We start from the raw sequence: 57,671 nt of genomic DNA on the forward strand, positions 1-57,671 counted from the left end.
CTATCTAAAAAAGATATTTTAGCTGATTATGGTTTGCCAGAGTTGAGGAAGGAAATTGACGCTGACGATTTAGTTTCACTCGCTAAATTTGATTTTGTAACTAACATTTTAAGATCAAGACAGTCTGATTTAGCGCAATGGCAAACTGAATTAACTGCTAAACAAGCGCAACTATTAACCGATTTAAAACAACAATTAACTGATTACTATCAAAAAAAAGCAGATCCGGAAGTAGTTGACGATTTAGTAGAAAAGCAACTCGAACAAATCATGGACGCTTATAACGATCAAGTTCTACAACCGCAATATGCTGCCGACAATAAAGAAATTGTCACTCAAAACAATAAATTGAAGGCCAGTATTCAAAAACAGTTAGCGGTTGATCAAGCGGCAGCAGCTAAAAAGCTAGCAGATGAAGCTCAAATTAAAATTCAACAAGCTCAAAAAGAATATGAAGCTAGCGCCGCTAACTTACAACAGGAACTGCAAGATAAAGCTACTAGTTATCGCACTGAACAACGCAGTAAGTTGCATTTGAGTAGTGTTTTTACCATTAATCAGCAGCTAACTAGCTATAAAAATCAAGTTGTAAAAGACTTTCAACAAAATGCAACTGATTTAGTAGCCGATTATTTGAAAAAGTTAGGTAATGTGCAAACAGAAATTCAAGTCCAATTTGATCAAAGTAAAGATCAGTTTGAAGCTAATGCAATTAAAAAAAGAGAGCTAGAAAGGGCCGAGAAAAAAGAGCAACGGGATTGGGACTATAAAACTAAAGAATTAGATAGTCAGATTGAAATTGCAAAGGCTCAAAATCCTAAACCAGTAATTCAGCCTAAGGATAATCAAGCTGCAGAGCATATTTCGCAAATGTATGATCAGTTATTTAATCAACAAGGTAAGTTTTATGACCAAATGCTAAAAAAGGCCATGGATCAACCTCAAACGCAAGAAAATCAATTAGCAAGTACCTCCAATTCTGATTTAGAAGCTGAAGAAAATTCAACTAAATCGCCTAAGTCTCATAAAGGTGTCTTTGCTTCTTTAACGGCTGCTGGAGCAATTTTAATTATTGCTGGAGGATTTGGCTTGTTTCAACATGAAAATGCTAAGATCAATCAATTAGCGACAATTAATAGCCAACTAAGCTCACAGGTTTATCAAATGAAACAAAAGACAGCAATGCAAGCAACAAAAGTCGCTGCTAAGTCCCAAGCTAAGGTCAGTTTGAGTGATCTATTGGCGCAAAAAAAATATCAAAAAGCTATGACTGATTATAATGATTTGCAATCATTGGACCAAATTGCCCAGCGATTATATTTAAATAAAGATACGGCTGATTTAGAATTATTAAACTCTAAATACGATGTGGCTCTAGGAAGATACAACCACGCAATTTTAAAAAATGATCAAACAGAGTTACAAAAATCGGCTGGTGAGTTGACCGACTTTGAAAAGTCACTCATGAATCCAGATCAGAAAAAATTTTTATTAAGTCCTGGTAAATAACATGCAAAAACGAACGAAACAAGGGCATGAACATTTACTTAAGGGCTTTTTTAGTCGGCATAGATATCTTTCTCACACCTATGAATATTCTGTTTCAGGTGAAGACTTGCCCGAGGAAAACGTCCATAAATTAGATGGGCGTTTTTGGGCACTACTATTAGTTTTAATGATTATTTCAGTGGTCGTTATTGATTATGTAGCTAATGGCCTATTAGTTGCTGTGAATATCTTAATAAGTCCTTTATTCACGCAACAAAATCCTACCTTTTTTGAAATCATTGGCGGTTTTCTGCTACGGAAATGGACGCTGTCTAAATCATTATTGTTAATTCCAACGATTGCAGCTATTGCCATAGCTGTTTTAATTGTTTTACGTCTGAATTTTAAGACCGTAGATATTGCTTTTGGCCAAAAAGGTGATAGCCGGTTTACGACTTTGAAAGAAATTCAGGAACAGTTTAAAGCCATTCCCCAGGCTGGCAAGTCTTTTCCTGGTTACGGCGGGGTGCCAATTTCTCATTACAAGAATCAATACTATATTGAAGATGGGACCTATAACACAGAAATCGAAGGGACTTCAAGATCTGGTAAAGGTCAAGCTGCCGTGTTAACCATGTTGGACAACCTCTCACGGGCGCAAAAGCGCAGTTCCTTAGTCGTTGGCGATCCGAAAGGAGAGTTATACGCCGCGATGAGTGAAACGCTCAAACAACGTGGCTATGAGGTTTACGCATATAACTTAATTGATCCGACTAAGTCCATGGGTGACGATCCGTTAGGCTTAATCAAAAAGTATTACCGGCGTGGTAACACTGAATATGCTTTACAACTAATAAATACACTCACGGATACAATCTATAACGAACCCAACGCCGGCGAAAATAAATTTTTTAATACGTCGGCGGCAAAAGTTGTTAATGCTTTAATTTTGGTGCTTTTGGACAATGCCAAACAAACTGGTGAATGGGAAAAAGTGACGATGAATAATGTAGCAGAAATGTTAACGGAAGTCGGAAAAGTTAACTTTAAAGAAAACCCAGACGATTTTGAAACTAAAAATGCGTTAGACGAACTGTTTAACAGCTTGCCGCCGGGCAATTTAGCGGCCAAACAATATGTTGGTGCTAATTTTTCTGGTGAAAAGGCGAAAGGTTCTATTTTAGCAACGGTTGCTGATAAACTAGCAATTTTTACAATGCCGTCAATTGCCAAACTAACTTCTAGAGCTAGCATTGATCCAAAATCAATCGGCTTTTCCAAGTATTTGGATTTTCAAGTTGATCCCAAATTAGTTAATCAAAAACTGCAAGTTAAATTTTTCGATACTCAACATAGCAAAACGTTAGGTCTCACAATGGCCGCGGTAGGAGTCAATGGGTTTGTCGAAGTCAATTTTGATTTCAAATTGTATTCAAACGATATTTTAGAAATTAGTATTTTGGAGAGCGATTTTAAAGCTAATCCTAATTATTGGCGAGAATTTGCTAAAAGGTTTGGTGGAGTAGTTGTTTGCAGCAATCAAACTGGTCAGCCGATTACTTATTTGAATTAATTAAGTGTGATCTTTTATGAAAGAAGCAGGATTTAGCAATAAGAAATTAGCAACTACGGTTTTTTTAATTTTAGTTTTAAACTTTGTTGATCTATTTTTGGAGCTTTACTTTTTAGGCAATGTTAAAGAGCTTGCGAGGCCAAGTCATGCCCCTTTGCTAAAAGACTTAGTTAATGTATATTTGGTTGTTTTGTTTGCAACAATTATTTGTTCTTTTAGCTATTTAAAAAAATATTGTTTTGATCTTCAAATTCGTGATTTGGTTTCAAATATTTTAAATCAAATAATTATGGTAAGTTTACTGTCTTTTTCAGTTTTTAATTCTCTGTGGGGACTTGAAGTATTAGTTTTACTAAATGACTATTTTAAATATGTAATATTAGCAGTACTGATTGCTGGAGTTGTATTTTCATTTGCAGATTCAGATGAATTCTTTATATTATTGCTTTTTTTCATGATGGCAGCAGTACTTTTAGGAGTAATTTATTTTTCAGCATCTTTAATATCTTTTTTGAATATTTTTTAGTTTAAAGGAGCGTGTTTATTTTGGAAAAAAGGAAAATTCCAGATAATTCAAAAAAGAAAAAATGGATCAAAATTAGTGTTACTGCTGTTTTAGCGTTGTTAGCAGTCATTTGCTTGTTCTTTTTTGTTAAAAGTAAAAAGGAAAAATCTATTTTAGATAGTTATGTACATGCTAGTAAACCTAAGGCAGTTCAGGTAGCCAAATTAAAAAATGGGCCGACAAAAATTTATCCGTCAGATATTGATAATGTCAAAATGGTAACGCCTTTTGAACTTAATGATTATCGTTCTAAGGCACTTTCAGATGGATATGGAGATAATTATGCGGGATATGTCAGTATTCCGGCAATTGGCATGTATTTGCCAATTTTGAATGGTGTGAATATGTATACTTTGTCTTTAGGAGCAGCTGCCTATTATCCAACTACTGTTCCAATTGGTGGAGCGGGAAATTATGTATTAGCTGGTCACAACATGAACACGTCCCTAAATGTTTTATTCTCACGCGTACCTAATTTAGTGCCCAACGTACACCAACAAATTATCTTAACTGATAAAGTAAAAAATTACTACTATCAGATAACTGATAAACAATTGGTTCGCCCGTACCAACCCGTTTATAAGGGTACAGAAACGCCAACTACAAAATCAATTTTGTATAGCGACAAAAAGCAACGAAAGGTAACACTGTTTACCTGTAATTATAACGGAACTCGGCGGTGGGTCATTACTGGTCAGTTCGATTATGAGACCAAACATTAAAGCGGGCTAATAGTTAATGCGATAAGTTTTATGGGCGGTGACTGTTTGTTCTCAAGGAGGTGCTTGCGTATGAGAATACGGAAGAATCAACAGAAAGGATACACAGTCTTACTTGGATACCTACAAGGTATTAATGTTAATGATTGCTTTTGGCACATTAGTTGCCACAATCATAAACAACAAAAAGTAACAAAAAATCGTCCTACTCTAACTTTGGCAAGTTATAGGACGATTTAACATTGTTCGATAATTAGTCACCGCCTTTAAAGCGGATCGCTAAGGGATTGGTGTTCTAGCACCAGTCCCTTTTTCAATATCAATGATAACACATGCTATAATGTTTTTGTACCCTTAAGGATTTAGCAATAGAAAAACGAACGCACACTTGCTAATAATTTACAACAAGTTTTTGTACCCTTAAGGATTTAGCAATATAAAAACTCAAAATTTAATCCAGTTTCAAACCTTTTAGCAGATTTGGAGCTGGATTTTTTGCTGAATGAGAAAAAAATTAAACTTTTTTCTAAAAGCACTTGACGTAACTTATGAGTTACAGTACAATTAAAAATGTGATAAGGAGGTTAGATTATAAATTAAGTAAATGTTTACAAAAATAACTGATTATGAGCAAGAAAATCTTTTCAAAAGTAAGATTGATATGACTTTAGTTAAACGTCTGTTGGACTCTAATATAAGCGGTTATAAAATAGCAAATGAAATTGGAATGCCTAGACAAACAATTATTCGCCTAAGAAATGGTCAAAATGATCCTGGAAGAATGAATGTTTTGACTGCATATCGGCTTAGCGAGTATGCCAGAAAGGTTTTCAAGGAAGAAGATTAGCTTTTTAAATTGGGGGATTTAAAATGAAAAAATCAAATGTTTTGAGTGGGTTGTTTATCACTGGGGGATTACTTATTTCGTTAGTAACGACTAACCAACAAAAGGTGCAAGCTAAGGATTATAGCTATAAAGTTGTTACCGTAAAAAAAGATCCATATGCGCAATTGTATGACAATAATATGCAAGAAATTCCGCGGGCAATTAATAATAATTCTGATTGGCGTGTTGGCAAAGTTAAACAAGTTAATGGGACTTATTATTATCAAATTTCTGGCAATGAATGGGTTGGTGGCAATGACGTTAAACCTAACTTTGATCCCGCAACTGGTAAATTGAACCAGAAAATAGTTGGCACGATTAATAGTACGATTACGGCTATTTACGATAATCAAGGCAACAATACCTATGACGATGGTGTTAACCTGGCTTATCAATCGCAATGGACTGTTGGTAAAGTTATCCGTAATTCTCAAGGACGGTTGTTCTACCAAGTAGCACCTAATATGTATGTGCGTGACGATGACATGACCTTGAACGTAACGCCTAACAACATCAAAGATGTGTCAAACTTTGGTTTGAATGGCAAGCCAACAACCACCGTTACTGCTCCAAGCAACAGTTCCAATACTAGTTCCAGTTCTAACAACAGCAACAAGCCAACCGGTTATAGCTACAATGTTGCCCGTGTCGTTAGTGGAAACGGTGCTAAGATTTATGACCATAACGGTGTTGCTACAAGTTCCAGTGTGCCGGCAAACTCTGACTGGCGGGTTCTAAGAACATTCAACATTAATGGTGGTCTTTTCTTTGAGATTGGCGACAACCAGTGGCTAAACGCTAGTGACTGTTCAACTAACTTCACACCATTAGCAGCTAATGGTTCAGGAACTACTAACGGTGGAAGTTCAGCTACTAATACAGGCTCAAGTTCTAATAGTTCTTCAAATTCTAAACCAACAAATGATAAGCCATTTAATACAAATGGAGCTCATGGAGAAGCCGATTGGTATGTTCCTGTTCAACACCAACCAAATTCAGCTTATGAACAATCTCTGTTAACTGAAATTAATAATAAACGTTTAGCTAAAGGGTTATCTCCACTTACTATTAATTCTAAATTGACTCAAGCGGCTACTAAACGGATTCAAGAAGAATCAACTCCATATGATCACGGCAATATTCCAACCCGCCCAGACGGATCAAGTTGGTGGTCATTATTGTCTGAAGTTGGTTATAACTGGAGCTACGCTCGTGAATTAAACTATATGATGGGCGATGATCTTTATGATAGAAGCATGTATGATACTCCAGAAAAAGTTACAAGAGCTTTAATAGGTAATTCTACTGACGATGGTTTTTACGGTACTACGGGCTATAATCAAAATTATTTAAGTCCTGAAGCCAAAGAGATGGGTGCAGCCGTTTGTTACACCTACGGCGATGGTCGTGTATATACTGAGATTATTATTGGAGCTCAAAAATAACAATTAAATATGTTTCACTTTGCGTCACAGATAAAATCTGTGGCGCTTTTTTTTGTTATACACATCTAAAAAAACTAAAGGAGGTGGTGCTTCAAATTAATAACTCTGGTTTTAATTTAAAGAAGGAGGTGAGTTTAACAGTTTTAAATTTAAGAAAAAGGAGATTTAAAAAATGAAAACTCATACGCCATTTAAAAGTATTCGAAACCTTTTAGTGGCACTTTTTAGTTCATTGCTTCTATTTTTTTCTATCGGTTCTAATTTAACTAATGTTCGGGGCGATGCTATATCCATTGATCAAAGCATGCCACAATTTAATAAAAATAATTCATTAGTAATTGCCAAAGATGTTGACACGTCCCAAGCCGATATTAAAGTGACGGGTTCTAGTCCAACTGTTAGCCGCATGACGGGCAATCAACGTCCAGGTTCAATGTCAGACAGTGACGCCACTAAGCTACTGTTTGCTAGCCCAGCAGATATGCAAAATGCTGTAATTAACATTAAGTACGCCAAATCTGTTGGGACGTATATGAATACCCCAATTTATGCGCAAGTAAAAATTCACGATATTCAAGCCCAACCGCAAGCACCAGTCTATGGCGAAACGATGGTTTGGTACGTGAGCGACAAACTCTACAATGGTATTCAATGTATTGGTGAGCAACAGTATCACATGGATTTAACGTTTACTGACGCCAATGGTACACCAATTGACGTTGGTGAGGATCCTAACCAAACATTTTTGACAATTAGTTCCTTGAATCAAAATACTGCCAATGCTTCTAATGGTCAATTCAGTCACTTTATTTTGGGAAATGAATTTGTCAATTACGAAAAAATGGGATCATTACCTTACTACAAAACTAGTGACTCTATTTTGAAAGAATTTAATTCACCATGGAGTGGAACACCAGTTATTGGTGGTAATCGCAGTGCAAAATCCGTTAAAGATAGCGTTAATACTGACGTTGGGTTTGAAGATTTGCTTGGTCGTCCCACATTTCCACGAGCTTCTGCTAGTTTTCAGATTAAAGGCAGCACGATTAAGTTAATCATGGGCAGCTATGCTTCTGCCACGGAAGACAACAAGCTTAATGGTGGCGAATATGGTTACGCTAATGGTCAGTGGTTAGCTTTTAGTTCCGCAACTCTTTGGAACCCCGTTCCAATTGCTCCAACTAAGGACGTTATGCAAAACGACTCTGATGATCCATCTAATCAAGCTAATTTTCATTCGATCAATAAAAAGGAAGTTCAGCCTAATGAGAAATTTGAGTATACTATTTCTCAAAAAGTTGACCAAATGAACGTTACAATTTTAAACCGTTACAAAACGTTTGAATTTTCTGACAAGTTGCCGGATGAAGTGGACTACTTGAAGAATGGTTACGTGACAGACGATAGCTCAGGTAAGAAATTATCAACGGACGCCGGTGATTTCACTTATGAAGACGGCATTTTAAAATATGCGTTTTCAAGTAACTTCTTAGCAAACGTCATGCCTCTATCTGGTGAAACCTATACGGTGCATATGCCGGTCCAAGTTAAAGCTAACGTTAAACCCGATACGGTAATTAATAATATTGGTCACGTGCAAATTGACAAAGATAAAGCGGATACGAACAAGACAGAAAACCCTGTTGGTTCTGATCCGGGCACGCAAATTTACAAGAAGATTTTCGTTGGCAAATTCGACAACGTGAAAGATTGGGACTCATTGTTCAAATCAGCGGTTAAATCTTCAGCAAGTGCCGCTGACACCGACACGGCTAAAACTCAAAATCAAGCTGCTACTAAGACTTTAAAGAAGCAGTTAAATCGTGATAGTGGTGACGACAAAGGCGATAACTACGACGGTTCCGACGCTCTCAAGGACGAACAAAAGTTAACCGCCAAAGATGACACCACTGACGTTCATTTTGCCGTGCAGTTCAAATTAAGTAAGTATGGTGACTTTAGCAGTTTAACGCTAGAAGATAAGTTGCACGACGCTTTTAACTACAAGTCAGCTAAAATCATCGATTCCAAAGGTAAAGATCTGACTAACGATGGGACGTTAGACACGGGTTCTTCCAAGCGAGACGTTACTTGGACCGCTAACGATGCCGAAAGCTTGCGCGGTAAAACCGTCTATATGTATCTGACAGTAAACTTGAATAAGGACTACAAGTACACTTCAGACTTGATTGATTCTCAGACGGGCAATTATCTCATTCCAAACGATGCGAATGCTATCGTAGGTAAAGACACGTACAAATCAAATCAAGTGCATGTAGTGGTTCCTAATCCTGAAGGGACTCTACCAGCGCCGACAAAGACAGTTGTCGATGCCAACGGCAATGACGTTAATCACAAAGAAGTTGCGAACGGCGATACCTTGTATTATCACGTCGACCAAAAAGTTGGTAACTTAAACGAAGATATGCTCAAACCCTACTCCTCCTTTGGGTTAAGCGATAAGTTAGATCCAAACGTGAAATACGTTGAGTCTTCAGTCGTGAATAAGGATACCAATAAAAAGATTGACGATACTAATACCACGGAATACGACCAAAAGACGCATACCGTTTCTTGGTCCGCCAGCAAGGACTTCCTAAGTAAAATGCCACTCAAAGGTGAGACGTACGAATTAGTGATAAAGGTTAAGGTTGATAATTCAACGGCCTTAGAGAATGCTTTAGGTGGCGATAACAAGGAAGATCCAGGCACGCAAGTTGTAATCAAAAATGTTGGCCAAAGTACCATTAATGATAAACCTCAAAAGACCAACGAAGTTGAGAACCCCTTGAAGCCCAAGGATCCAGTTAAACCAACAAAGACCGTGGTGGACGCTGACGGTAAGGATATGAACCATAAAGTTGTCCATAATGGCGACGTCTTAACTTACCACGTTGACGAAAAAGTCGGCACGTTAGGCAAAGACTTAGTTTCTCGCTACAAGTCATTCTTAATCAGTGACAAATTGGATAACAATTTAGATTACGTGAAAGCAGAATTAGTAGATAAAGCTAGTCCTGACAAAGAAATTAGTGATCCGAGTCAAATTACCTTTGATCAAACACAAAACACGGTTACTTGGACCGCTAGTTCGGATTTCTTGCAGAACATGAAACTTCAAGGTGAAACCTATGAGCTAGTCATTCAAGCGAAAGTCAATATTAAAGATGGCGGCGATAGCAAAGATCAAATTATTAACACTGCTACGGTTAATATTGACGACAACCCACAGTTGACCAACGAAGTTGAAAATCCGTTAAATCATAAGAACCCAGCACCGACTAAGTCAGTCGTTGATAAAGATGGTAAAGATATTAATAACGCCAAGGTTAAACCTGGTGACGAACTTTACTATCACGTCGACCAGAAAGTTGGTACTTTAGGTAAAGATTTGAGTCAACGTTACCCTGATTTCTCCATCAAGGATCAGTTAGATAACCGGTTAGTTTATAAGAATGCTTATGTAATTAACAAAGCTGACGGTAAAAAGGTGAGTCAACCCAGTGAATTAACGTTTGAACCTACCAGCAATACTGTTCTATTCACGGCGTCCAAGGACTTCTTGGATAAAATGGAGCTGAAAGGTGAGACTTACGAGTTGGTAATTAAAACTGTTGTAAAAGGTAATAATTCTGACTTGACGAAAGATTCCAGTGACTCCGATCAAAGTGCAGATTCAACAAGCAACACCAATGATCAAGAGGCGCAGTCTAGTGATAAATTAAAAGAATTGGAACCTGATTTGAATTCTAAGTCTAGTAGCAGTGCTGATACTAATTCAGAAATTGATACCAAGACAGCTAGTGATTCTAATGACACAACAGATACCACTGATTCCAGTGATACAACCACACCAGCAGCTGACAGTTTAGATTCTTCTTACAATGACAGTGGTGAAAATGACATTGTTAATGTTGCAACTTCAACTCTTGGCGGAGAACCATTAGACACTAACGAGGTTCGTAATCCATTAGAACCAGTCAAAAATCCAGCGACTCCAGATAAAGATAATTCTAAGGATCAGGACAATCCGAGCGATGAAACTCCCGAAGACGCACCATCGTACAAAAAGATGGCGCAAACAGGTTCCATTAGTTTCTGGCAACAGTTGTTAAATCAATTCTTAGCTTTGTTTAAGTAAAATATTCTTCACTTATTAGATTGATAAAACTATATTCTTAATGTAAGATGTAAGAAGTAAGAAATAGAAAATAAAAAAGTTAATCTGATAAATTAGGAGGATAGGCATATGTCACAACTAACCAGTATTTTGTCTAGCAAGGGACAAGTCGTAATACCTGCTCCGGTGCGTAAGCAGTTAGGATTAGAAAAAGGTAGCAAAATATCTTTTGAAGTAAAAGGGGATCGGGTCATTGTAAAAAAGTTACCAACAGCTTTAGACTGGTCTAATCTGATAAAGGATATACCAGTAGAAGATGTTGAATTTGACGAGAACGGAAACTATGATCCTAAAAAATCTCCAGAGTTTCATGATTGGATGGTTAATGGCTAACTATGGAACCAATGGATATTTATATTGCTAATGTTCCTTATGAAGATACGGACGGAGAAAAAATTCGTCCTGCCTTAGTAGTAAAAATAACTGCTCAAAAAATTGGTGTTTTTAAAATTACTTCTCAATATGTTCAATCCTCCTATTTCAAGAATAAATTTTATTACAAAATAATGGATTGGAAAGGCGCGGGTTTAAATAAGCAATCATATGTTGATACTCATAAGATATTTAGACTTCCACCTTCGAAAGTTTTTAAAAATCAACCAATTGGTAAATTGACTGATTCAGATGTTATTAGATTGTTTGAGTTCATAAAACAATCTGAATAATTAAATATGTTCCACTTGCGCGTCACAGAGAAATCTGTGGCGCTTTTTTTGTTTTCCAGAAAAAGGAAAGCGAAAGGAGGTGAACCATGAGCACAAAAAAGAAGTCCACCCAAGACTTACTTTTGGCAAAAATCCTGCATGAAAGGGGGATCTCTAACAAAGAGTTTAAAGTGCAAAACCGTAAGCAGGCGCTCGCGGTTTTAATTGATCCGGCAACGGATCATGAATTATTAAATGTAATTGACAACTACTATTCTCAAAAATTAATTGATGAAGAAATTAAACAGCAATTACTCAATCCTTAAAGAAAAGAGGAAATCATGTGTCTTTGGTTTTACAAGCATTAATGGCTAATTTAATTAATAAAATGGACGCCCGTGCCATTCAAAAATTAGGCGATATTTTCGGTAACCTAACCAATGCTGCTAATCAATTAAAGGGCAATTTAACTACTTTAGGCTTTGTGTTAGCCGCCGTGGTCATTGTTGCCGGTGGTATTGGTTTATCTTTTGGGACGCAAATTAATCAAGCTTCTAAAAAGTTGATTATGTGGGCCGCTATTGGTGTTGCAGTTATCTGTTTGGCGCTGGCGATAATCTCTTGGGTACAAAATGCCGTAGGAGGTGGTTTTTAGAACCAAATAAAACTTGAATTTTGAATTATGATTTTTTGATTTTCCCTTATAAAACAATTGATTGAATATCGATTAACCCCATGATTAATATTCAACGTACAACGTGTCGACCGTGAAAAGTTGGCACGTTTTTACTTGCGGTGACGCAAGAATAAAAAATGGAGGTCAAGCAAATGTATTCAGGTTATATTACAAATGTGGATAAAAAGATTCGCAAATCTTTAAACATTCCCGTACGCAAAAAGCTTTTAGTAACGTATAAGAAAGCCACAATTTCCATGGCAGAGTTAGAAAAAATCTTTGAAAGTATTGCCCAATATTTGGAAGACAATGCCCTAGATACTACGACCATAGCTTTTACGATTGAACAAAAAGAAGAGAGTCGTAATGGTGAAGTCACTAGTATGGACTTTGAAATTCCAATTCAAACGACTGACGCGGGTCAAAAAAATTTGTTACCGGACAAATTGGCGATTGATATTGCTGACGATGACAACCCAGACCAAGCTGATTTAGATATTCCTAGTGAAATTGCGAACGAAATTAGTTCTGATCAAGATGACGAAACACCTTATGACAGTTCATTTGCGGAGACAGAGCAGCCTACTACTGAACCAGAGGCAGAGGATTCTGCTGACGATCCATTTAGTGATTTTCAGGGAGATTCAGCAGAGGAGGTGTTTGACTTAGATATTGACGATGAAACGGAAGAAACGTCAGAGGAAGATCCTGAACCAGATTTATCGGTTACTAACGAACCACCAGTGAATCAAGCGGAAAATCCACCGGTATCAGCGTCAACGGTTGATCAAGCCGCAGAAACGTCAAGCTTGGTTGAAGAAAAGGCTCCGCAACCAGGATCTGCTTCGGAAGCCCCAGTTTCTAATGACCAAATTTTAAATTTAAGCCAATATTTAGCCAATTTGTCCATCAAGCAACAACAATTACAACTATCTAAAAAAGATATTTTAGCTGATTATGGTTTGCCAGAGTTGAGGAAGGAAATTGACGCTGACGATTTAGTTTCACTCGCTAAATTTGATTTTGTAACTAACATTTTAAGATCAAGACAGTCTGATTTAGCGCAATGGCAAACTGAATTAACTGCTAAACAAGCGCAACTATTAACCGATTTAAAACAACAATTAACTGATTACTATCAAAAAAAAGCAGATCCGGAAGTAGTTGACGATTTAGTAGAAAAGCAACTCGAACAAATCATGGACGCTTATAACGATCAAGTTCTACAACCGCAATATGCTGCCGACAATAAAGAAATTGTCACTCAAAACAATAAATTGAAGGCCAGTATTCAAAAACAGTTAGCGGTTGATCAAGCGGCAGCAGCTAAAAAGCTAGCAGATGAAGCTCAAATTAAAATTCAACAAGCTCAAAAAGAATATGAAGCTAGCGCCGCTAACTTACAACAGGAACTGCAAGATAAAGCTACTAGTTATCGCACTGAACAACGCAGTAAGTTGCATTTGAGTAGTGTTTTTACCATTAATCAGCAGCTAACTAGCTATAAAAATCAAGTTGTAAAAGACTTTCAACAAAATGCAACTGATTTAGTAGCCGATTATTTGAAAAAGTTAGGTAATGTGCAAACAGAAATTCAAGTCCAATTTGATCAAAGTAAAGATCAGTTTGAAGCTAATGCAATTAAAAAAAGAGAGCTAGAAAGGGCCGAGAAAAAAGAGCAACGGGATTGGGACTATAAAACTAAAGAATTAGATAGTCAGATTGAAATTGCAAAGGCTCAAAATCCTAAACCAGTAATTCAGCCTAAGGATAATCAAGCTGCAGAGCATATTTCGCAAATGTATGATCAGTTATTTAATCAACAAGGTAAGTTTTATGACCAAATGCTAAAAAAGGCCATGGATCAACCTCAAACGCAAGAAAATCAATTAGCAAGTACCTCCAATTCTGATTTAGAAGCTGAAGAAAATTCAACTAAATCGCCTAAGTCTCATAAAGGTGTCTTTGCTTCTTTAACGGCTGCTGGAGCAATTTTAATTATTGCTGGAGGATTTGGCTTGTTTCAACATGAAAATGCTAAGATCAATCAATTAGCGACAATTAATAGCCAACTAAGCTCACAGGTTTATCAAATGAAACAAAAGACAGCAATGCAAGCAACAAAAGTCGCTGCTAAGTCCCAAGCTAAGGTCAGTTTGAGTGATCTATTGGCGCAAAAAAAATATCAAAAAGCTATGACTGATTATAATGATTTGCAATCATTGGACCAAATTGCCCAGCGATTATATTTAAATAAAGATACGGCTGATTTAGAATTATTAAACTCTAAATACGATGTGGCTCTAGGAAGATACAACCACGCAATTTTAAAAAATGATCAAACAGAGTTACAAAAATCGGCTGGTGAGTTGACCGACTTTGAAAAGTCACTCATGAATCCAGATCAGAAAAAATTTTTATTAAGTCCTGGTAAATAACATGCAAAAACGAACGAAACAAGGGCATGAACATTTACTTAAGGGCTTTTTTAGTCGGCATAGATATCTTTCTCACACCTATGAATATTCTGTTTCAGGTGAAGACTTGCCCGAGGAAAACGTCCATAAATTAGATGGGCGTTTTTGGGCACTACTATTAGTTTTAATGATTATTTCAGTGGTCGTTATTGATTATGTAGCTAATGGCCTATTAGTTGCTGTGAATATCTTAATAAGTCCTTTATTCACGCAACAAAATCCTACCTTTTTTGAAATCATTGGCGGTTTTCTGCTACGGAAATGGACGCTGTCTAAATCATTATTGTTAATTCCAACGATTGCAGCTATTGCCATAGCTGTTTTAATTGTTTTACGTCTGAATTTTAAGACCGTAGATATTGCTTTTGGCCAAAAAGGTGATAGCCGGTTTACGACTTTGAAAGAAATTCAGGAACAGTTTAAAGCCATTCCCCAGGCTGGCAAGTCTTTTCCTGGTTACGGCGGGGTGCCAATTTCTCATTACAAGAATCAATACTATATTGAAGATGGGACCTATAACACAGAAATCGAAGGGACTTCAAGATCTGGTAAAGGTCAAGCTGCCGTGTTAACCATGTTGGACAACCTCTCACGGGCGCAAAAGCGCAGTTCCTTAGTCGTTGGCGATCCGAAAGGAGAGTTATACGCCGCGATGAGTGAAACGCTCAAACAACGTGGCTATGAGGTTTACGCATATAACTTAATTGATCCGACTAAGTCCATGGGTGACGATCCGTTAGGCTTAATCAAAAAGTATTACCGGCGTGGTAACACTGAATATGCTTTACAACTAATAAATACACTCACGGATACAATCTATAACGAACCCAACGCCGGCGAAAATAAATTTTTTAATACGTCGGCGGCAAAAGTTGTTAATGCTTTAATTTTGGTGCTTTTGGACAATGCCAAACAAACTGGTGAATGGGAAAAAGTGACGATGAATAATGTAGCAGAAATGTTAACGGAAGTCGGAAAAGTTAACTTTAAAGAAAACCCAGACGATTTTGAAACTAAAAATGCGTTAGACGAACTGTTTAACAGCTTGCCGCCGGGCAATTTAGCGGCCAAACAATATGTTGGTGCTAATTTTTCTGGTGAAAAGGCGAAAGGTTCTATTTTAGCAACGGTTGCTGATAAACTAGCAATTTTTACAATGCCGTCAATTGCCAAACTAACTTCTAGAGCTAGCATTGATCCAAAATCAATCGGCTTTTCCAAGTATTTGGATTTTCAAGTTGATCCCAAATTAGTTAATCAAAAACTGCAAGTTAAATTTTTCGATACTCAACATAGCAAAACGTTAGGTCTCACAATGGCCGCGGTAGGAGTCAATGGGTTTGTCGAAGTCAATTTTGATTTCAAATTGTATTCAAACGATATTTTAGAAATTAGTTATCAGAAGCAAAAAATTCAATATCGGATGCAATTAAGTACTAAACCCAAAGAACACCAAGTTAAATTGAAGGAATTGGGACAAACGACCTTAAAGGTTAACAGTATGGAGATGAATTATAGTGAACACCCGATGGCCATCTTTTTAATGCTGCCAGACTTTGATACTTCTAATCATGTGTTGGCTTCCTTATTCATATCAAGTGTTTATACAGAACTTTCTTATCAATGTTCTAGAACCGTTGGTAATAAGTGTTTTTGGCGGATTAATTGGGTATTAGATGAATTTGGTAACTTACCCGCCATTGCGAACATGGACCAAATTTTGACGGTCACCAATGGTCGAAACATGTTGTGGCATTTGTTTGTACAATCTGATTCACAGTTAGACGCTAAATATGGTAAACAAGCCGCAGAAACGATTCGGCAGAACTGTCAAACTAAAATTATGATCATGACCACTGATAATGCTTCAATTGAGAATTTTAGCAAAATGGTCGGCAATAAAACCGCAGTGTCGCGTAATTCAGATATGAACGATATATATAACAATCGAAGCACGCAGGCTTCTGCTGAGTCAGAAAGGTTGCTGACACCGGAGCGAATATCGCAATTGCTGGAGGGAGAAACGATCGTTCTAAGACCATTGCACCGGGAAGACTTGAAGCATCGCAAGGTGCGGCCATTTCCAATTTTTAACACCAAGGAAACGTCAATGCCTTATGCTTATCAATTCTTAACTAAGTATGGGATTGACCCCAGCCGAGACATTAATTCACTAGACTTTGATTCACCCAATGCCAATCTCAATTTGGACGATTTAAGGCTTGATTTTAGTGATTTTATGGTTTCCGAAGCCGCTTTAGCGGAATATTTAAAGTACCAATAGTTTAAAAAATTGAATACGTGACTTTTAAGGAGGCTAAGTTAGCGTCCTTTTTTGTTATAAAAAAGAAAAGAGGAAATTCAATGCGTAAAAAGCAACAGTCTATTACTGGAAAGGTAATTTCAGAATTAAGTCCTTTAAATCGCAGAGTACAACACTTTGAAGTAATGAGAAAAGATCAAAGCGTTCAAGTCAGCGTTGATTGTATTGTCAAAGGGAAAAAGAAAATTCAATTGTTTCAAAAAGCAGTTGAAAAAGGAAATTTAGTCAGAGTAACAGGCGATGGTTTATATCTTCATATTTTAGGCGAAGATCATAATCAAAAAATTGCTCAGTGGCAATTAAAATCTCAAACTATTAAAGTGCTTAGCAATTAAGCAATGATAAAAAACGATCTAAAAAATTTTGAATTACACCAAAAAGGACGCCAATTTAGCGCCCCTTTTTATTTTCCCTATTTTTATGAAGGAGGTAAAAAATGCATCCAACATTATTAAAACTAGGATTTTTAGGCATTAACTGGTTTGGAAAAGACAATGTGGGGTCCGATCAAGTTGTTAAATTTTTACAAACACACGAAAAAGTGCTGGTTTACGAAAATTGGATAGAAAATGTTTTTAGTGGTTTTAAGTGGGGCGTAGTTAAATGGCTATATCATATTGATCAGGACATTTTTAAGTTAATCCCCAAAGCTTTTGACGTTAAACAATTATTTAAAGACGCAGGCGTGACCGGAATTAAATCAGAACTCTTAACGGGGGGCTTAATTACAGCTTTACTAGCACTATCAGTAATTTGGTTTGCGATTAAAAAAATGTTTTTTCCAAATGAGTCTGCTGAGCTTAAAGCAGCGATTACGCATTTAGTAATTTCGATCGTTTTAATTACCTGTACTGGAACATTAGTTAATAAAGCTTTGGAATTATCAGAAGGAGTGTTTAATGGTGCAGTTCAAACGTCGGAAGGCTCACTGCCATTTAAACTGATCAAGGACAATACGCTTGATTTGTTTGAGTTGGCCAAAGACGGTTGGACAACTAAGAATATTGTGACAGCAGAACCTAACGGTAAGCAAAAAGTTACCAATAACGAAAATTCATTGTCGGAAAAAACCTTTGATACAACTGATATGAATTTTATTATTACTCCAGACGTGATTGACGACATTCAAGATAGCGATGATCTGTCGAAAAATGTTAAGAAGACCTTGAAAGATAACTTGATTTATCGGTTAGACCACAATGAAAGTAATGAAGCGGTTGCTCGTAAAATTGACGATGGTAGTCCTTTGAATGACATATTTATGCCTGGTTATTCACGCTTTGTCGCACCCGGATATGTCTTGATTATTGGCTTAATCTCTTTAGGTATTGCATCGTTTTTCATTTTGTACACCATTATTGACACGATTTTACAGCTGGTCATTGCTTCAATCCTCGCTAATCTAGTGTATGCAACGGATATTGAAACTGGCCAAAGAACCAAGGCAGTAGTTACCGATTTAATTAATAGTGCTGCGGTCATTGGCTTTACGGGTGTTGAGTATGATTTTTATGCGATTGGGCTAACGTGGTCTAGCAAGAATATTGATAATCCAATTCTCAATGTCATGATGTTAATTGCGTTAACGATGGTCTTGATCATGGGTTCGAACGCTGTTTTGAAATACTTTAATGTTGATACCGCTATTAAAAATAATGGTAATGGCTTATTTAAAGCCGCAATGGCTGGCAATATGGCCGCTCACGGGGCAGCAGGAGCTGCTAACGTTGCTAAAGAAGTCGGTGGCACAGCTTTACATGCTGCTGGTAATACAGCTAACGTTGCTCGACAGGCGTTAAGTGGGATTAGAAATTCAATTGATAATCATACACCAGGACCGAATTTGAACCCTGATCAAACTTCTGGCGGTTTAGGTCTGGGCCAAATGATTGCTCAAAAAGGGCGTGACTTGGCTAATAAATATGATAATAGTAATTTAGCCCAAAAGACGGGTACTAGCTTTGATCAGGGCGATCGAACTTCTGATAACAGCAGCGCTTCTCAAAATAGTTCCAAAGAGCAATCAGAGTCGACTAACGATCAACAAAACGACACTAAGAATACGCAAAATACGCAAGATTCTAATAATGACTCAGAAAATAAGGGCAACATTGGGGACTTAAACGTTGATTCCCCGTCAGATGACAATGACGACTCTCAAACGGGTAATAACAATAATCCAACGGTTAATGATTTTAATGAAAATAACAATCAAAATCAGAATGACAATTTAAGTAATCCTAATGCCAATGTTGATAATGATTCGCAAACAACTGAAGTTGAAGATAATGTCCCTAGCGGTGAACAAAAAGTTTCTGATTTGAATGATAAAGCAACTAATGCCAGTGCTGATCCAGCAAAGTCTGATGAAATAGATAAGCCGAAGATTTCGGATACCAACTTGAGTGACGATGATCCGGCTACTAAGCCTAATTTGAATTCTGATCTGAGTTCTAACGACCGAATTAACGATAAAGTAAATCATAGTGACGAAGCTGGCAATAATAAGATCAAACAAGGCTTCGATAATATTCGGAAACAAAACGAAGATAATTCAAAGGAGGATAGCTAATGGATGCAATGGATAAATACCGTAACATGTCCAATATTGATCATCGCAAAATTGAACCTAAAATCGGTTTTGTATCAATTAAAACGTTAATAATAATGTTAGTAGCACCGACGATGTCCTTTAATATGTTACAAAGTCTCAATTTTCCGTTAGCAGCATCGGTAATTATTACTGTCTTAATTGTGGGGTTTGCGATTTATTGTTTGGCTAAAACTAAGAATAATCCAGTAGAGGGTAATTTTAAGCTATTGCTTTATGCCATCGTTATGAACCACAAACGTTATTTTCCATTGGATCGTATCAAAAGTTACCAGGATAAAAACAAAAAGTCTTTGTATTGATTTAAAAGTGAGTGAAAGGAGGTTTACCGAGTGAAAAAATCAGAAATAGGAGGTCAAAACCTCCGGACACAATCTTTGTTTAATAATAAAGGAGATGACTCAATCTTGAATATTTTACCGTTTAAGCGTTGCTCTCCGAATGGAGTCGTAGTCAAAAATGATAATACGGTTCAAGCTTATTTAGCAGTCAATACGACCGACTTACAATCTATGAACGATGACGAGCTGGCTCGCTGGTGCGATTCACTAACCAATTTAACCAGAGTTTACGGTTACTGTTTAAAATTGATTTCAATGTCGCGACGGACTAGTGTTCCTGATCAGATCAGTTATTGGACCAGTCAAAAACGAATAGCAGATCGCGCCATTGCCCGTAAGCAAAATGTCTACCAAAATCAAATCATTTCAACGATCAATCGAGCAACTCTGCAAAAACTATATACGCTGCAAAGACAATCATCGGAATTAAAATTCTACTTTATGGTTTCTGCAAAAGATGAAAAAGAATTAGCTAAAAGAATTAGATCCATTCAAGTTTTAGGAGGCGACAGAGGGTCGTCAAAATTAGGGTTGGCCATGCAAAATAAAAAAGAAGCTACAGCAATCCTTTTTCGCATGAACAATATGAACGACGAAGGAGATTCAGATGACTAAATTTAAATTAAAAAAGTGTCTTAGTCCTTGATTTATCAAGGGCTTAGACATTTAGATATGTTATAATTATGTATGTAAAGTAAATGCTAAGGCGGTGGCTATTCCTGGAAAGGGAGTGGTGCTTATGGTGTAAAAACCGTGAACCCAGATCCTAAAGAAAGGAGTAGCAAGTTGTTTCATTTGAGCGTCCACGATCTTTGCCAAATAATCAATACGATTATTGACGTGGCAAGTTTCGTTTGGATGATCAAACAAAGCAAAAAAAAATAACTGCCTTAGCCGTGCGAAGCTAACAGTTATTTAAGTGATTATTAAATTATTTAGCTGCTGTCTTAGCAACTTTACAAAAGGGTCAGTGTTAGTTGCGCTGGCTCTTTTTCTTACATTTAAATAATAGCAGTAACACCAAGGATTAGCAAGTAATTGCTAATCCTTTTTTCTTTACACGGAAAGGACGATAGGAGATGTTTTTTAGCAAGAAAGTGGCGGTAAAAACGTCAGATTTAGAAGTAGATCCTTATAATAAATTTTCCAAAAAGCAGCAAGTTATGCTGAAAAAAGAAGGATACGACTTAGATTGGTTGTCGCAGATTCAACCGCAAGGTGGCATGTTTTTTGGTGAGCGTCAGGGAGAAACATCGGATGGTTATTTTCAGTGTTTGGAGGTGACTAAATATGATAATGATCCAGTGGTTTGGTGGTTAGCGGAGATTATGAACTACTCCTATACCATCTGTACTGCGGATCTAAAAACTGACCCCAAAGATAAGTTGATTAAAGATTTGAATAGGGGCATGGACGAATTAAGCGATCGCGAAGTTGAAGCAGCTCACCAAACTGAACGGAGTAATGCGAAAGCGGAAAAGAAAAAAATGTTGGCTTATGCGCAAGAACTTTCACGAAAGGGTGAAGTTGCCAAGCAAGTGCGGATTAGAGTCTTTATTTATGCACCAACAGTGGCACTTTTGGAACAGCGGACACAGGACATTAAAACGAGAATTCAAAATAATGGCTATAAGGTGACTAACTTTTTATTTGAACCGTATTTTCAGTATGAATCCTTATTTATGAATTTGGACGAGCAGAATACGTTAATGAATAATCGTGAACCTTACTCAATGCCGGCGAAAAATATTGGTGGCGGTATTCCCTTTCACCACCAAGCGTTAATGGATCCCAAAGGCTATCCTTATGGACAAACGTTAACGGGTGGCTCATTTATTTTTGATCCGTTTTTTAAATCACGAGACCGACTAGCTTATAATGGGGCAGTTTTAGGAACGATGGGTGCGGGAAAATCCAATTATTTGAAAATGATGGAAGAAGCAACTGTTGGCGCCCATAACATGGTACGCGGTATTGATATTGCGGGTGATTTTAAACAGTTAATTACTAGTCAAAATGGTTCTTATGTACCGTTAGATGGTTCTGGTGGCTTAATTAATCCACTAGAGGTTATGGGAACAGTGTTAGATCAAGGAAATTTAAAAATTGATCAAGCACAATCTTTTAATCAACATATTTCCCATGTTGGCGATCAATTTCGTTTTTTAAATCCAGCCTTTACCGCCGATGATTTGACGGAGTTAAGAATTTATCTGCATCGCTTTTATGAAGCAATTAATTTAGTTCCAAAAAATTACGAAAAAGACCCTCACTTCCAAATTACCGACTTGCCTGCTAATGAATACCCGACTTTAACGGATTTTTACAATTGGCTAATGAAGCAAAGCGTTGGTAATCAAGCAACATTTGATAAAAAGCGGACGCTAGAAAAAATACAGACGTCATTGCAAGATATTATTTCAAACTACGGGTATGTCTTTGACGGACATTCAACTGTGAAAAACTTGTCTCACGAACAAATCGTCTATTTTGGTGCCGGTAATTTGCAATCACTATCCCGTGAGGTTTTCCATTGTCAGTTGTATACAGCGTTAACTATCATTTGGAATCATGCGTTACAAAATGGTATTCGGGTTCGTCAAAACTTAAAATCTGGCAAGATTAAAGAAGGCGAAGAAACGTATTGTTTAGCTATTTTGGACGAGTGCCACAATATCATTAATACCAATATGATCTTTGCTGTTCAATACGTGAGTCGATTTGAGCGGGAAATGCGGAAGAATTACGCTGGTGTTTGGTTTGCCACCCAATCACCAGAAGAAATGATCCCTGAAGGTGCTAATAGTGCTGACGCTTCAACGATTAAAACCGTTTTACAATTTACCACGTACAAATTTTTAATGCGGACTGATCCAGCGACCATTCCAGCAATTAAACGATTATTAGGCAATTCCATAACTAAGTCTGAATACGAAAAGTTGGGAACTTTAAAAGTTGGCCAGGCTGTTTGTAACTTTGGTAAAAATATTAACTACACCGTCAAATTTAATCCTGATAAAGAACAATTAAAGAGATTTGATGGAGGGCTTTAATGTTAAAAAAATTTTGGAAATGGATTGTAGGAGGTTCGGGGGCATTAATAGTTACCTTTGTAGTATTAGTTGTCATAATTATTGGCGCTATGTCCCAAGCAGCCGGTTCGGGTGGTGACGATGGTGACGATTATGGTGACGTAACTAATATTGGCTTGTCAAAGGAGGTCTTGGCTTATAAAGATTTGGTAGAAAAAGAATGCAAAGCGCAAGGCGTCCCCGAACTTGTTCCTTATGTCTTGGCAATTATGATGAATGAAACGCGGGGTATTGGAAATGACGTTATGCAATGTTCAGAATCGCAAGGATTACCACCCAACTCTTTAAGTCCGAGTGAAAGCATTCATTATGGTGTTGCGTATTTAAAAAGTAATAAAAACTTAGCTGATCAGTATGGAATTGATATTTTCGGTGCGATTATGGGCTACAATTTTGGATCCAACTATATTAATTGGATGGCCAAAAATGGTTATAAAAAGAGCACGACACCAATTGCTGATCAATACTCAAAAAACGTTGTTGCGCCTGCCTTAGGAAATACTAGTGGCGCAACTTATGTTTATAAAAACGAAATTTCGGTTCCCTACAATGGCGGCTTTTTATACACCAATGGCGGGAACTTTTTTTATGACAAATTAGTAAAAAGATATTTGCAATTTGGCAGCAGCAAACACAAACGAACTCGAAAAAAGCATAGTGGTTCAAAGGTTATTGACGAAGCTCAAAAGTACCTCGGAGTTCCTTACGTCTGGGGCGGCCATGACCCCGCAACAGGCATGGATTGTTCGGGTTTCGTGGGTTACGTCTTAACTAAGGTCACGGGCAAGCAATATCCACAATATACAGTTTCGCTAGAAAGTTGTGGCACACCTGTTCCGCTCAGTCAGTTGTCCGCCGGAGATATGATTTTTTACGGATCAAAAGGATCTTCTTATCACGTTGCTTTTTACATGGGTGACGGACAAGTGATCGAAGAGCCAAAACCAGGTGACGTTTGTCATATTCGGCCCTTATCAGCATGGCAGCCAGACTTTGCTGTTCGTCCTAATTTATAAATCATTAATTATTAAAGGAGTTTTTATGATGAAAAAAGAGATCAACAATGGTAATGATCGAACAAAAACCTATTTAGGAATAATAGCAGCAGTTTTCTTTTGTTTAACAATTTTGTTTGGCTATACGACTTTAACAAGTAGTCAAATTAACAAAGCTAAAGCTAATAAAATAGTGGCCCCATTTTCTAAGAAATTAACTAAGGATCAACAGATGATCAGTAGTTTAAGGGCAGATAATCAAAGTTTACAAGCACAATTAAGTGATCAAAAACAAAAATCAGAAACAAAAAATAATAACTCTTTGAGCTCACAAAATGTTTTTTTAAATGGCTATGGTGATTTAGCAACAAAGTTTGTTTCGCAAATAATTGGCCCACATACCGCCGCTGACATTCGTAAAAATTTAACTGGTATAGCTACTAAAGAAGTGATTGATAAGGTTGCTCCGGTAGATCAAAATGAAAAGTTTGATTCTAAAGTACCACAATCGAAGATCACGATTGACCACGTTGATAGTTTTATTGACAAGAGTTCGATCACTGATCAAGTCGCTAAAGTTTACGCCATCGCCCACTACAAAATTGACGAAACAGATATGACCACGCGCATTAATTTAACGATGGGGATTGGTGATAATAACAAATTAATTGTGACTGACGCCGCTTATGACGTTCCTAAAACGGATAATTGAGGTGCTGATTATGTTTAAAAAAAAGCATAAAGTGAGTAGCGCAATTGACTTAAACTCACACCGTAAAAGATATCTAATGATTATCTTGGGGTTTATTTTTAGTATCTTTATTATCTTTGTTTATACTCTTTCAAAGCCCCAAAGTATTTCTAAATACAAGACAACAACTTATTCGCAAATGGGTGATTTAAATTTAATAACTGACAAAGTAACTTACGACGCGTCCAAACAAGAATTAAGAATTGGTATTTTAGTTACCAATCAAGCTATGAATAGCAATAGTAAAACAAAGAGTGAAACTAATTTTAACGATATGATGAATAACTTAGATAACGATTCGGAAATTTTGGAGACGATGAGTAATATTAAATTCAAAGCAGAAGCGATTGGCATTAAGCAACAAAATGTTAAACTACCCAATCAAGTACGGATAATTAATTCTGATTACTTGGTTATTAATGTGCATCAAGTTCCTGCGTCTGAGCCCTTAATTCGAGTAGTGCTAACGCCAAAAGTCATGAATAAAAATGTTAACTCATCGATTAGTTCTAATAATAACTCTTCCATTAGGTCTTATTTTTTACGTAAAGATTATGTTAAGCAACCGTTGAACGACGCTTATTATTCTTACAAATTTGACGCCGACAAAGCAAAGATCAAATCAATTAAGAAAGTAATTAAGCAAGGTCAAAAAGAAAATCAGTCGCTTCAAAAAGACATTCAAGATAAGCAAAAGTTGGTTGCTAAGGTTCAAAAGTTAGAAAAAATCGATTCAGATTCAAGCTTGGAAAATCATCGGTCACAAGTTCAAAGTTATCAGTCAACTATTAAGCAGGATCAGTCACAAATTGATTCTATTAATCAAAAAATCAGTAGCTTAAAAAAGCAAATTCAGAGTATTAATCGGAATTAATTTTAAAGCAGACTTAAGTTTAAAAGCACGGGGGTTAGGGCCGAAAACCGTCTTTTAGTAAAGAGCATAAGGAAACCTGCTGGCAAATCCATTCTGGATTTGCTGCATAGGCTGTGCCTATGCGGTTTCTAAGACCTAAATCTTGCCGTCAAAATTTCTTAAAAATATCCCTAAAACAGGACAGTCCTATTTTAGGGATATTTGTTTTACCAGCATTCTTAACTGCCTTGTAAATAGGACAGTCCTGTTTACAGGAGCAACTTTTAGTCCCTGCTTTTTTATGAAAGGAAGTAATTATGAAATTAACTGTTAGAAATTTAGACCCAACTGTTTCGGCAATGTTGAAACAAAAGTTAAGAGATATGCGAGAAAAAGGAATCAAAATAAACCAAGATGAGCTGGTATCAAATTTATTAGAAAAAGCATTGACTGCTGATTTTTATGACTACAAAAAAGATATTTATGATAAGTCAATTGCTACTTTAACAGACAAGTTTCAAGAATATATTGATAGCAATAATAAAGTTTTAGAAGTTGTAGCGGGTATTGAAATAGAAGAAGATGAGGAGGAAGAGAATAATGAACAAAACTAAAAGTGAGTTATATGATCGTCATATTTGGTTTACAGGGTCAAATCTTATTGTTTTAGATGAATATATTGCTAACCATGATGGAATTAATAATTATTCTGGAGCTATTAGAGATATTATCAATTCAATGGAAATAGATGATAAGCGTTATCTAAATAAGTTATCAGCTATTGGCAAGGAAGTTTCTATTATTTTAGAGATTTTAAAAACCAATGCACCGGAAGCTTACGAGGCAGCCAAGAAAAAAGTTGAGGATCGGATCCAGTATCGGACGACCCGCAAAGCTAATAAAACTGTGCCTCGGACTTTAAAAGATGATCCGTATAAAGTTGATATACCCAACTTTTTAGGCAAATAACATGAGCAGTCCAGGGATTATTTTAACCTCCAAGTTTTCACTTCCTAACTCTAATGACTTCACGAAATTTGTTAATTATTTGACGCGGGAACAAGCCTTATTAAAAGAAGAAAAGTTAACTAAGTCAGAGACTAAAGAGTTACAGCTGATCCAAAAAAATAAGCAAGAACTGTTTCAGCAGCCGGGACGTTCTTCCAAAAGTTATGCGTCGGAAAATTCTCATAAGCGGCTGCAGGAAGAAGCCAATCATTTAGTCAATGACGATTTTGACTTTAATAACTTGGGTAAGATGGACTTTACAAAAATGGTAACTTACATGTCACGAAGTTACGCTTTACGCCAAAAACCTAATCCAACTAGCAGTGATCAATTTGAAATTAAGCGTATTGATCAAGCTATGGATAAGATTATTGATCGCCAAGCAGAAGCCCAAGATAATCTTGATAAAGCGAACATTTTAAATGGCGTATTTGATCAAAAACGAGATTTCATTAGTGTGAATGACTTATCTGACGTTAAAGAGAAATTTTTAACAGCGCAAAAAAATGGTTCGGTTATGTATCAAGACGTCGTATCGTTTGATAATAATTTTCTCAAACAAATTGGTTTACTAGATGATCACAATAACTTAAATGAGTCGCGTTTAAAAGTGGCAGCTAAAAGTATGATGGATCGGATGTTTGAAATTGAAGACTTAAAAGATACTGGTTACTGGTTTGCGTCAATTCATCGTAATACGGACAACGTGCATATTCATTTTGCTACTGTTGAAAGTACCAACACGCGCAAAATAGTTCAGCGTGGTCAGTATTTAGAACCGAAAGGCAAACGCCGGCAAAAGACAATCGACGCCATGAAAAACACGTTTACGCATAATCTTTTAGACCGCAGTACAGAATTAACCCGAATTAGTGAGTTAAGAAATGATTTGGTAAAGGGAATTAAAACAGAATTGCAAAATAACCATAGCCGGCGGATTAATCACTTGGTCAGAGAGCTTTATCGTTTTTTACCAGAAGATCACAGCTACTGGAATTATGGCGCGGCTGGTCCTAATCAATCGCCAGTTAAGAAAGCAATTAATAAAGAAGCTAGAGAAATCTTAGACCAAATTACAATCGAAATTGTGCAAGATAATCCTGATTTTAAGGATTATCAAGATTTGATTAAACGGGAGAGTGAATTAGATCAAACCTTATATGGTAAAAGTAAACGAAAGACTAAGGACTATGAACAAAATAAAACTTTGGACTTGAAAAAGCGTTTAGGCAATTCAGTTTTGAAAGAGTTGAAGCAACGCCAACTAATTCAAACTAAGAAAGTTAATGCCTTAAATAAAATGAACAGTCAGTACGCCAAACGCCGTTATGTTTTACAAAAGCGTCGGCATTACAAAGCCGTAGTGCCCAAATTTGTGCCTTATTTTAATCGCAAATTGGACCGGATTTTGAGTAATGACGTGAAGCAACAACGCAATCAATACTTTTATCAACAAATGCAACGAGCCGCAGAACGCGGTCAATCATATTAAAAAGAGGTAATGAAGTGTTTAATCGAGTAACGTTAGTTGGACGTGTCAGAAGTCCTTTGAGCTTGCAAGAAAAAAATAATTCTAAGTTTGTCGAGTTTGACTTAATTGTTACCAGAAACAAAACTAATAACAACGTACGCAAAACGGATAAATTTAATTGTATAGCGTGGCAGTCGATGGCCGAACAATTAATAGCAAGAGCTGATCAAGGAACTTTAATGTTAGTTGACGGTCACCTGCAACGAAAAAAAACAGGGTCAACTGAGGTAGTTTTGGAGGATTTTAACATTTTGGAAATGCCGATTAGGCAGATGAAAAAGGGTTCTAGACAAAGACCGTTTGTGTTGATCCCAAAGAATAAGTAGGTAGTTAAATGATAAATAAAACACGTTTAGGAGAACTCATTGAGCTCTCTTTTTTAATAGTTAATTTCCAACGATCACCGCCTAAAAAAGTTTAGGTGCTGGTCGTTTTTTATTTTTAAAAGGAGATTTAAGATGGCGAGGTTTACAGATGCAGAAGTTGATCAAGCAAACGGTGTAGACATTCTAAGTATTTGTCAAAATAATGACATACCTTATGAGATGGAAGGTAACCGTTATGCGCGGTTAATTGACCATGACTCATTGTTAATTGACTTAAAAAAGAACGAATTTTATTGGAATTCCCGCCAAATTTCAGGAGGAGCGATTGACTTTGTAAAAACGTACGTGCTTGATAATAATGATTTTCGCCAAGCAGTTTCTTATTTGTTAGATGATACTCAAGGTAAAGCTTACGAAAAGCATACAGACAAAGAATTTGTTCAGGAGCCGTTTGTCTATGACGAAATCAAAGAATTGGATAACATTGATCGGGCGCGAGCCTATTTAAAGGACGTGCGTAAGATTTCTGACCAAACAATTGACGAATTTCAAAAATCAGGTGTTTTGGTAGAAGATAAGTATCATAATGCAGTCTTTAAATGGTTGGATAGTAGCCGTCACAATGTGATTGGCGCTTCTAATCAAGGTACTGTTATTAATCACGAAAAATACGGTAAACGGGGGACTTGGAAAGGAATTCAAAAGAACTCAACTACTGCTTTTGGAATTACTCATGTGATTGGTTCGGCTCGGAACTTAAAATTTTTTGAGAGCGCCATTGATATGATGAGTTATCGTGATTTACACCCTGAACTCAAGGATACGATGTTGGTTTCTATGGAAGGACTCAAACCCCAAGTCGTTTATAATTATGTAGCAAAAAATATTCGTAGTCAGAAGAGAGCGCCAGACTCAATTACTATTTGTGTCGACAATGATAAAGCTGGGCATAGTTTTTACGATCGAATGGCTCAAACCACTTGGGTTTGCCAACTGGACAATAAGGAAGTAACTTTTGGAAACGAGCTATGTTCGGAACCAGGTTGTAAAGACTATAACGACGAATTAGTCAAAAAAGCTGAATTAGCAAGTGAACAGGAGCAAACTAATGAAAAACAGCAAAAACCAGAAGAAGTGCAGTCACCATTTGGTTCGGCAGTTACGCACGTCAAGTCACTGGGGGTTAACTTTCAACCAGAAGAACAATCTCAGCTGGAAAAGACAACAGTTGTTCCAGAAATGCAGGGGTTAGAAGAACCGCCTGAGTCTTCAGAACCCCAGTGGCAACCAGAAGAGCCAAATTTTAATGTTGGTCAAACTAAAGATTTTAACAAAAATGATCCTTCTAAATCTACGCCTGCGCAGAAGAAGGAAACAAAGAAAGATCTTAAGACTGAGCTTAAAGGAAAAATGAATGAGATGTTGACGGATATTAAGGGTTATTCAACTAACCCAAAAAAGTATTTGGAAATGTTGGAGTTCATGAATAAATTTCACAATTATTCAACTAGGAATCAGCTGTTAATAGCGCACCAACGCCCTGGTGCGGAGGCGGTTGCTAGTTTTAAAAAAATCAAAGACTTGGGCTATTCAGTTAAAAAAGGTGAAAAGGGTATTAAAATTTTAACGCCCGTGCAAGTTACAACGTTTAAGCGTGCCGGTAAAACGATTAGACTGAGTCAAGCAACCCCGCAAGAAAAGCAACAAATTAAGTCGGGTCAAATTCGGTCCGAAAAAAGTACGTTCTTTAAAGTGGGTAGCGTGTTTGACGTTACGCAAACCAATATGCCGAAAGAGAAGTATCCGGAACTCTACCCGAACCGGCATGTTGATTTTGATATTAAAAATCCGGCTGATCAAAAATGGTTAGATCAACAGTTGAATAATTTTGCGCAAAAACAGGGCGTACAAGTGATTAAGGATCTACCAGGAGCAGAATTTAGCAATCGTTTTGGCAATGCTAAGGGCGTTTGTATCAAGCAAAAAAATATTTACTTGAACCCTGAAAATACACCTAGTGAAATGACCACGGTTTTAATCCATGAGTTGGCTCACTCACAACTGCATTCATCGAAAGAGCATGAAGAAATGGAAAAGCCAATGCGTGAGTTACAAGCAGAGTTGACTTCCTATTTAGTGGCTGATCATTTTGGGATAGATGATCATGATTTTACGGTTAACTATTTAGCTAGTTGGACCGATAATGGCCAAAAACTAAGTGAATTAGATAATAAGGACCAATTTAAAGTTTTAGATGGTGTTTCAAAAACTGCTAAAAAAATGATTGAGTCTTTTGATTCAAAAGAACAAGATAGAGGAGAACGAAAAATGACTGATAAAAGTAAGGACCAAAAGAACGTTGAAAAAAAGCAACAGGAATTAACTAAAGAACAAGAAGATATGCGTAGAAAAAAATATCAACTAGAACTACAAAAACAAAAAATGGAGCGCGATTAAGCAATGACGGATTATTTAATTTTGGCGGAAAAACCGAGTGCAGCCAAGAAGTTTGCCACTGCCTTAGGTGGAACAACTGGTAGTTATGGCGGAAAAAGTTACAAGATAGTGGCGAGTCACGGGCATTTAATGACCTTGAAAGAACCGGCAGAGATGTTAAAAGATCCTAGCTTGGCCAAGAAGTACAAATCGTGGGATATTAGCGACTTACCATGGAGTATGCAAGATTTTACCTGGCAAAAAACCTATAAGAAGCAATCAACTGCCGCTGATATTAAAAAGATTAAGGAAGCCACAAAGGATATTCAAACATTGGTAATTGCGACCGATGACGACCCGTCAGGCGAAGGGCAGCTGTTAGGCTGGGAAATAGTCAATGCTATTGGTTGGCATGGTCCAGTGGGGCGGATGTATTTTGAAGACGAGTCAGCTCGGAGCGTTCAAAAAGCATTTAATCAAATTGTTCAATTGCCGTCGCAAAATCAAGATGGTGAATATTTGAAAGCCGAAACTAGAAACCGTTGGGATTACATGTCAATGCAGTTAACCAGAGCTTCAACTGATTTGGCCCGTAAGGCAGGCTACCATGTTAAGAGTGTGCGTCAGGGACGTTTGAAGTCGGTAATTATTCGGCATATATTCGATCAGCAAGAAGCGATTAAAAACTATCAACGCAAGCCGTTTTACGAGGTTAAATTTAAAGATGAAAATGAGCACGTTTTTACCAATAAACTAAAGGATACCCCTAAATTTGAACAAAAAAATGAAGGTGAGCAAGAGTTACAAAAGTACCATGACTCATTGATCAACTCAGCTGTCATTACCCGTAAAATGCAGTCTCCAGGAGCATTGATTGACTTATCAGGGTTAGCGGCACTCCTGGCACCAATGGGTTTTAACGCTAAAGAGGTTTTAGCCACATATCAAAAACTATATGAAGCCGATTATGTTTCATATCCGCGTACGGAAGACAAGAAAATCACCCTAGAACAATTTAATGATTTATTGCCCTTAGCAGAACAAATTGCAGGTGTCGTTGGCGTTAATCCGCAATTACTAACCCACCGTTCACCGCGAAAAAAACATTTAACCAAAGACGCAGCGCACGGCGCTAATCGTCCGGGACTAAAAGTTCCTACTTCTTTAGCGGATTTAAGTAAATTTGGTCCCAGTGCTCAAGCTATTTATCAGACTTTGGCCAAGAACTATTTAGCCATTTTGTGCGAAAACTATGTTTATGATCAAGTTAAGGCTACTTTGGTTGACTATCCAACGTTTGAAACGTCTTTTAATATTCCAGTTGAATTAAACTTTAAACAAGTGTTCGCAAATGACTCGGACGAACAAGACCAAGAACAAAAATCCGAGTTAGGAAAGATGGCAAGTCCATTTCTGTATGAGGGAGCAAATCCGAAGCCTACTAAGCCCAGTATGAAGTGGGTCACTAAATATTTAGAAAAATATAACGTAGGTACTGGTGCAACAAGAACGTCCACGTTAGCTGAATTAGTAGCCGGCGCAAATGCCCCGCTAAAGGAGAAAAAGGGCGTTTATTCGATGACGCCAGTTGGTAATTTGACAGCGGCTTTGAATAAAGATACGTGGATTTCATCTGTTAATGTCACTGAAAAACTCTTTAACGGCATGGCCCAAGTTGGCCAGAAGCAAATTAAGCCTGGTCAATTATTAGGCACGGCCACCCAAACGATTGAACACGATGTACCGATTATGATTTATAACGCCAAAACTTTAGTAACCACAGTGGGTAAACCGCAAGGTAATACTGCACCATTTAAGAAAAAGGAAAAGGTCAGTGGAACGTTGGCCAATGGAACAAAGGTCGAATTTAACCAAAAGTGGGGGACGCACACGTTTACTGACAAAGAGGTTAACGATTTGTTGGCAGGAAAAGAAATTAGCTTTAGGTACAAGAAATCAATGATCAAAGGTTCGTTACAGCAGCAAACTTACAAGGGTCACAAGTTTTGGGGATTTAAGAAAATATGATTTTTTATGAAAAGCATTATAATTATTTTTATGGAGGAAACTTATGATATCTAAATGTAAAAAGACAGTAAAACGGCTTTTTAATGATCCTTATTTTTGGATATCTTTGTCTATAGGTTCTTTGTTATCTGCTTTTTCTTACGTGAAAATCCAAATAGAAATACCAAGGATATATAATGAATTAATGAATAGGCGACAGTTATTAAATAAAATTTCTGGAACGACTATTATGTTGTTTGGTATTACTATACTACTTTTTATCTGTTTTGCTTTTATGGCTTTAGTATCTTATTCCTCAATCATTAATAATAAACACAAAGGATTTTTTTACGGAAGTATTAGTATTATACTAATAATGCTTGATGTTATGTTTTTTTCCATTAACATAGTAAGAAAAAAACTAGATATTTACCTTGTGGTCCTTGTTTTTATTTCTATTACCTGGATTATCTGGTGCAGTATTAAGTTATTTAAAATGATATATAAATGGATACAGGTAAATGGTGATAAGAAGTTTGATTTAGCAAAATTAACTTTTATTTGGACTATTATTGCCGCTTTGTTCGGTTGGATTTTGCATAAATAGTTATTAATTTGGAGATTTAAGTGACTAGAATTAGAATAAATTTTTTAATTACGGAATCGTTAACGGTGTTGATGGTTGGGCTATATATGATCTTTTTATATTTCTATAATAAAAATTTACGCTCAATATGGGATTCTTATAGTAATTTGATTAGTAGTTCATTTGCGGTAGTTGGGGCTGAAAATTATGAAACATATCTATTGCTTGGATTAGTGTCTATAGGTGTAATGATATTTGAAGTGTTCATTTATTTTAAGTATGGTGGAGAAGATGCGTTACTATGGTTAGGTATAGTAATAAATTTAGTGTTGATAATTTGTACTTTCACACTACTTTGTAATCCAATTTTGGCTGCAGCCACTATTATTATACTTTTTGTAATACTATGTAATGGATCTTAAATTTTATGTAATTAATATGTGAAGGACTAGCAAGTAATTTGCTGGTTCTTTTTTATTTGCAAAGGAGTGAGCAGAAGTGAAGAATATGAAGACTGATACGTCTAAAAGGGTATTAAAAATCGCCGGACTGGCGATCTCAATTATTTTAATTTTTACGGTCTTTTTAGCTAGACATAAAATTAAAAACTATTGCGTTGGTGTTGCGAATAAAGCTGAGACAGTCATGATCCCAGCAGTGGACGCTAATCAAGATTTAGCTGATCAAACAAGCAATACGAAATTTAAAATTGACGATAATGTGCCGGATTTCGAGGATCAAGACTTGGTACTTCAGAAAAAGAAAAAGCAAAAAAGTACGTGGATCTATTATTCAAATCAAGACTCTGCGAACAGACCTACGCAAGTGGACGCTATGTTAGATCAGAATAGTTTGCCTAAAAAGCCAAGTGTAAAACCTGTTACCTACACGCCGGTAGGTTTTATTAATAATGACAATATGCCTGGTAAAGTTAATTTTACTCGTGGTAAGTTATTGAACAATTTAGTTGATAAAAAGGTAAATGTTAATGATCCAAGAAATGTATTTACGGCCACTAACTTTTTGGAAAGTAATTTAATTAACGTTATGGAGAAGAAAACCATTAGTTATCTAAAAACTAATCCGAAAAATCACGTCCGTTATCGAGCAAAATTAGTTTACAAAGACAGTGAAATCATTGCCCGCGGGGTACAAATCGAAGCTCAATCAGTTGAAGATCGCGGCTCAACTTCTAATTTGAGTTTCAATGTTTATTTAAGGAACATGCAATCACACATTCAAATTAATTATGTCAATGGTGATAGCAAGAAAGGCATTTAATAGTAAATAAATTTACCCATTTTTAATCAAAAAACGGTAATTGGCTTATTTGCCTCAAAATGAGCTTATAAGAATTTTTTGTAGCTTGAATATAATTGGACGTGATTTAAATTTAAATTGCTTAGATTGCAAATATGAAAGCCAAATTTTGTTAAAAGTCAAAAAAATTATCTTTTTCAATCAAAAGACAGATTTAGAATGAGCATGGTACACTTATTAGTTAATAAGAGGTGAACGTCTATGAATTATAACGAACAATTAAAAGAACTTACTGCATTAAAGACTAAAATGAATCAATATCGTCCGTTATCTCAATTAGAAGTTAAACAACTAGAAAAAAATGTTCGAATAGAACATGTTTGGTCTTCCGCGGCAATTGAAGGTAACACTATGAGTAAGTATGAAACAGCTGCTTTAATTGAAGGTGGTTTAGGAGCTACTATTCATGGTAAAACGCTGAAAGAAACACTGGAAATTACCAATTTAAATAATGCCTACGACTACATGGTCGAATTAGCAACTAAACAAGTCGAATTAAATGTGTCTGATATTCGCAATTTAAATCGGATTGCGACCATGGAAACGATCATTCCACAAACCGACGCAGGTAATTATCGAACCATCGACGTTTGGCCATATGGTTTAGAAGATCACCCTTATTTAACACCATATGATATTCCGGAAGCGATGGATAATTTAATTGTCTGGAGTAAGACCGCATCTCAAGAATTGCACCCAGTGCAGTATGCAGCTGACTTGCACCAAAAATTTGTTTCAATCCACCCTTTTAGAGATGGTAACGGTCGAACGGCTAGATTGTTAATGAATTTTGCTTTAACGGAAAACGGTTATCCAGTAATTAATGTTAATCCATCTAAAGTAGCTCGCAATAAGTATATGGAAGCTTTAGAAAAAGCCAGATCTAATCAGCATGAAATGATACCATTTCGGGAATTAATTGCCGGCTACGTTAAAGATGAGCTTAATCATCGAATTTCTATTTTGGAATTAAATGAAAGAAACACCAAAGAAGCTGAAGAAGATCTTTATAGTGACCAAAACAGAATTAATTGGAAAAAGTATTATCATGACCACAAAAATGAGTTAGACAGATGAGTAGTAAACAGTTAAATATCTTTAAAATGGCAGGGCACCTTTTATTAGGGGCCTTGCTTTTTGTTTGGGAACAGATACCAGTGATTATTTTAGAAGCGATGGCCTCAAATAAAAAGGCTAGTCAATCTTGGCTTAGTTACACGATTTTCGCGCTTTTTTGTATTTTAATTATAGTGGCCATGATTTGGATAACTAAAAAGGTACAGTTGTTTCCAACCAAAAAATTGGACCGTCAAGCATTTTTGTTAGTAATAGCTGCTGGTGTCTTACTATTTCTAATAAACTTGGTACTAGCACCGTTATTTAAAGCAATAGGTAATACTAACGTCAGCACTCAACTGCAAGTTGTTAAACGAGTCCCAGTTGCTTTTACGATTTACGCACTTTTAATTGGGCCAATTTTGGAAGAATTACTTTTTCGAGGATATATACAAAACATGTTCAACTTGGATCCAAGGATAAATATATTATTGTCGGCGGTCATTTTTGGTTTAATGCACGTTTCCAATGATCCAGTATACTTTATTTCTAAATTGATTATGGGAGTGATTTTAGGCTTGGTTTACTGTAAGACTAGAAATATTAAGGCAAGTATTTTAGTACATTTAATTAACAATCTGACTGCCTTAATCTAAAAAGAAGACTCTCCTGATTTATTTATAGGAGAGTCATACATATGATTTAGTTTAATTGGTATTGTTGTATTTGATTGTATTCATCTTTCATACTTTTTTCCGCATTACGGATGTCAATGTCATTTTGTAAATTTAAAAAGTAGCGATCCGATACACCGAATAATCGTCCTAAACGAACAGAAGTATCTACGGTAATTTTACGTCGATCATGTAAAATATCCTGTATTCTTGATGTTGGAACATTTACTTTTTTAGCTAGCATATATGCGGAAAGATTTAAAGGAATCATAAATTCTTCCTTTAAAATCTCACTAATTTTTGGTGTAGTTATATTATTCATCTATGGCTCCTCCATTAATTATGGTAATCAATAACTTCAACGTCAACAAAATCATTTTGGTTTCTAATTGAAAAACAAAGCCTGTATTGTTCATTAATTCTAATGCTATACTGTCCGCTTCTATTACCAGATAATTGTTCTAAATGATTAGCTGGGGGCATTCGTAGATCGTTAATATTGTTTGCATTGTCTAACATAATCAATTTTCGTAATGCTGTTTTTTGGATTGTTTGAGGCAATTTTTTGGAGAATTTTTGATTGTATATTTTTTCTGTTTCTTTGTCAGCAAAAGATTGTATCATAGTTTACTTTCCAATAATTTAATTTAACTATAATTATATCTGTTTATAATGCACATGTAAAGGAGATATACAAAAAGAAGATTTTTATGTTTAAAAAAGGTATTTTTAGGGTGTGCTCGTAAAATACCTTTTGGGATATGCTATACTGGAAATGTTAAAGTGTATTCTAAAAGGTATTTTTTAAATTAGGGGTAAAAATATGAAAATTGGCTATGCCCGAGTATCTTCGACTGACCAAAATTTGGCTCGGCAGATTGAAGCGCTAAATAAAGAAGGTTGCACAAAAATTTTTCAGGAGAAAATCTCTGGTAAAAATACGGAGCGCCCTCAACTACAAGCAATGTTGAACTATATTCATGATGAAGACGTTGTGGTAATTATGAGTTTGGATCGTTTAGGACGTAATTCTCAAGATATTAAAGATCTTTTGTCTGAAATTCGTCAAAAGGGGGCAACGATTGATATTTTGGATCTTCCTAGCTTCAAGGGAGTGGAAGATCCTAATTTAAAGAACCTATTGACAAATATAGTAATTGAACTAATGTCCTATGTTGCTCAATCTGAACGCGAGAAAATCCGCGAAAGGCAAAGGGAAGGAATTGCGATTGCTAAAAAGAAGGGCGTTTACGTAGGCAGAGTACAAGAATATAATGATCATGCGAAAGATCCTAAAAAACGATTAGTGTATCAAGCAATTGTCCAAGATTTGAAAGACAATAAGCCAATTAAACCAATGGCCAGAAAATATGGGGTGTCTAGGACGCTTATTTATAGAATTAGGAAAGAGCTATAAAAGTTGATTGAGAATTGGATTGTTTAGTAGAAAGGGTCGTAAAATTCAGTGAATAAACAATTAAAAATAAAATTTTATAAGAGTAAATTGATTTATTATTTTAAGTCAAAATCTAAAGTTTTCATTGTCTTTATTTTTGGAATTTTAATTGGTTTTGTAATATCAGGTTTCTTTTTTCACAAAACAGGAACGATGAAGTGGATTTTTAATAGTGGTTCGGCAGTACAGTGGGTTTCAGCGATAGGAACATTGGGTGCTGTTGGTACTACCATTGATTTGTATAGAAAAGATCAACAAAAAAAGATAATCATATTATTTCAAATTGAAAATTCAATTGAACCGCAATGGAAAGTTAGTGCTTTAAACACTTCAAAGGTTACTATATGGCTATATTTGATAGGATTTAAGATAACGAATGAAGAAGGAAAGTCTTCGTCTTTTCCTCCCATATCTCCAGAATTTGCTGAATTACAAAGGCTTGAGGTTGGTAAGGAAACACAACCGTATTATTTAACAATGGAAGATGTTATTAATAGTATTGAATCCTCAGGTAATTATGGTTCTGAATTTTCAATTAATTCTGCAACAGATAAAATTAGTATAACGGCTACGTATATGGAAGCTAGTGGCAAGACATATTGTCAAACTATTTTGGCTAGTAAAAAAAATTTAAAAGATAGTATAAAATTTGCGAAGGGTGAACAATTAACTGATATATAAAATGATTGAGCGTAAGACAGGGATTAGTAAACGTACTCAACAGCGACGTTTTAAATTACTGAACAATTAATTAATAGAATAAGGAGAATTCATATGCTTAAGAAAATGTCTTATTATTTAGACGTCTTACTTTATCTTGCCATGGTAATTTTGAGTGTTTGTTCGTTAGTAGAATCGTTACTTCATCCAACGACAAGCAATTCATCAACCATTTTTTATATTTTAAGCACAGTTAGCTTGGTCATAGCAACCGTTTTGTCTGTTGCTAGAATTAAAGTTAATAGAAAATTAGGTTTTGTTTTAAATACTTTGAGCGTAACATTAATGGCTGCCAGCGCGTGGTTTCTGTTAATAGCCAACGGCTATATTTATAAAATTCTTGGTCAAGTAATAATAGCAGTGTTTTTAGTTTTAACCATAGTGATTGCTTTTATGAATTACTATTTGGTCAAAAATAGCTAATCAAAACAATTTTAAGCAACAAAATAAAGTGGCTAAAGCCTTGTAAATCAAGGATTTAGCCACTTTTTTATGTTATAATTATGTATGTAAAGTAAATGCTAAGGCGGTAGCTATTCCTCGAAAGGGAGTGGTGCTTATGGTGTAAAAACTGTAAACCCAGATCCTAAAGAAAGGAGTAGCAAATTGTTTCATTTGAACATTCACGATCTTTGCCAGATAATCACTACGATTATCGATGTCGCAAGTTTCGTTTGGATGGTCATGCATGAATCAAAAAAATAGCTGTCCTTAGCCGTGCCTGGCTAGATAGCTATTTAAATATAATATAAAAATTTTAATAGTTACCGCCTTGGCAACTTTACGGAAAGGTTAGTGTACAAGCACTGACCTTTTCTTACATACAGATGATAACATAATTTGAAATAAATTTCATGTCAAAGGAGTTTAATTATGCATACTAAAATAGTCGGCTGTTTAAATGCAGTACTGTATTTGTTAATGATAATTATTAATTTATTTTCCTTAACAATTGAATTGATAAGACCTGATAGAACGGCTTTTTCAATTGTTTTCTACGTTTTGAGTACTTTGTTTTTAGTATTGACGTTAGTTTCGTCTTTAGTAGCTGTATCTAAAAAGATGGGTCGAATAACTAAATTACATTTAGAATCTTGGACCTCGACTTTCTTATTTGCAGGCATGGTTTTTATGTTAATTGCCGGTGGCTATATTCAATATGTTGTTAGCAAGTTAATGGTTCTTGTGCTTTTAGTTTTAACTTTGGTAGTTGTTTTCTCAAATCACAGTTTGGAAAAAAATCTTCATGAGTAAGAAAAAGAAGAAGAGCAGACCAAGGGAAGTTAGGCGCGCGGTTAAAGCTGTTCTATTATACAAAAATAAAAAGAATGGTCGGTATCGTTTTGATCCTGTATCAAATTTCCACGAATACTAAATTAGAAGTCGAAGGAAAGCCGCTTAGTAAGTTTAGAGGGACAAAAGTTCCATCTAGTAATATCATTATGGTTAAAACCAACTATGGATCAAAACCGGCGGTGGTATTAGAAAATATGGAATTAACCGGTGACATACCTTAAAGGAAAGTAGCAAACAATGACTGAAGATAAAAATGTAAGTAGGAAAATGTTTCCCAAACATGCAGTGTTGGTACGACATATGAACAAAAACGATAAAACGGGTGCGTATGAACTTTCTAATGGTGCTTATTGGTTCCGTTTAACCATTAATACGGAAGATCGGCCCCATAAAGAAAAGTTTAAAAACGACAGAGTACCATTTGGCCAAATTGTAGAAGTGGGTACAAGGTATGGTCACAAAAGGGGCGTTGTTTTAGAAAGTAAAACAGTAACCGCTGAAGACGGCGAGAATGCACTTGCTGAAGTTCAACACATGAAGCGGGTATTAGTAATTACCAATGATAATTTAGACGATTTTGCGCCCGAGTTAACTCCTAGTATTTACAATTATGTTAAGTCGCCGAAAAAGCAGAAGAAGTACACGTATCAGTCTTCAAAGATAATCAATAAAACTCTTCTGCCGTATTTAGGTATGACTGTTAAATATCGCTACAAAGAGCCACAAATGGAAAAATACGAAGGTTTCTACTTTAAAATGTTTGATATTTCCTTTCGGAATAGACTTGCTAGAAAGACACCAGTGCGGAAGGGCTACTCTGTGTCCTTATATGAACGTGATGAAAATGATAAAAAGCAAGCCTTTGACATGGATAGCAGTTCTGACATTACGTTAATCAATATTGTGGACGGTATGAACCAAGGTCAGTTTTTATTTCCAAAAACAGTTTTGTTGAAGCATGGGATTTTAAGAAAACCAGGAGTCAAAGGAAAAATGACATTGCGCGTTTATCCGAGTTGGGAAACGGGATTGAATGCAGCTGCTTTAAAAGAATTGGAATGGCAAACAGATTATTTTGTTGATTTATCAAATGATCGTGAAGCTGATATGGAAGTGTTAGAACGTATTATTGGTTGATAAATTTGTTCATTTAAGATGATTCAATGGTTGTAAATTTAATTAAATAGGTAGTGATTATTAGCAATGAAAAAAAGTGGAAAAATTATTATTAAAATAAATGATAGTGATTATGCATTTGTTAAAGGTGAAACGGAAGATGATAATTGTAATTTGATTTTAATTAAAGACAAAAAAGGTGATCATATCATTGAAGTGTCTTTTGATAGCTGTTCTTATTTTATGGAAAGTGACTTATCCGAGGAGAATTTATTTTTTGAGCCAAAGACAATTTTTCCTGATCTTTCTAATGTTGAATTAATTCATGATAAGCCTATTGCTTTAGATCCGGACGAATTTATTAAACTTATGAAATCTCAGTATTCAATTAAATTTGATAATATTCAACTAGAAAATAAAATGAAAAATTTGATATTGTCTACTGGGTACTATAAGCTTAAACCGTTTATAAAAGTAAACAAAGGTATGAAGGCTGAAGATGTATTTAATCTTTACTATTTAGATAAGTACGTCAGAAATAATCTTGCAAGATTATTGCCAATAATAGAAAATACTTTGAAGCAGTTATTAATTCAGAGTGTTTTAGAAAAAAGTAAAAGTGTTGAAAATCATTCGAATATAAATGAACCATTTTTGTATGAGTCGTTTAATAATAAGTTATATTCTGATGATAAAAACATATTTAATAGTTGGATTAGTAAGACAAAAGAAGACTTAGAAGAATTGAAAAGTAAGGATCAAAATTTAAGTGATACTTTAGATAAATATTTAGGTCATGTACCAATATGGACAACTCTTGACAAGATAACATTTGGAAATTTAGGACATTTTTTAACTACTGTAAATGTTGATATAGCCAAAGACTGTAGTCGTGAGATTTTTAATATACCTGAAACAAATGAAGAAAATGAGTTAGGAAATTATCCATCTATTACCGCTATATTTTCATTTACTAAATCAATGGTTGATTTGCGAAATAAAGTTAGTCATAACGATAGTTTGATTTTTCCTACCCATAGGAAAGTATCTAAGAGAAAGTTTCCAAGTAATAAAAGAAATTATTTGTTTTCGTCTAATCGATACTACAACAATAAGGTTCCTGTAGCAGGTCTTTTTTTTCAATTATTGATAATGAAATATTTTTATAATTCATTTTATGAGGAAAACAAAAAATCTTGGAATTCTTTTTTAGATGGGTTTTCAAAAAAAGTTCAAGAATATGGAATAAGTGTAGAATCAGTCTTGGAATTTCCTACTGATTGGTATGATATATTGAAATTTTAGTTTTTTAATTATTGACTTTAATTTTTTATGATGTATTATAGTTATTGAAAGATATCAATCGGGCGTACTTATATCAGTACGGGCACGATTGAGCTACATAATTTAAGAAGACAAAAAAGCGATCTAGTATGTAGAATCGCTTTTTTAATTATCTAATCAATAAAAAGCGGATCAGCATTTGCTGACCCGCTTTTTGTTTCTTTAACCATTAAATTCTCCAAAACTTTTATTTAAAGTCTTTCTTTTCTGCTCTTTTCCTTTCGGTTCAGAAATAGTAGAACTATCATTGTCGATCGAAGAACTATCTTGAATATAATCTGAATTTGGTCTCAGAACTTGATGGGCATGTAGTCCGTCAATTTCATTTAAGATGCACATTTTTACAAATGCTGCTTTAGGCATATTAGTATTTTGCAACTGATTTAAGATCCTTTGATCTCTTTCGTTATCAGGGTTTAACCTTAATTGAACATATTCTATTTTGCTCAAAATTAGACCTCCTTACTTACTTGTTGTGATTTCACATACTTGTAAAATCCACGAACATTTGCTACTTCTGAATCTTTAATGAAGACAGCGTTAGGAATTTTATTAGTGATTAAGTCTTTATTGATTAAGTTTGCACCACCGCCGGTAATCAATAGTTCAGCTAATCCGTCAATATCTAATGTTGATTGTATGTCACTGATTAGCTTTTTGGTAAAACGATCAATTTGTTTGTTAACCGAAGAAGTAATATTATTTCCACTTTCGGCTTTACCATTGGGAGAATAGCTCCAATCACGCGCTTTTGATCCTTTGATTAAAGCTTTTTCTAATTGGTAATCGTTGGTATCAACGTCTAAGTCTAGGTTGGAAGCAATGTTTTTGATTAATGAGTTAATCCCGGTCTTATATTCGCGTCGATCAACTGTATTGAGATCCATGTTGTTCAAAGTATCTAGTAAAACTGTACCGCCGCCGATATCTACAATGCCAATTTTATCAGTTTCGTAATGCTCATTTTTAACGTATCCTTTGTCATCTAACATTTCCTCACATACGGTACCAACTGGTTGCGGTAAAATTTTAACTTCCTTAACGTCAATGGAGTAAGTTTCGCCGTCAACTTCTACCTGATGACGACCTTTTAAAGCTTTGCTTAAAGTTTTTAAACGTTCTTGACTGGTAAAATCGTCAGTTGGTACGCCAACAATACTTTGAACTTCTAGAACGCTTTTTTTGGAAGAAGGAAAGTCACTGGCAAGTAATCCTAAGGCAAATTCAACTAGTAACTTAAATGAGTCGTTTGTATAACGATTTCCGTAGTTAGACAATGTGTCTTGAATTAAGTTGTCTAAGTGTAAATCGTTAATCCCCTCACCCCATAAATAGTGATCTTCGTCAAACATAGCCTTGAACTCTTTTACGTTGTTTTTTTTGTTTGATCCTAGTTGAATAGGAGCGTCTGCTTTGTTAACGAAACGTGAAGGAATAATATATTCACTTTTACTGTCCTTTAACTTTGAGTTTTTATTGCCTAAATCTAAACTGAAAATTTCCATAGTGATTTCTCCTTTTTATTTTAACATGCTTTTATATGTGTTTACATGCTTTATTATAGCGTGCAAAATCGTAAATGCAACTATTTGCATGTAAAAATATGCAAAAGTTTGTGTTTGTTCGATTCATCTTTGATCTGAGACATGTATTTACATTTAAAAATACTGTTATAAATGCAAATACATGCTAAAACATTTGTTTATAAAAAATGAATTTCCAGAAAACAAATTAAATTACATGTCTTTCAATGGAAAAACATGTAATGGAAGGTGAAAAAATACCCTGGATAAAATTCCAGGGTATTTTCGTAAACACATATATCACGATATAAACAAATCGGATATACATATCCTATAACTTATTTAATTTAAAATCAATAAAATTAAGCGTGATTTTTCTTAATAGCTTCAATTTGCATTTTTATGAGCTTTTTAACCTGAGGTGAAGAATTTTGAATATGTTCTTCTACTAAGTCGGTTACTACTTCATAAATTTTTTTGTTTTCAATACTAGCTATAGTTGATATAGCTGAATGAGTGTCAAGTGTTAGCCGAACAGATTTTGGTAATTCTTTAGAATTTAATCTATGCGTTGGGTGAGATAAAATTGTATCATTAGGCATTGATCTATCTTCATGAACAGACTTTTCTGGCTCAATATTTTCTGGTCTTTGCGTTTTGTTTTTTCGAAAGGAGCTTAATCCTATTTTTTCAGTCATTGTTATTCTCCAGTAGTTTAATTCTAGCTAGTAATTCTTCAATTACTTTTTTATAAACTTCGTGTACTCTTCTATCATTTATATCTTTAAAATTGTCTGTTATTCCAGTTCTGTCAAATCTTTTTAGACGTGCCATTTGCTTAATCTTTGTTTTAAAAAGGTTTTGTTCACCAAAACTATTTATGGCGTCATTAATAACATCTAGGTCTAATTCTGAACCATTTTGTTGTAATACGGGTAATACACCAAGTAAGTCTAGAGGTAACTCATAATCATCTTGTAGTTGGAGAAGATGGTCAATATATTTTTCGGCGCCTTTTAATGAACGCTCCTGTGTCTGTAAAATTACTACTACATAATTACTTGCAACTAAAGCACTGTCTGTAAATTTATTTAACTGCGGCGGTACGTCCATAATTATAAAGTCATATTCAGTTTTTAGAGGGGCTAATAATTTTGAAAAGTAAGTGTCTTGAGAGTAATCATCGTCAAATGATTCGTACAATAGTTTTTCATATCCTTGAAGGTCTTCATATGAAGGTATTAAATCTAGATTGTCTTTAACATTAATTAGTGACTTTGAAAGATCTTTTTCTTTAATAGATTCGAATAACGATTCTTTAAAAACAGGTTTTTTATGGTAAACATTATTTATAGTTGTTAATACTAAATCTGTGGCATTAGCTTGAGGATCTAAGTCTACTATTAATGACTTTTTGTTAATTTTTGATAGCGTATAAGCAAACATAACAGCATTTGTAGTTTTGCCTACACCACCCTTGAAATTTCCAGTAGTAATTATTTTTACCATTTTAAATCACCTCATTTAGTATAAAAATCCACTTTTATAAATTTATAAAATTATACTTTTCCATTTTTATAAATCTAATTCATAAAGCAGAGCCTTAATATAGCAGCTTTTATTTTGTATATGCTTTACTTTTATAAAATCATAATACCATAAAATTATACTTTTATAAATATATAAAAGTATAAAAGTATAAAATAGCTATTACAAAGTTTTATAAAACTGTTGAAGTAAATGGAAGTATGAGTTATATTATGTTTAAACTTAATGTATTGGTTGAGTTGAAATAATAATTGTTGATTTTGAAAATCTGTGATAGAGTCAACTTGTGTGTTATATCTTACATAGTTTTTGTATCTTACAAATTTGGATACAAAAAAAGACTCAGTGCTCTCATATGAGCCAACTAAGTCTTAATAGCAAAAAAAATCGCCCTAACACCAATTAGGACAATCACATACTCAACATATTGTGGTTCTATTGTATAGCTCATTCTTAGAGTTGTCAATGCGATTGATTAAAAAAGTGCGGGAGACAAGCCGCGTTAAGAGACTTACTAAGTGAGTTAACAGGACATGATCTTGAAGTGTTAATTTGACGGTGTGAGGAAACAAGTAGACAAGCAGGTCGCTTACCCGCTATTTCAAAAAGAAAATTTAAGCAGTCCTAGTTGGATCACTCCTAACTAGGGTTGGGCCAGCGCTAGCCCGTGGGCTAATCACTCGATGATTGAAAGAGACCACTTACTAATAGCGTGGGATAAGTTCCAACGATGGAACAGGTAAAACGGCTTGCTGGGCAACCAGTGAGCGGTATCAGTATGAGTTTATTATTCGAACAATAAAAAATAAGATAATAGACGCCGCAAAGGGCGTTTTTTTTGTGGTTTGGAAACACAGTTTCCGTTAAGTATTGATTGGCATGAAGCCAACAAATGAGTGACAATCGAGGCTCCCGATAAACGTCGATGAGCTAAGTAGGTTGATTTTGTACTCTGGACAAAAATCTAGGGTACAAATCTGCTCTCAGCAACCCTCAACCATCTCTAAGCTAAGCAGGTCTAAACCCTAGAGTCAAGGGATTTTAGGAAATAAATAAGATTTATGTTATTTAATGATTTTGAGTTATTGAAAATTAAGATTATTTAATAGTGAAATATAAACTTTGTGAATGTAAATTTAAATTGCGCAATATAAGTTTACGCTTTATTTTTTGGTTAAGTTTTGTTTTAAATTTGCTTGATTATTTTTTAAGATTAATGTATTCTTTGATTGTAATTAGAATTACATGGCTTATGAAGCTTTGTTTTAAGGGCTTTAAAGCCTAATAACAATCAAATAAAAAAGAGAGTGGCTTGATAGAATGTTGAAGCATTCTAAAAAGTCATAACTCGAACAACGACATTTGTTCGGCTATTTTTACTCTCCGAGAGAACTCCCTTTTTATAGCTATTGGTAGTAGCTATAATGGGTTAGTTCACTTGGATATTTTAGCATAGATAGCGTTAACGTCTAAAGAACTTCGTTAATCTATTTAATTAATTAAGCTAAATTGAGTGGAGTACCTGTACAATGCAGGTGCTCCTTTTTTGTTTGTTGTTAAGGTTTGTGGTTCTAATTAGGGGTTGATTCTGGAGTTGGAGGGAAATTATGCGACAAGCGTTTGATTATTCCGGAAAACGAAATCAGAAGCGAGTTTTAGTTTTTGGTGAGAATTTTTTATTTGAGGATCTGTTAAATGAGGCTCATTCCGTACGCTTATTTTATCGTTCACAAATTTATGTAAATTTAGGCAATGGAATGTTTGCTTGTGCAAAGGATCCACGTAGGCTGTTAAATTCACGTGAGGTTTATCAATCTGCGCGCACAGTAATGGATTCTCACCACTGTTTGATTGCTAAAAGATTACGTTTTTTGGATCAATCTAAGCCGCTTGATGTTGCATTAATTCAGTCTGATCCCTGTTTTAGTCCTGATGATTATGAGTTGAGAAGAATTCGCTTTGAATATTGCTAATCATTTTAGCTAATTTGAGGCGGTTGGTAGTTCTTTAAGACCTAGTCTTCAATGGTTCTTTGAAAACTTAATACAAACAATCTATGATCCGTTTGGTAACCGTGGCTAGGCGGGGAGAGGGTGAAGAAGCCATACGATGTTGCGGTATTTAATTACTGGTTGGGGACTATTAACTAGGCAATCGGGCTAACAGCCAAATTAGCTTGGATTGAAACGTGATTGACCAAAAAGTCCTGTCTATGCTCATTTGTATAGAAGTGGGTTTAACCGAGTCCGAAAGTCGGTTAGTTGATTTTAAGTAATTGGTTTGATCAGTGTAGCGTTGGTGAGCTATCTGAAAGAACAATCAATTCTGAATTAACTTAAAAAATTGTTTTATGTACTAACAAAGAAGTTTCATTTATTACCAAAAAGTTATCAATTGATAAGAAATCAAAAAATAAGAATAAAAATTCTATGGGGATAGTGCGCCTTTTTTACATAAAAGGGGGAGAAATTTTGATTAAGCGACACGTAAAAGTTGCTGTGATCAGACGAAGGTCGCAAATAAGAGCTTATGCGATTGTTTTTGGAGTGTTTCTAGTGTTTATGGGGATTGTCTTTTTATTGGGAACATTGCACTGTGAAGCTAAGTTAGCAATGGATACAAATGAATTACGTTTAATACTTATTTAGGGGGAATTAGTTATGCAGGATAAAAAACAAAAAATTTTGGAGAGCGATTTTAAAGCTAATCCTAATTATTGGCGAGAATTTGCTAAAAGGTTTGGTGGAGTAGTTGTTTGCAGCAATCAAACTGGTCAGCCGATTACTTATTTGAATTAATTAAGTGTGATCTTTTATGAAAGAAGCAGGATTTAGCAATAAGAAATTAGCAACTACGGTTTTTTTAATTTTAGTTTTAAACTTTGTTGATCTATTTTTGGAGCTTTACTTTTTAGGCAATGTTAAAGAGCTTGCGAGGCCAAGTCATGCCCCTTTGCTAAAAGACTTAGTTAATGTATATTTGGTTGTTTTGTTTGCAACAATTATTTGTTCTTTTAGCTATTTAAAAAAATATTGTTTTGATCTTCAAATTCGTGATTTGGTTTCAAATATTTTAAATCAAATAATTATGGTAAGTTTACTGTCTTTTTCAGTTTTTAATTCTCTGTGGGGACTTGAAGTATTAGTTTTACTAAATGACTATTTTAAATATGTAATATTAGCAGTACTGATTGCTGGAGTTGTATTTTCATTTGCAGATTCAGATGAATTCTTTATATTATTGCTTTTTTTCATGATGGCAGCAGTACTTTTAGGAGTAATTTATTTTTCAGCATCTTTAATATCTTTTTTGAATATTTTTTAGTTTAAAGGAGCGTGTTTATTTTGGAAAAAAGGAAAATTCCAGATAATTCAAAAAAGAAAAAATGGATCAAAATTAGTGTTACTGCTGTTTTAGCGTTGTTAGCAGTCATTTGCTTGTTCTTTTTTGTTAAAAGTAAAAAGGAAAAATCTATTTTAGATAGTTATGTACATGCTAGTAAACCTAAGGCAGTTCAGGTAGCCAAATTAAAAAATGGGCCGACAAAAATTTATCCGTCAGATATTGATAATGTCAAAATGGTAACGCCTTTTGAACTTAATGATTATCGTTCTAAGGCACTTTCAGATGGATATGGAGATAATTATGCGGGATATGTCAGTATTCCGGCAATTGGCATGTATTTGCCAATTTTGAATGGTGTGAATATGTATACTTTGTCTTTAGGAGCAGCTGCCTATTATCCAACTACTGTTCCAATTGGTGGAGCGGGAAATTATGTATTAGCTGGTCACAACATGAACACGTCCCTAAATGTTTTATTCTCACGCGTACCTAATTTAGTGCCCAACGTACACCAACAAATTATCTTAACTGATAAAGTAAAAAATTACTACTATCAGATAACTGATAAACAATTGGTTCGCCCGTACCAACCCGTTTATAAGGGTACAGAAACGCCAACTACAAAATCAATTTTGTATAGCGACAAAAAGCAACGAAAGGTAACACTGTTTACCTGTAATTATAACGGAACTCGGCGGTGGGTCATTACTGGTCAGTTCGATTATGAGACCAAACATTAAAGCGGGCTAATAGTTAATGCGATAAGTTTTATGGGCGGTGACTGTTTGTTCTCAAGGAGGTGCTTGCGTATGAGAATACGGAAGAATCAACAGAAAGGATACACAGTCTTACTTGGATACCTACAAGGTATTAATGTTAATGATTGCTTTTGGCACATTAGTTGCCACAATCATAAACAACAAAAAGTAACAAAAAATCGTCCTACTCTAACTTTGGCAAGTTATAGGACGATTTAACATTGTTCGATAATTAGTCACCGCCTTTAAAGCGGATCGCTAAGGGATTGGTGTTCTAGCACCAGTCCCTTTTTCAATATCAATGATAACACATGCTATAATGTTTTTGTACCCTTAAGGATTTAGCAATAGAAAAACGAACGCACACTTGCTAATAATTTACAACAAGTTTTTGTACCCTTAAGGATTTAGCAATATAAAAACTCAAAATTTAATCCAGTTTCAAACCTTTTAGCAGATTTGGAGCTGGATTTTTTGCTGAATGAGAAAAAAATTAAACTTTTTTCTAAAAGCACTTGACGTAACTTATGAGTTACAGTACAATTAAAAATGTGATAAGGAGGTTAGATTATAAATTAAGTAAATGTTTACAAAAATAACTGATTATGAGCAAGAAAATCTTTTCAAAAGTAAGATTGATATGACTTTAGTTAAACGTCTGTTGGACTCTAATATAAGCGGTTATAAAATAGCAAATGAAATTGGAATGCCTAGACAAACAATTATTCGCCTAAGAAATGGTCAAAATGATCCTGGAAGAATGAATGTTTTGACTGCATATCGGCTTAGCGAGTATGCCAGAAAGGTTTTCAAGGAAGAAGATTAGCTTTTTAAATTGGGGGATTTAAAATGAAAAAATCAAATGTTTTGAGTGGGTTGTTTATCACTGGGGGATTACTTATTTCGTTAGTAACGACTAACCAACAAAAGGTGCAAGCTAAGGATTATAGCTATAAAGTTGTTACCGTAAAAAAAGATCCATATGCGCAATTGTATGACAATAATATGCAAGAAATTCCGCGGGCAATTAATAATAATTCTGATTGGCGTGTTGGCAAAGTTAAACAAGTTAATGGGACTTATTATTATCAAATTTCTGGCAATGAATGGGTTGGTGGCAATGACGTTAAACCTAACTTTGATCCCGCAACTGGTAAATTGAACCAGAAAATAGTTGGCACGATTAATAGTACGATTACGGCTATTTACGATAATCAAGGCAACAATACCTATGACGATGGTGTTAACCTGGCTTATCAATCGCAATGGACTGTTGGTAAAGTTATCCGTAATTCTCAAGGACGGTTGTTCTACCAAGTAGCACCTAATATGTATGTGCGTGACGATGACATGACCTTGAACGTAACGCCTAACAACATCAAAGATGTGTCAAACTTTGGTTTGAATGGCAAGCCAACAACCACCGTTACTGCTCCAAGCAACAGTTCCAATACTAGTTCCAGTTCTAACAACAGCAACAAGCCAACCGGTTATAGCTACAATGTTGCCCGTGTCGTTAGTGGAAACGGTGCTAAGATTTATGACCATAACGGTGTTGCTACAAGTTCCAGTGTGCCGGCAAACTCTGACTGGCGGGTTCTAAGAACATTCAACATTAATGGTGGTCTTTTCTTTGAGATTGGCGACAACCAGTGGCTAAACGCTAGTGACTGTTCAACTAACTTCACACCATTAGCAGCTAATGGTTCAGGAACTACTAACGGTGGAAGTTCAGCTACTAATACAGGCTCAAGTTCTAATAGTTCTTCAAATTCTAAACCAACAAATGATAAGCCATTTAATACAAATGGAGCTCATGGAGAAGCCGATTGGTATGTTCCTGTTCAACACCAACCAAATTCAGCTTATGAACAATCTCTGTTAACTGAAATTAATAATAAACGTTTAGCTAAAGGGTTATCTCCACTTACTATTAATTCTAAATTGACTCAAGCGGCTACTAAACGGATTCAAGAAGAATCAACTCCATATGATCACGGCAATATTCCAACCCGCCCAGACGGATCAAGTTGGTGGTCATTATTGTCTGAAGTTGGTTATAACTGGAGCTACGCTCGTGAATTAAACTATATGATGGGCGATGATCTTTATGATAGAAGCATGTATGATACTCCAGAAAAAGTTACAAGAGCTTTAATAGGTAATTCTACTGACGATGGTTTTTACGGTACTACGGGCTATAATCAAAATTATTTAAGTCCTGAAGCCAAAGAGATGGGTGCAGCCGTTTGTTACACCTACGGCGATGGTCGTGTATATACTGAGATTATTATTGGAGCTCAAAAATAACAATTAAATATGTTTCACTTTGCGTCACAGATAAAATCTGTGGCGCTTTTTTTTGTTATACACATCTAAAAAAACTAAAGGAGGTGGTGCTTCAAATTAATAACTCTGGTTTTAATTTAAAGAAGGAGGTGAGTTTAACAGTTTTAAATTTAAGAAAAAGGAGATTTAAAAAATGAAAACTCATACGCCATTTAAAAGTATTCGAAACCTTTTAGTGGCACTTTTTAGTTCATTGCTTCTATTTTTTTCTATCGGTTCTAATTTAACTAATGTTCGGGGCGATGCTATATCCATTGATCAAAGCATGCCACAATTTAATAAAAATAATTCATTAGTAATTGCCAAAGATGTTGACACGTCCCAAGCCGATATTAAAGTGACGGGTTCTAGTCCAACTGTTAGCCGCATGACGGGCAATCAACGTCCAGGTTCAATGTCAGACAGTGACGCCACTAAGCTACTGTTTGCTAGCCCAGCAGATATGCAAAATGCTGTAATTAACATTAAGTACGCCAAATCTGTTGGGACGTATATGAATACCCCAATTTATGCGCAAGTAAAAATTCACGATATTCAAGCCCAACCGCAAGCACCAGTCTATGGCGAAACGATGGTTTGGTACGTGAGCGACAAACTCTACAATGGTATTCAATGTATTGGTGAGCAACAGTATCACATGGATTTAACGTTTACTGACGCCAATGGTACACCAATTGACGTTGGTGAGGATCCTAACCAAACATTTTTGACAATTAGTTCCTTGAATCAAAATACTGCCAATGCTTCTAATGGTCAATTCAGTCACTTTATTTTGGGAAATGAATTTGTCAATTACGAAAAAATGGGATCATTACCTTACTACAAAACTAGTGACTCTATTTTGAAAGAATTTAATTCACCATGGAGTGGAACACCAGTTATTGGTGGTAATCGCAGTGCAAAATCCGTTAAAGATAGCGTTAATACTGACGTTGGGTTTGAAGATTTGCTTGGTCGTCCCACATTTCCACGAGCTTCTGCTAGTTTTCAGATTAAAGGCAGCACGATTAAGTTAATCATGGGCAGCTATGCTTCTGCCACGGAAGACAACAAGCTTAATGGTGGCGAATATGGTTACGCTAATGGTCAGTGGTTAGCTTTTAGTTCCGCAACTCTTTGGAACCCCGTTCCAATTGCTCCAACTAAGGACGTTATGCAAAACGACTCTGATGATCCATCTAATCAAGCTAATTTTCATTCGATCAATAAAAAGGAAGTTCAGCCTAATGAGAAATTTGAGTATACTATTTCTCAAAAAGTTGACCAAATGAACGTTACAATTTTAAACCGTTACAAAACGTTTGAATTTTCTGACAAGTTGCCGGATGAAGTGGACTACTTGAAGAATGGTTACGTGACAGACGATAGCTCAGGTAAGAAATTATCAACGGACGCCGGTGATTTCACTTATGAAGACGGCATTTTAAAATATGCGTTTTCAAGTAACTTCTTAGCAAACGTCATGCCTCTATCTGGTGAAACCTATACGGTGCATATGCCGGTCCAAGTTAAAGCTAACGTTAAACCCGATACGGTAATTAATAATATTGGTCACGTGCAAATTGACAAAGATAAAGCGGATACGAACAAGACAGAAAACCCTGTTGGTTCTGATCCGGGCACGCAAATTTACAAGAAGATTTTCGTTGGCAAATTCGACAACGTGAAAGATTGGGACTCATTGTTCAAATCAGCGGTTAAATCTTCAGCAAGTGCCGCTGACACCGACACGGCTAAAACTCAAAATCAAGCTGCTACTAAGACTTTAAAGAAGCAGTTAAATCGTGATAGTGGTGACGACAAAGGCGATAACTACGACGGTTCCGACGCTCTCAAGGACGAACAAAAGTTAACCGCCAAAGATGACACCACTGACGTTCATTTTGCCGTGCAGTTCAAATTAAGTAAGTATGGTGACTTTAGCAGTTTAACGCTAGAAGATAAGTTGCACGACGCTTTTAACTACAAGTCAGCTAAAATCATCGATTCCAAAGGTAAAGATCTGACTAACGATGGGACGTTAGACACGGGTTCTTCCAAGCGAGACGTTACTTGGACCGCTAACGATGCCGAAAGCTTGCGCGGTAAAACCGTCTATATGTATCTGACAGTAAACTTGAATAAGGACTACAAGTACACTTCAGACTTGATTGATTCTCAGACGGGCAATTATCTCATTCCAAACGATGCGAATGCTATCGTAGGTAAAGACACGTACAAATCAAATCAAGTGCATGTAGTGGTTCCTAATCCTGAAGGGACTCTACCAGCGCCGACAAAGACAGTTGTCGATGCCAACGGCAATGACGTTAATCACAAAGAAGTTGCGAACGGCGATACCTTGTATTATCACGTCGACCAAAAAGTTGGTAACTTAAACGAAGATATGCTCAAACCCTACTCCTCCTTTGGGTTAAGCGATAAGTTAGATCCAAACGTGAAATACGTTGAGTCTTCAGTCGTGAATAAGGATACCAATAAAAAGATTGACGATACTAATACCACGGAATACGACCAAAAGACGCATACCGTTTCTTGGTCCGCCAGCAAGGACTTCCTAAGTAAAATGCCACTCAAAGGTGAGACGTACGAATTAGTGATAAAGGTTAAGGTTGATAATTCAACGGCCTTAGAGAATGCTTTAGGTGGCGATAACAAGGAAGATCCAGGCACGCAAGTTGTAATCAAAAATGTTGGCCAAAGTACCATTAATGATAAACCTCAAAAGACCAACGAAGTTGAGAACCCCTTGAAGCCCAAGGATCCAGTTAAACCAACAAAGACCGTGGTGGACGCTGACGGTAAGGATATGAACCATAAAGTTGTCCATAATGGCGACGTCTTAACTTACCACGTTGACGAAAAAGTCGGCACGTTAGGCAAAGACTTAGTTTCTCGCTACAAGTCATTCTTAATCAGTGACAAATTGGATAACAATTTAGATTACGTGAAAGCAGAATTAGTAGATAAAGCTAGTCCTGACAAAGAAATTAGTGATCCGAGTCAAATTACCTTTGATCAAACACAAAACACGGTTACTTGGACCGCTAGTTCGGATTTCTTGCAGAACATGAAACTTCAAGGTGAAACCTATGAGCTAGTCATTCAAGCGAAAGTCAATATTAAAGATGGCGGCGATAGCAAAGATCAAATTATTAACACTGCTACGGTTAATATTGACGACAACCCACAGTTGACCAACGAAGTTGAAAATCCGTTAAATCATAAGAACCCAGCACCGACTAAGTCAGTCGTTGATAAAGATGGTAAAGATATTAATAACGCCAAGGTTAAACCTGGTGACGAACTTTACTATCACGTCGACCAGAAAGTTGGTACTTTAGGTAAAGATTTGAGTCAACGTTACCCTGATTTCTCCATCAAGGATCAGTTAGATAACCGGTTAGTTTATAAGAATGCTTATGTAATTAACAAAGCTGACGGTAAAAAGGTGAGTCAACCCAGTGAATTAACGTTTGAACCTACCAGCAATACTGTTCTATTCACGGCGTCCAAGGACTTCTTGGATAAAATGGAGCTGAAAGGTGAGACTTACGAGTTGGTAATTAAAACTGTTGTAAAAGGTAATAATTCTGACTTGACGAAAGATTCCAGTGACTCCGATCAAAGTGCAGATTCAACAAGCAACACCAATGATCAAGAGGCGCAGTCTAGTGATAAATTAAAAGAATTGGAACCTGATTTGAATTCTAAGTCTAGTAGCAGTGCTGATACTAATTCAGAAATTGATACCAAGACAGCTAGTGATTCTAATGACACAACAGATACCACTGATTCCAGTGATACAACCACACCAGCAGCTGACAGTTTAGATTCTTCTTACAATGACAGTGGTGAAAATGACATTGTTAATGTTGCAACTTCAACTCTTGGCGGAGAACCATTAGACACTAACGAGGTTCGTAATCCATTAGAACCAGTCAAAAATCCAGCGACTCCAGATAAAGATAATTCTAAGGATCAGGACAATCCGAGCGATGAAACTCCCGAAGACGCACCATCGTACAAAAAGATGGCGCAAACAGGTTCCATTAGTTTCTGGCAACAGTTGTTAAATCAATTCTTAGCTTTGTTTAAGTAAAATATTCTTCACTTATTAGATTGATAAAACTATATTCTTAATGTAAGATGTAAGAAGTAAGAAATAGAAAATAAAAAAGTTAATCTGATAAATTAGGAGGATAGGCATATGTCACAACTAACCAGTATTTTGTCTAGCAAGGGACAAGTCGTAATACCTGCTCCGGTGCGTAAGCAGTTAGGATTAGAAAAAGGTAGCAAAATATCTTTTGAAGTAAAAGGGGATCGGGTCATTGTAAAAAAGTTACCAACAGCTTTAGACTGGTCTAATCTGATAAAGGATATACCAGTAGAAGATGTTGAATTTGACGAGAACGGAAACTATGATCCTAAAAAATCTCCAGAGTTTCATGATTGGATGGTTAATGGCTAACTATGGAACCAATGGATATTTATATTGCTAATGTTCCTTATGAAGATACGGACGGAGAAAAAATTCGTCCTGCCTTAGTAGTAAAAATAACTGCTCAAAAAATTGGTGTTTTTAAAATTACTTCTCAATATGTTCAATCCTCCTATTTCAAGAATAAATTTTATTACAAAATAATGGATTGGAAAGGCGCGGGTTTAAATAAGCAATCATATGTTGATACTCATAAGATATTTAGACTTCCACCTTCGAAAGTTTTTAAAAATCAACCAATTGGTAAATTGACTGATTCAGATGTTATTAGATTGTTTGAGTTCATAAAACAATCTGAATAATTAAATATGTTCCACTTGCGCGTCACAGAGAAATCTGTGGCGCTTTTTTTGTTTTCCAGAAAAAGGAAAGCGAAAGGAGGTGAACCATGAGCACAAAAAAGAAGTCCACCCAAGACTTACTTTTGGCAAAAATCCTGCATGAAAGGGGGATCTCTAACAAAGAGTTTAAAGTGCAAAACCGTAAGCAGGCGCTCGCGGTTTTAATTGATCCGGCAACGGATCATGAATTATTAAATGTAATTGACAACTACTATTCTCAAAAATTAATTGATGAAGAAATTAAACAGCAATTACTCAATCCTTAAAGAAAAGAGGAAATCATGTGTCTTTGGTTTTACAAGCATTAATGGCTAATTTAATTAATAAAATGGACGCCCGTGCCATTCAAAAATTAGGCGATATTTTCGGTAACCTAACCAATGCTGCTAATCAATTAAAGGGCAATTTAACTACTTTAGGCTTTGTGTTAGCCGCCGTGGTCATTGTTGCCGGTGGTATTGGTTTATCTTTTGGGACGCAAATTAATCAAGCTTCTAAAAAGTTGATTATGTGGGCCGCTATTGGTGTTGCAGTTATCTGTTTGGCGCTGGCGATAATCTCTTGGGTACAAAATGCCGTAGGAGGTGGTTTTTAGAACCAAATAAAACTTGAATTTTGAATTATGATTTTTTGATTTTCCCTTATAAAACAATTGATTGAATATCGATTAACCCCATGATTAATATTCAACGTACAACGTGTCGACCGTGAAAAGTTGGCACGTTTTTACTTGCGGTGACGCAAGAATAAAAAATGGAGGTCAAGCAAATGTATTCAGGTTATATTACAAATGTGGATAAAAAGATTC

General features: G+C 35.7%; 56 protein-coding genes and 2 pseudogenes (1 of these 58 running past the window's edge). 52 read left to right on the forward strand and 6 right to left on the reverse strand.

Annotated elements, in window-relative coordinates:
- The 32 genes from AC3B6B_RS07545 to AC3B6B_RS07700 all read left to right on the forward strand — a co-directional run.
- The coding region (locus AC3B6B_RS07545) for a hypothetical protein (protein WP_489758058.1) at positions 1-1,509 on the forward strand (1,509 nt) is incomplete at its 5' end.
- Position 1,510: 1 nt separating this feature from the next.
- Positions 1,511-3,061, forward strand: coding sequence for a type IV secretory system conjugative DNA transfer family protein (locus AC3B6B_RS07550; protein ID WP_489758059.1), 1,551 nt, complete (start codon positions 1,511-1,513; stop codon positions 3,059-3,061).
- A 16-nt stretch (positions 3,062-3,077) separates the two neighbouring features.
- Positions 3,078-3,587, forward strand: coding sequence for a hypothetical protein (locus tag AC3B6B_RS07555; RefSeq protein WP_489758060.1), 510 nt, complete (start codon positions 3,078-3,080; stop codon positions 3,585-3,587).
- A 20-nt stretch (positions 3,588-3,607) separates the two neighbouring features.
- Positions 3,608-4,348 carry a class A sortase gene (locus AC3B6B_RS07560; protein ID WP_489758061.1) on the forward strand — a complete coding sequence of 247 codons (741 nt, stop codon included), beginning with the start codon at positions 3,608-3,610 and terminating at the stop codon, positions 4,346-4,348.
- Between the two features lie 69 nt (positions 4,349-4,417).
- On the forward strand, positions 4,418-4,585 hold the full coding sequence (locus tag AC3B6B_RS07565) for a hypothetical protein (protein ID WP_489758062.1): 168 nt from the start codon (positions 4,418-4,420) through the stop codon (positions 4,583-4,585).
- Positions 4,586-4,949: 364 nt separating this feature from the next.
- A complete protein-coding gene (locus tag AC3B6B_RS07570; RefSeq protein ID WP_489758063.1) occupies positions 4,950-5,192 on the forward strand; it encodes a hypothetical protein in 243 nt (80 codons plus the stop codon).
- A gap of 23 nt (positions 5,193-5,215) precedes the next feature.
- On the forward strand, positions 5,216-6,676 hold the full coding sequence (locus AC3B6B_RS07575) for a CAP domain-containing protein (RefSeq protein WP_489758064.1): 1,461 nt from the start codon (positions 5,216-5,218) through the stop codon (positions 6,674-6,676).
- A 172-nt stretch (positions 6,677-6,848) separates the two neighbouring features.
- A complete protein-coding gene (locus tag AC3B6B_RS07580; RefSeq protein ID WP_489758065.1) occupies positions 6,849-10,817 on the forward strand; it encodes an isopeptide-forming domain-containing fimbrial protein in 3,969 nt (1,322 codons plus the stop codon).
- 108 nt (positions 10,818-10,925) lie between these two features.
- Complete coding sequence (locus AC3B6B_RS07585) at positions 10,926-11,189, forward strand: AbrB/MazE/SpoVT family DNA-binding domain-containing protein (RefSeq protein ID WP_489758066.1); 264 nt, start codon at positions 10,926-10,928, stop codon at positions 11,187-11,189.
- A gap of 2 nt (positions 11,190-11,191) precedes the next feature.
- On the forward strand, positions 11,192-11,521 hold the full coding sequence (locus tag AC3B6B_RS07590; RefSeq protein ID WP_489758067.1) for a type II toxin-antitoxin system PemK/MazF family toxin: 330 nt from the start codon (positions 11,192-11,194) through the stop codon (positions 11,519-11,521).
- An 86-nt stretch (positions 11,522-11,607) separates the two neighbouring features.
- On the forward strand, positions 11,608-11,826 hold the full coding sequence (locus AC3B6B_RS07595; RefSeq protein WP_489758068.1) for a hypothetical protein: 219 nt from the start codon (positions 11,608-11,610) through the stop codon (positions 11,824-11,826).
- 17 nt (positions 11,827-11,843) lie between these two features.
- The gene (locus AC3B6B_RS07600; protein WP_489758069.1) at positions 11,844-12,155 is read left to right on the forward strand and encodes a hypothetical protein; all 312 of its coding nucleotides are present in this window, start codon (positions 11,844-11,846) and stop codon (positions 12,153-12,155) included.
- 173 nt (positions 12,156-12,328) lie between these two features.
- Complete coding sequence (locus AC3B6B_RS07605) at positions 12,329-14,614, forward strand: hypothetical protein (protein ID WP_489758070.1); 2,286 nt, start codon at positions 12,329-12,331, stop codon at positions 14,612-14,614.
- 1 nt (position 14,615) lies between these two features.
- Entirely contained in the window at positions 14,616-16,937 is a 2,322-nt protein-coding gene (locus tag AC3B6B_RS07610; protein WP_489758071.1) for a VirD4-like conjugal transfer protein, CD1115 family, read from the forward strand.
- Between the two features lie 80 nt (positions 16,938-17,017).
- Positions 17,018-17,311, forward strand: a complete 294-nt coding sequence (locus AC3B6B_RS07615) for a hypothetical protein (protein WP_489758072.1) — start codon at positions 17,018-17,020, stop codon at positions 17,309-17,311.
- 101 nt (positions 17,312-17,412) lie between these two features.
- The gene (locus AC3B6B_RS07620) at positions 17,413-19,548 is read left to right on the forward strand and encodes a pLS20_p028 family conjugation system transmembrane protein (RefSeq protein WP_489758073.1); all 2,136 of its coding nucleotides are present in this window, start codon (positions 17,413-17,415) and stop codon (positions 19,546-19,548) included.
- Positions 19,548-19,889, forward strand: coding sequence for a DUF5592 family protein (locus AC3B6B_RS07625; protein WP_489758074.1), 342 nt, complete (start codon positions 19,548-19,550; stop codon positions 19,887-19,889). Before AC3B6B_RS07620 ends, AC3B6B_RS07625 begins: the two co-directional genes overlap by 1 nt.
- Positions 19,890-19,919: 30 nt before the next feature.
- Positions 19,920-20,543: a TraC-like domain-containing protein gene (locus AC3B6B_RS07630; RefSeq protein ID WP_489758075.1), complete on the forward strand. Its 624-nt coding sequence runs from the start codon at positions 19,920-19,922 to the stop codon at positions 20,541-20,543.
- Positions 20,544-21,007: 464 nt separating this feature from the next.
- Positions 21,008-22,981, forward strand: a complete 1,974-nt coding sequence (locus tag AC3B6B_RS07635; protein ID WP_489758076.1) for a VirB4 family type IV secretion system protein — start codon at positions 21,008-21,010, stop codon at positions 22,979-22,981.
- On the forward strand, positions 22,981-24,036 hold the full coding sequence (locus AC3B6B_RS07640; protein WP_489758077.1) for a bifunctional lytic transglycosylase/C40 family peptidase: 1,056 nt from the start codon (positions 22,981-22,983) through the stop codon (positions 24,034-24,036). Before AC3B6B_RS07635 ends, AC3B6B_RS07640 begins: the two co-directional genes overlap by 1 nt.
- A 28-nt stretch (positions 24,037-24,064) precedes the next feature.
- Complete coding sequence (locus tag AC3B6B_RS07645) at positions 24,065-24,727, forward strand: hypothetical protein (protein ID WP_489758078.1); 663 nt, start codon at positions 24,065-24,067, stop codon at positions 24,725-24,727.
- A 10-nt stretch (positions 24,728-24,737) separates the two neighbouring features.
- Entirely contained in the window at positions 24,738-25,640 is a 903-nt protein-coding gene (locus AC3B6B_RS07650; protein ID WP_489758079.1) for a hypothetical protein, read from the forward strand.
- A gap of 296 nt (positions 25,641-25,936) precedes the next feature.
- Entirely contained in the window at positions 25,937-26,233 is a 297-nt protein-coding gene (locus AC3B6B_RS07655; protein WP_489758080.1) for a hypothetical protein, read from the forward strand.
- On the forward strand, positions 26,220-26,588 hold the full coding sequence (locus AC3B6B_RS07660; protein ID WP_489758081.1) for a hypothetical protein: 369 nt from the start codon (positions 26,220-26,222) through the stop codon (positions 26,586-26,588). The genes AC3B6B_RS07655 and AC3B6B_RS07660 overlap by 14 nt, the downstream gene beginning before the upstream one ends.
- Before the next feature lies 1 nt (position 26,589).
- Positions 26,590-28,119 carry a MobP2 family relaxase gene (mobP2, locus tag AC3B6B_RS07665; protein ID WP_489758082.1) on the forward strand — a complete coding sequence of 510 codons (1,530 nt, stop codon included), beginning with the start codon at positions 26,590-26,592 and terminating at the stop codon, positions 28,117-28,119.
- Between the two features lie 14 nt (positions 28,120-28,133).
- Positions 28,134-28,484 carry a single-stranded DNA-binding protein gene (locus AC3B6B_RS07670; protein ID WP_489758083.1) on the forward strand — a complete coding sequence of 117 codons (351 nt, stop codon included), beginning with the start codon at positions 28,134-28,136 and terminating at the stop codon, positions 28,482-28,484.
- Positions 28,485-28,616: 132 nt separating this feature from the next.
- Positions 28,617-30,941, forward strand: coding sequence for a DUF3991 domain-containing protein (locus tag AC3B6B_RS07675; protein ID WP_489758084.1), 2,325 nt, complete (start codon positions 28,617-28,619; stop codon positions 30,939-30,941).
- A 3-nt stretch (positions 30,942-30,944) separates the two neighbouring features.
- Positions 30,945-32,948: a DNA topoisomerase gene (locus AC3B6B_RS07680; RefSeq protein WP_489758085.1), complete on the forward strand. Its 2,004-nt coding sequence runs from the start codon at positions 30,945-30,947 to the stop codon at positions 32,946-32,948.
- A 43-nt stretch (positions 32,949-32,991) separates the two neighbouring features.
- Positions 32,992-33,534: a hypothetical protein gene (locus tag AC3B6B_RS07685; protein WP_489758086.1), complete on the forward strand. Its 543-nt coding sequence runs from the start codon at positions 32,992-32,994 to the stop codon at positions 33,532-33,534.
- 486 nt (positions 33,535-34,020) lie between these two features.
- Positions 34,021-34,794, forward strand: a complete 774-nt coding sequence (locus tag AC3B6B_RS07690; RefSeq protein WP_489758103.1) for a DNA/RNA non-specific endonuclease — start codon at positions 34,021-34,023, stop codon at positions 34,792-34,794.
- A 240-nt stretch (positions 34,795-35,034) separates the two neighbouring features.
- Complete coding sequence (locus AC3B6B_RS07695) at positions 35,035-35,910, forward strand: Fic family protein (protein ID WP_489758087.1); 876 nt, start codon at positions 35,035-35,037, stop codon at positions 35,908-35,910.
- 80 nt (positions 35,911-35,990) lie between these two features.
- Complete coding sequence (locus tag AC3B6B_RS07700; protein ID WP_489758088.1) at positions 35,991-36,545, forward strand: CPBP family intramembrane glutamic endopeptidase; 555 nt, start codon at positions 35,991-35,993, stop codon at positions 36,543-36,545.
- Between the two features lie 46 nt (positions 36,546-36,591).
- Here AC3B6B_RS07700 and AC3B6B_RS07705 read toward each other — a convergent pair whose 3' ends face one another.
- The gene (locus AC3B6B_RS07705) at positions 36,592-36,885 is read right to left on the reverse strand and encodes a HigA family addiction module antitoxin (protein WP_489758089.1); all 294 of its coding nucleotides are present in this window, start codon (positions 36,883-36,885) and stop codon (positions 36,592-36,594) included.
- 14 nt (positions 36,886-36,899) lie between these two features.
- On the reverse strand, positions 36,900-37,187 hold the full coding sequence (locus tag AC3B6B_RS07710; RefSeq protein ID WP_489758090.1) for a type II toxin-antitoxin system RelE/ParE family toxin: 288 nt from the start codon (positions 37,185-37,187) through the stop codon (positions 36,900-36,902).
- A 199-nt stretch (positions 37,188-37,386) separates the two neighbouring features.
- On the opposite strand from AC3B6B_RS07710, the gene AC3B6B_RS07715 reads away from it, so the two are divergent.
- The 7 genes and pseudogenes from AC3B6B_RS07715 (at position 37,387) to AC3B6B_RS07745 (ending at position 42,456) form a co-directional block, all read left to right on the forward strand.
- Positions 37,387-37,980 carry a recombinase family protein gene (locus tag AC3B6B_RS07715; protein WP_489758091.1) on the forward strand — a complete coding sequence of 198 codons (594 nt, stop codon included), beginning with the start codon at positions 37,387-37,389 and terminating at the stop codon, positions 37,978-37,980.
- Between the two features lie 48 nt (positions 37,981-38,028).
- Positions 38,029-38,700, forward strand: coding sequence for a hypothetical protein (locus AC3B6B_RS07720; protein ID WP_489758092.1), 672 nt, complete (start codon positions 38,029-38,031; stop codon positions 38,698-38,700).
- Positions 38,690-38,770 (forward strand): annotated as a pseudogene (locus AC3B6B_RS07725) (recombinase family protein); the annotation flags it as partial. The gene AC3B6B_RS07720 and the pseudogene AC3B6B_RS07725, both read left to right, overlap by 11 nt.
- Before the next feature lie 23 nt (positions 38,771-38,793).
- Positions 38,794-39,162, forward strand: coding sequence for a hypothetical protein (locus tag AC3B6B_RS07730; protein ID WP_489758093.1), 369 nt, complete (start codon positions 38,794-38,796; stop codon positions 39,160-39,162).
- A 450-nt stretch (positions 39,163-39,612) separates the two neighbouring features.
- On the forward strand, positions 39,613-39,993 hold the full coding sequence (locus AC3B6B_RS07735; RefSeq protein WP_489758094.1) for a hypothetical protein: 381 nt from the start codon (positions 39,613-39,615) through the stop codon (positions 39,991-39,993).
- A 279-nt stretch (positions 39,994-40,272) separates the two neighbouring features.
- Positions 40,273-41,172 carry a MepB family protein gene (locus AC3B6B_RS07740; RefSeq protein ID WP_489758095.1) on the forward strand — a complete coding sequence of 300 codons (900 nt, stop codon included), beginning with the start codon at positions 40,273-40,275 and terminating at the stop codon, positions 41,170-41,172.
- Positions 41,173-41,238: 66 nt separating this feature from the next.
- A complete protein-coding gene (locus AC3B6B_RS07745; RefSeq protein ID WP_489758096.1) occupies positions 41,239-42,456 on the forward strand; it encodes an Abi family protein in 1,218 nt (405 codons plus the stop codon).
- A gap of 201 nt (positions 42,457-42,657) precedes the next feature.
- Here AC3B6B_RS07745 and AC3B6B_RS07750 read toward each other — a convergent pair whose 3' ends face one another.
- The 4 genes from AC3B6B_RS07750 to AC3B6B_RS07765 form a co-directional block, all read right to left on the reverse strand.
- Positions 42,658-42,945, reverse strand: a complete 288-nt coding sequence (locus tag AC3B6B_RS07750; protein ID WP_489758097.1) for a hypothetical protein — start codon at positions 42,943-42,945, stop codon at positions 42,658-42,660.
- A 2-nt stretch (positions 42,946-42,947) separates the two neighbouring features.
- Positions 42,948-44,000, reverse strand: a complete 1,053-nt coding sequence (locus tag AC3B6B_RS07755) for a ParM/StbA family protein (RefSeq protein WP_489758098.1) — start codon at positions 43,998-44,000, stop codon at positions 42,948-42,950.
- Positions 44,001-44,380: 380 nt separating this feature from the next.
- Entirely contained in the window at positions 44,381-44,716 is a 336-nt protein-coding gene (locus AC3B6B_RS07760) for a hypothetical protein (RefSeq protein WP_489758099.1), read from the reverse strand.
- Complete coding sequence (locus tag AC3B6B_RS07765) at positions 44,709-45,527, reverse strand: AAA family ATPase (protein ID WP_489758100.1); 819 nt, start codon at positions 45,525-45,527, stop codon at positions 44,709-44,711. The genes AC3B6B_RS07760 and AC3B6B_RS07765 overlap by 8 nt, the downstream gene beginning before the upstream one ends.
- A gap of 1,646 nt (positions 45,528-47,173) precedes the next feature.
- Between AC3B6B_RS07765 and AC3B6B_RS07770 the strand changes: the two genes are divergently transcribed.
- The 13 genes and pseudogenes from AC3B6B_RS07770 to AC3B6B_RS07830 all read left to right on the forward strand — a co-directional run.
- Positions 47,174-47,539 carry a hypothetical protein gene (locus AC3B6B_RS07770; protein WP_489758101.1) on the forward strand — a complete coding sequence of 122 codons (366 nt, stop codon included), beginning with the start codon at positions 47,174-47,176 and terminating at the stop codon, positions 47,537-47,539.
- Positions 47,540-48,226: 687 nt separating this feature from the next.
- A complete protein-coding gene (locus tag AC3B6B_RS07775) occupies positions 48,227-48,364 on the forward strand; it encodes a hypothetical protein (RefSeq protein WP_489758102.1) in 138 nt (45 codons plus the stop codon).
- Between the two features lie 16 nt (positions 48,365-48,380).
- On the forward strand, positions 48,381-48,890 hold the full coding sequence (locus AC3B6B_RS07780) for a hypothetical protein (protein ID WP_489758060.1): 510 nt from the start codon (positions 48,381-48,383) through the stop codon (positions 48,888-48,890).
- Positions 48,891-48,910: 20 nt separating this feature from the next.
- Complete coding sequence (locus AC3B6B_RS07785; RefSeq protein ID WP_489758061.1) at positions 48,911-49,651, forward strand: class A sortase; 741 nt, start codon at positions 48,911-48,913, stop codon at positions 49,649-49,651.
- A gap of 69 nt (positions 49,652-49,720) precedes the next feature.
- On the forward strand, positions 49,721-49,888 hold the full coding sequence (locus AC3B6B_RS07790) for a hypothetical protein (RefSeq protein ID WP_489758062.1): 168 nt from the start codon (positions 49,721-49,723) through the stop codon (positions 49,886-49,888).
- 364 nt (positions 49,889-50,252) lie between these two features.
- Positions 50,253-50,495 carry a hypothetical protein gene (locus AC3B6B_RS07795; protein ID WP_489758063.1) on the forward strand — a complete coding sequence of 81 codons (243 nt, stop codon included), beginning with the start codon at positions 50,253-50,255 and terminating at the stop codon, positions 50,493-50,495.
- 23 nt (positions 50,496-50,518) lie between these two features.
- A complete protein-coding gene (locus AC3B6B_RS07800; RefSeq protein WP_489758064.1) occupies positions 50,519-51,979 on the forward strand; it encodes a CAP domain-containing protein in 1,461 nt (486 codons plus the stop codon).
- Between the two features lie 172 nt (positions 51,980-52,151).
- Entirely contained in the window at positions 52,152-56,120 is a 3,969-nt protein-coding gene (locus AC3B6B_RS07805; protein ID WP_489758065.1) for an isopeptide-forming domain-containing fimbrial protein, read from the forward strand.
- Between the two features lie 108 nt (positions 56,121-56,228).
- On the forward strand, positions 56,229-56,492 hold the full coding sequence (locus AC3B6B_RS07810) for an AbrB/MazE/SpoVT family DNA-binding domain-containing protein (RefSeq protein ID WP_489758066.1): 264 nt from the start codon (positions 56,229-56,231) through the stop codon (positions 56,490-56,492).
- Positions 56,493-56,494: 2 nt separating this feature from the next.
- On the forward strand, positions 56,495-56,824 hold the full coding sequence (locus AC3B6B_RS07815; protein ID WP_489758067.1) for a type II toxin-antitoxin system PemK/MazF family toxin: 330 nt from the start codon (positions 56,495-56,497) through the stop codon (positions 56,822-56,824).
- 86 nt (positions 56,825-56,910) lie between these two features.
- On the forward strand, positions 56,911-57,129 hold the full coding sequence (locus AC3B6B_RS07820) for a hypothetical protein (protein ID WP_489758068.1): 219 nt from the start codon (positions 56,911-56,913) through the stop codon (positions 57,127-57,129).
- Positions 57,130-57,146: 17 nt separating this feature from the next.
- Positions 57,147-57,458 (forward strand): hypothetical protein, encoded by a 312-nt coding sequence (locus AC3B6B_RS07825; RefSeq protein ID WP_489758069.1) that lies wholly within the window; start codon positions 57,147-57,149, stop codon positions 57,456-57,458.
- Between the two features lie 173 nt (positions 57,459-57,631).
- Positions 57,632-57,671: pseudogene (locus AC3B6B_RS07830) on the forward strand (hypothetical protein) (its annotated part continues 737 nt past the right edge of the window); the annotation flags it as partial.

It is taken from the genome of Bombilactobacillus sp. ESL1197 (assembly GCF_058107145.1).

Coding starts and splice junctions, on each gene's coding strand:
- AC3B6B_RS07550 (WP_489758059.1), top strand. CDS start 1,511: ATGCAAAAACGAACGAAACAAGGGCATGAACATTTACTTAAGGGCTTT.
- AC3B6B_RS07555 (WP_489758060.1), top strand. CDS start 3,078: ATGAAAGAAGCAGGATTTAGCAATAAGAAATTAGCAACTACGGTTTTT.
- AC3B6B_RS07565 (WP_489758062.1), top strand. CDS start 4,418: ATGAGAATACGGAAGAATCAACAGAAAGGATACACAGTCTTACTTGGA.
- AC3B6B_RS07570 (WP_489758063.1), top strand. CDS start 4,950: ATGTTTACAAAAATAACTGATTATGAGCAAGAAAATCTTTTCAAAAGT.
- AC3B6B_RS07575 (WP_489758064.1), top strand. CDS start 5,216: ATGAAAAAATCAAATGTTTTGAGTGGGTTGTTTATCACTGGGGGATTA.
- AC3B6B_RS07580 (WP_489758065.1), top strand. CDS start 6,849: ATGAAAACTCATACGCCATTTAAAAGTATTCGAAACCTTTTAGTGGCA.
- AC3B6B_RS07585 (WP_489758066.1), top strand. CDS start 10,926: ATGTCACAACTAACCAGTATTTTGTCTAGCAAGGGACAAGTCGTAATA.
- AC3B6B_RS07590 (WP_489758067.1), top strand. CDS start 11,192: ATGGAACCAATGGATATTTATATTGCTAATGTTCCTTATGAAGATACG.
- AC3B6B_RS07595 (WP_489758068.1), top strand. CDS start 11,608: ATGAGCACAAAAAAGAAGTCCACCCAAGACTTACTTTTGGCAAAAATC.
- AC3B6B_RS07605 (WP_489758070.1), top strand. CDS start 12,329: ATGTATTCAGGTTATATTACAAATGTGGATAAAAAGATTCGCAAATCT.
- AC3B6B_RS07610 (WP_489758071.1), top strand. CDS start 14,616: ATGCAAAAACGAACGAAACAAGGGCATGAACATTTACTTAAGGGCTTT.
- AC3B6B_RS07615 (WP_489758072.1), top strand. CDS start 17,018: ATGCGTAAAAAGCAACAGTCTATTACTGGAAAGGTAATTTCAGAATTA.
- AC3B6B_RS07620 (WP_489758073.1), top strand. CDS start 17,413: ATGCATCCAACATTATTAAAACTAGGATTTTTAGGCATTAACTGGTTT.
- AC3B6B_RS07625 (WP_489758074.1), top strand. CDS start 19,548: ATGGATGCAATGGATAAATACCGTAACATGTCCAATATTGATCATCGC.
- AC3B6B_RS07635 (WP_489758076.1), top strand. CDS start 21,008: ATGTTTTTTAGCAAGAAAGTGGCGGTAAAAACGTCAGATTTAGAAGTA.
- AC3B6B_RS07640 (WP_489758077.1), top strand. CDS start 22,981: ATGTTAAAAAAATTTTGGAAATGGATTGTAGGAGGTTCGGGGGCATTA.
- AC3B6B_RS07645 (WP_489758078.1), top strand. CDS start 24,065: ATGAAAAAAGAGATCAACAATGGTAATGATCGAACAAAAACCTATTTA.
- AC3B6B_RS07650 (WP_489758079.1), top strand. CDS start 24,738: ATGTTTAAAAAAAAGCATAAAGTGAGTAGCGCAATTGACTTAAACTCA.
- AC3B6B_RS07655 (WP_489758080.1), top strand. CDS start 25,937: ATGAAATTAACTGTTAGAAATTTAGACCCAACTGTTTCGGCAATGTTG.
- AC3B6B_RS07660 (WP_489758081.1), top strand. CDS start 26,220: ATGAACAAAACTAAAAGTGAGTTATATGATCGTCATATTTGGTTTACA.
- mobP2 (WP_489758082.1), top strand. CDS start 26,590: ATGAGCAGTCCAGGGATTATTTTAACCTCCAAGTTTTCACTTCCTAAC.
- AC3B6B_RS07675 (WP_489758084.1), top strand. CDS start 28,617: ATGGCGAGGTTTACAGATGCAGAAGTTGATCAAGCAAACGGTGTAGAC.
- AC3B6B_RS07680 (WP_489758085.1), top strand. CDS start 30,945: ATGACGGATTATTTAATTTTGGCGGAAAAACCGAGTGCAGCCAAGAAG.
- AC3B6B_RS07685 (WP_489758086.1), top strand. CDS start 32,992: ATGATATCTAAATGTAAAAAGACAGTAAAACGGCTTTTTAATGATCCT.
- AC3B6B_RS07690 (WP_489758103.1), top strand. CDS start 34,021: ATGAAGACTGATACGTCTAAAAGGGTATTAAAAATCGCCGGACTGGCG.
- AC3B6B_RS07695 (WP_489758087.1), top strand. CDS start 35,035: ATGAATTATAACGAACAATTAAAAGAACTTACTGCATTAAAGACTAAA.
- AC3B6B_RS07705 (WP_489758089.1), bottom strand. CDS start 36,885: ATGAATAATATAACTACACCAAAAATTAGTGAGATTTTAAAGGAAGAA.
- AC3B6B_RS07710 (WP_489758090.1), bottom strand. CDS start 37,187: ATGATACAATCTTTTGCTGACAAAGAAACAGAAAAAATATACAATCAA.
- AC3B6B_RS07715 (WP_489758091.1), top strand. CDS start 37,387: ATGAAAATTGGCTATGCCCGAGTATCTTCGACTGACCAAAATTTGGCT.
- AC3B6B_RS07730 (WP_489758093.1), top strand. CDS start 38,794: ATGCTTAAGAAAATGTCTTATTATTTAGACGTCTTACTTTATCTTGCC.
- AC3B6B_RS07735 (WP_489758094.1), top strand. CDS start 39,613: ATGCATACTAAAATAGTCGGCTGTTTAAATGCAGTACTGTATTTGTTA.
- AC3B6B_RS07740 (WP_489758095.1), top strand. CDS start 40,273: ATGACTGAAGATAAAAATGTAAGTAGGAAAATGTTTCCCAAACATGCA.
- AC3B6B_RS07745 (WP_489758096.1), top strand. CDS start 41,239: ATGAAAAAAAGTGGAAAAATTATTATTAAAATAAATGATAGTGATTAT.
- AC3B6B_RS07755 (WP_489758098.1), bottom strand. CDS start 44,000: ATGGAAATTTTCAGTTTAGATTTAGGCAATAAAAACTCAAAGTTAAAG.
- AC3B6B_RS07760 (WP_489758099.1), bottom strand. CDS start 44,716: ATGACTGAAAAAATAGGATTAAGCTCCTTTCGAAAAAACAAAACGCAA.
- AC3B6B_RS07765 (WP_489758100.1), bottom strand. CDS start 45,527: ATGGTAAAAATAATTACTACTGGAAATTTCAAGGGTGGTGTAGGCAAA.
- AC3B6B_RS07770 (WP_489758101.1), top strand. CDS start 47,174: ATGCGACAAGCGTTTGATTATTCCGGAAAACGAAATCAGAAGCGAGTT.
- AC3B6B_RS07775 (WP_489758102.1), top strand. CDS start 48,227: ATGCAGGATAAAAAACAAAAAATTTTGGAGAGCGATTTTAAAGCTAAT.
- AC3B6B_RS07780 (WP_489758060.1), top strand. CDS start 48,381: ATGAAAGAAGCAGGATTTAGCAATAAGAAATTAGCAACTACGGTTTTT.
- AC3B6B_RS07790 (WP_489758062.1), top strand. CDS start 49,721: ATGAGAATACGGAAGAATCAACAGAAAGGATACACAGTCTTACTTGGA.
- AC3B6B_RS07795 (WP_489758063.1), top strand. CDS start 50,253: ATGTTTACAAAAATAACTGATTATGAGCAAGAAAATCTTTTCAAAAGT.
- AC3B6B_RS07800 (WP_489758064.1), top strand. CDS start 50,519: ATGAAAAAATCAAATGTTTTGAGTGGGTTGTTTATCACTGGGGGATTA.
- AC3B6B_RS07805 (WP_489758065.1), top strand. CDS start 52,152: ATGAAAACTCATACGCCATTTAAAAGTATTCGAAACCTTTTAGTGGCA.
- AC3B6B_RS07810 (WP_489758066.1), top strand. CDS start 56,229: ATGTCACAACTAACCAGTATTTTGTCTAGCAAGGGACAAGTCGTAATA.
- AC3B6B_RS07815 (WP_489758067.1), top strand. CDS start 56,495: ATGGAACCAATGGATATTTATATTGCTAATGTTCCTTATGAAGATACG.
- AC3B6B_RS07820 (WP_489758068.1), top strand. CDS start 56,911: ATGAGCACAAAAAAGAAGTCCACCCAAGACTTACTTTTGGCAAAAATC.